This window comes from Acetobacter senegalensis (assembly GCF_001499615.1).
GTDB classification, from domain to species: domain Bacteria; phylum Pseudomonadota; class Alphaproteobacteria; order Acetobacterales; family Acetobacteraceae; genus Acetobacter; species Acetobacter senegalensis.
Genome location: NZ_LN606600.1, coordinates 3,823,300 through 3,880,970, shown reverse-complemented (window position 1 = coordinate 3,880,970; position 57,671 = coordinate 3,823,300). Strand labels below are relative to the sequence as shown.

Annotated in this window: 46 protein-coding genes and 2 pseudogenes (2 of these 48 only partly in view); 22 read left to right on the top strand and 26 right to left on the bottom strand. The window is 57.5% G+C overall.

Annotation, left to right across the window (positions count from 1 at the left end; genetic code table 11):
* The 4 genes and pseudogenes from ASN_RS19080 to secD all read right to left on the bottom strand — a co-directional run.
* Positions 1-222: pseudogene (locus tag ASN_RS19080) on the bottom strand (transposase) (it extends 843 nt beyond the left edge of the window).
* A gap of 176 nt (positions 223-398) precedes the next feature.
* Positions 399-1,550, bottom strand: coding sequence for a UDP-galactopyranose mutase (gene glf, locus ASN_RS17840; protein ID WP_058989012.1), 1,152 nt, complete (start codon positions 1,548-1,550; stop codon positions 399-401).
* 87 nt (positions 1,551-1,637) lie between these two features.
* A complete protein-coding gene (secF, locus tag ASN_RS17835; protein ID WP_058989011.1) occupies positions 1,638-2,558 on the bottom strand; it encodes a protein translocase subunit SecF in 921 nt (306 codons plus the stop codon).
* A 12-nt stretch (positions 2,559-2,570) separates the two neighbouring features.
* Positions 2,571-4,136 (bottom strand): protein translocase subunit SecD, encoded by a 1,566-nt coding sequence (gene secD / locus ASN_RS17830; RefSeq protein ID WP_197603379.1) that lies wholly within the window; start codon positions 4,134-4,136, stop codon positions 2,571-2,573.
* 373 nt (positions 4,137-4,509) lie between these two features.
* Between secD and ASN_RS17825 the strand changes: the two genes are divergently transcribed.
* From ASN_RS17825 to ASN_RS17815, 3 genes are all read left to right on the top strand, one after another.
* Positions 4,510-5,493 (top strand): Gfo/Idh/MocA family protein, encoded by a 984-nt coding sequence (locus ASN_RS17825; protein WP_058989009.1) that lies wholly within the window; start codon positions 4,510-4,512, stop codon positions 5,491-5,493.
* A 204-nt stretch (positions 5,494-5,697) separates the two neighbouring features.
* Entirely contained in the window at positions 5,698-7,629 is a 1,932-nt protein-coding gene (locus ASN_RS17820; RefSeq protein WP_058989008.1) for a ribonucleoside-diphosphate reductase subunit alpha, read from the top strand.
* 64 nt (positions 7,630-7,693) lie between these two features.
* A complete protein-coding gene (locus tag ASN_RS17815; RefSeq protein WP_006558959.1) occupies positions 7,694-8,710 on the top strand; it encodes a ribonucleotide-diphosphate reductase subunit beta in 1,017 nt (338 codons plus the stop codon).
* A 132-nt stretch (positions 8,711-8,842) separates the two neighbouring features.
* Here ASN_RS17815 and ASN_RS17810 read toward each other — a convergent pair whose 3' ends face one another.
* Positions 8,843-9,613 (bottom strand): tRNA1(Val) (adenine(37)-N6)-methyltransferase, encoded by a 771-nt coding sequence (locus ASN_RS17810; protein ID WP_058989007.1) that lies wholly within the window; start codon positions 9,611-9,613, stop codon positions 8,843-8,845.
* Between the two features lie 115 nt (positions 9,614-9,728).
* On the opposite strand from ASN_RS17810, the gene ASN_RS17805 reads away from it, so the two are divergent.
* A complete protein-coding gene (locus ASN_RS17805; protein WP_058989006.1) occupies positions 9,729-10,799 on the top strand; it encodes a polyprenyl synthetase family protein in 1,071 nt (356 codons plus the stop codon).
* 71 nt (positions 10,800-10,870) lie between these two features.
* Here ASN_RS17805 and ASN_RS17800 read toward each other — a convergent pair whose 3' ends face one another.
* The 3 genes from ASN_RS17800 to ASN_RS17785 form a co-directional block, all read right to left on the bottom strand.
* Positions 10,871-12,103: an MFS transporter gene (locus ASN_RS17800; protein WP_058989005.1), complete on the bottom strand. Its 1,233-nt coding sequence runs from the start codon at positions 12,101-12,103 to the stop codon at positions 10,871-10,873.
* A 561-nt stretch (positions 12,104-12,664) separates the two neighbouring features.
* Positions 12,665-13,516, bottom strand: coding sequence for a glutamate racemase (locus ASN_RS17790; RefSeq protein ID WP_058989003.1), 852 nt, complete (start codon positions 13,514-13,516; stop codon positions 12,665-12,667).
* Positions 13,517-13,529: 13 nt separating this feature from the next.
* Entirely contained in the window at positions 13,530-14,282 is a 753-nt protein-coding gene (locus ASN_RS17785; RefSeq protein ID WP_006558967.1) for an orotate phosphoribosyltransferase, read from the bottom strand.
* Between the two features lie 101 nt (positions 14,283-14,383).
* Between ASN_RS17785 and ASN_RS17780 the strand changes: the two genes are divergently transcribed.
* The 3 genes from ASN_RS17780 (at position 14,384) to ASN_RS17770 (ending at position 16,153) form a co-directional block, all read left to right on the top strand.
* Entirely contained in the window at positions 14,384-15,307 is a 924-nt protein-coding gene (locus ASN_RS17780; RefSeq protein WP_157765210.1) for an ELM1/GtrOC1 family putative glycosyltransferase, read from the top strand.
* A 116-nt stretch (positions 15,308-15,423) separates the two neighbouring features.
* Positions 15,424-15,660: a hypothetical protein gene (locus tag ASN_RS17775; RefSeq protein WP_035381706.1), complete on the top strand. Its 237-nt coding sequence runs from the start codon at positions 15,424-15,426 to the stop codon at positions 15,658-15,660.
* Between the two features lie 94 nt (positions 15,661-15,754).
* Positions 15,755-16,153, top strand: coding sequence for a hypothetical protein (locus ASN_RS17770; protein ID WP_157765209.1), 399 nt, complete (start codon positions 15,755-15,757; stop codon positions 16,151-16,153).
* 164 nt (positions 16,154-16,317) lie between these two features.
* On the opposite strand, the gene gltA is transcribed toward ASN_RS17770, so the two are convergent.
* From gltA to ASN_RS17750, 4 genes are all read right to left on the bottom strand, one after another.
* Positions 16,318-17,628: a citrate synthase gene (gltA, locus tag ASN_RS17765; RefSeq protein WP_006558971.1), complete on the bottom strand. Its 1,311-nt coding sequence runs from the start codon at positions 17,626-17,628 to the stop codon at positions 16,318-16,320.
* Positions 17,629-17,778: 150 nt separating this feature from the next.
* Positions 17,779-18,306 carry a SixA phosphatase family protein gene (locus tag ASN_RS17760; protein WP_058989001.1) on the bottom strand — a complete coding sequence of 176 codons (528 nt, stop codon included), beginning with the start codon at positions 18,304-18,306 and terminating at the stop codon, positions 17,779-17,781.
* Positions 18,303-18,620, bottom strand: coding sequence for a chorismate mutase (locus ASN_RS17755; RefSeq protein ID WP_058989000.1), 318 nt, complete (start codon positions 18,618-18,620; stop codon positions 18,303-18,305). Before ASN_RS17755 ends, ASN_RS17760 begins: the two co-directional genes overlap by 4 nt.
* A 70-nt stretch (positions 18,621-18,690) precedes the next feature.
* Positions 18,691-19,419, bottom strand: coding sequence for a metallophosphoesterase (locus tag ASN_RS17750; RefSeq protein ID WP_035381710.1), 729 nt, complete (start codon positions 19,417-19,419; stop codon positions 18,691-18,693).
* Positions 19,420-19,705: 286 nt separating this feature from the next.
* On the opposite strand from ASN_RS17750, the gene ASN_RS17745 reads away from it, so the two are divergent.
* Positions 19,706-21,223, top strand: coding sequence for an acetyl-CoA hydrolase/transferase family protein (locus ASN_RS17745; RefSeq protein WP_035381715.1), 1,518 nt, complete (start codon positions 19,706-19,708; stop codon positions 21,221-21,223).
* A 481-nt stretch (positions 21,224-21,704) separates the two neighbouring features.
* Here ASN_RS17745 and ASN_RS17740 read toward each other — a convergent pair whose 3' ends face one another.
* From ASN_RS17740 to ASN_RS17705, 8 genes are all read right to left on the bottom strand, one after another.
* Positions 21,705-22,463 carry a hypothetical protein gene (locus ASN_RS17740; RefSeq protein WP_006558441.1) on the bottom strand — a complete coding sequence of 253 codons (759 nt, stop codon included), beginning with the start codon at positions 22,461-22,463 and terminating at the stop codon, positions 21,705-21,707.
* Entirely contained in the window at positions 22,450-27,003 is a 4,554-nt protein-coding gene (locus ASN_RS17735) for an AAA family ATPase (RefSeq protein WP_058988999.1), read from the bottom strand. Before ASN_RS17735 ends, ASN_RS17740 begins: the two co-directional genes overlap by 14 nt.
* A 41-nt stretch (positions 27,004-27,044) precedes the next feature.
* The gene (locus ASN_RS17730) at positions 27,045-27,668 is read right to left on the bottom strand and encodes a thioredoxin domain-containing protein (protein WP_058989453.1); all 624 of its coding nucleotides are present in this window, start codon (positions 27,666-27,668) and stop codon (positions 27,045-27,047) included.
* An 84-nt stretch (positions 27,669-27,752) separates the two neighbouring features.
* A complete protein-coding gene (locus ASN_RS17725) occupies positions 27,753-28,688 on the bottom strand; it encodes a hemolysin family protein (protein WP_039904173.1) in 936 nt (311 codons plus the stop codon).
* Positions 28,685-29,224: an rRNA maturation RNase YbeY gene (gene ybeY / locus ASN_RS17720; RefSeq protein ID WP_058988998.1), complete on the bottom strand. Its 540-nt coding sequence runs from the start codon at positions 29,222-29,224 to the stop codon at positions 28,685-28,687. Before ybeY ends, ASN_RS17725 begins: the two co-directional genes overlap by 4 nt.
* The gene (locus tag ASN_RS17715) at positions 29,208-30,317 is read right to left on the bottom strand and encodes a PhoH family protein (RefSeq protein ID WP_006558436.1); all 1,110 of its coding nucleotides are present in this window, start codon (positions 30,315-30,317) and stop codon (positions 29,208-29,210) included. The genes ybeY and ASN_RS17715 overlap by 17 nt, the downstream gene beginning before the upstream one ends.
* Positions 30,314-31,735, bottom strand: coding sequence for a tRNA (N6-isopentenyl adenosine(37)-C2)-methylthiotransferase MiaB (gene miaB, locus ASN_RS17710; protein WP_058988997.1), 1,422 nt, complete (start codon positions 31,733-31,735; stop codon positions 30,314-30,316). Before miaB ends, ASN_RS17715 begins: the two co-directional genes overlap by 4 nt.
* A gap of 163 nt (positions 31,736-31,898) precedes the next feature.
* Positions 31,899-32,978 carry a lysophospholipid acyltransferase family protein gene (locus ASN_RS17705; RefSeq protein ID WP_006558433.1) on the bottom strand — a complete coding sequence of 360 codons (1,080 nt, stop codon included), beginning with the start codon at positions 32,976-32,978 and terminating at the stop codon, positions 31,899-31,901.
* 295 nt (positions 32,979-33,273) lie between these two features.
* Between ASN_RS17705 and ASN_RS17700 the strand changes: the two genes are divergently transcribed.
* Together ASN_RS17700 and ASN_RS17695 are read left to right on the top strand one after the other, a co-directional pair.
* Entirely contained in the window at positions 33,274-35,199 is a 1,926-nt protein-coding gene (locus tag ASN_RS17700) for an autotransporter assembly complex protein TamA (protein WP_039904179.1), read from the top strand.
* The gene (locus ASN_RS17695) at positions 35,199-39,590 is read left to right on the top strand and encodes a translocation/assembly module TamB domain-containing protein (protein ID WP_058988996.1); all 4,392 of its coding nucleotides are present in this window, start codon (positions 35,199-35,201) and stop codon (positions 39,588-39,590) included. Before ASN_RS17700 ends, ASN_RS17695 begins: the two co-directional genes overlap by 1 nt.
* A gap of 431 nt (positions 39,591-40,021) precedes the next feature.
* Here ASN_RS17695 and ASN_RS17690 read toward each other — a convergent pair whose 3' ends face one another.
* Positions 40,022-40,828, bottom strand: a complete 807-nt coding sequence (locus ASN_RS17690) for an exodeoxyribonuclease III (protein ID WP_035381731.1) — start codon at positions 40,826-40,828, stop codon at positions 40,022-40,024.
* 269 nt (positions 40,829-41,097) lie between these two features.
* Between ASN_RS17690 and ASN_RS17685 the strand changes: the two genes are divergently transcribed.
* From ASN_RS17685 to ASN_RS17660, 6 genes are all read left to right on the top strand, one after another.
* On the top strand, positions 41,098-42,180 hold the full coding sequence (locus ASN_RS17685; RefSeq protein ID WP_058988995.1) for a dipeptidase: 1,083 nt from the start codon (positions 41,098-41,100) through the stop codon (positions 42,178-42,180).
* A gap of 265 nt (positions 42,181-42,445) precedes the next feature.
* Positions 42,446-44,368, top strand: coding sequence for an excinuclease ABC subunit UvrC (gene uvrC, locus ASN_RS17680; protein WP_058989452.1), 1,923 nt, complete (start codon positions 42,446-42,448; stop codon positions 44,366-44,368).
* A 98-nt stretch (positions 44,369-44,466) separates the two neighbouring features.
* On the top strand, positions 44,467-45,036 hold the full coding sequence (pgsA, locus tag ASN_RS17675; RefSeq protein WP_006558424.1) for a CDP-diacylglycerol--glycerol-3-phosphate 3-phosphatidyltransferase: 570 nt from the start codon (positions 44,467-44,469) through the stop codon (positions 45,034-45,036).
* A 177-nt stretch (positions 45,037-45,213) separates the two neighbouring features.
* Positions 45,214-45,744 carry a hypothetical protein gene (locus ASN_RS17670; RefSeq protein ID WP_231948307.1) on the top strand — a complete coding sequence of 177 codons (531 nt, stop codon included), beginning with the start codon at positions 45,214-45,216 and terminating at the stop codon, positions 45,742-45,744.
* 46 nt (positions 45,745-45,790) lie between these two features.
* Positions 45,791-46,051 carry a molybdopterin converting factor subunit 1 gene (gene moaD, locus ASN_RS17665; protein ID WP_058988993.1) on the top strand — a complete coding sequence of 87 codons (261 nt, stop codon included), beginning with the start codon at positions 45,791-45,793 and terminating at the stop codon, positions 46,049-46,051.
* A gap of 3 nt (positions 46,052-46,054) precedes the next feature.
* Positions 46,055-46,507: a molybdenum cofactor biosynthesis protein MoaE gene (locus tag ASN_RS17660; protein WP_058988992.1), complete on the top strand. Its 453-nt coding sequence runs from the start codon at positions 46,055-46,057 to the stop codon at positions 46,505-46,507.
* Positions 46,508-46,848: 341 nt separating this feature from the next.
* On the opposite strand, the gene ASN_RS17655 is transcribed toward ASN_RS17660, so the two are convergent.
* Positions 46,849-48,144: an adenosylmethionine--8-amino-7-oxononanoate transaminase gene (locus ASN_RS17655; protein WP_197603309.1), complete on the bottom strand. Its 1,296-nt coding sequence runs from the start codon at positions 48,142-48,144 to the stop codon at positions 46,849-46,851.
* A 60-nt stretch (positions 48,145-48,204) separates the two neighbouring features.
* On the opposite strand from ASN_RS17655, the gene ASN_RS17650 reads away from it, so the two are divergent.
* The 3 genes from ASN_RS17650 to bioD are packed head-to-tail and all read left to right on the top strand — an operon-like array spanning position 48,205 to position 51,492.
* Entirely contained in the window at positions 48,205-49,392 is a 1,188-nt protein-coding gene (locus tag ASN_RS17650) for an aminotransferase class I/II-fold pyridoxal phosphate-dependent enzyme (RefSeq protein ID WP_058989450.1), read from the top strand.
* Positions 49,389-50,078: an alpha/beta fold hydrolase gene (locus ASN_RS17645; RefSeq protein WP_058988991.1), complete on the top strand. Its 690-nt coding sequence runs from the start codon at positions 49,389-49,391 to the stop codon at positions 50,076-50,078. Before ASN_RS17650 ends, ASN_RS17645 begins: the two co-directional genes overlap by 4 nt.
* A 1-nt stretch (position 50,079) precedes the next feature.
* Entirely contained in the window at positions 50,080-51,492 is a 1,413-nt protein-coding gene (gene bioD / locus ASN_RS17640; protein WP_231948306.1) for a dethiobiotin synthase, read from the top strand.
* Positions 51,493-51,844: 352 nt separating this feature from the next.
* Here bioD and lexA read toward each other — a convergent pair whose 3' ends face one another.
* Positions 51,845-52,510 carry a transcriptional repressor LexA gene (gene lexA, locus ASN_RS17635; RefSeq protein WP_058988990.1) on the bottom strand — a complete coding sequence of 222 codons (666 nt, stop codon included), beginning with the start codon at positions 52,508-52,510 and terminating at the stop codon, positions 51,845-51,847.
* 363 nt (positions 52,511-52,873) lie between these two features.
* On the opposite strand from lexA, the gene ASN_RS17630 reads away from it, so the two are divergent.
* A complete protein-coding gene (locus tag ASN_RS17630) occupies positions 52,874-54,136 on the top strand; it encodes a carbohydrate porin (RefSeq protein WP_231948305.1) in 1,263 nt (420 codons plus the stop codon).
* A 20-nt stretch (positions 54,137-54,156) separates the two neighbouring features.
* On the opposite strand, the pseudogene ASN_RS17625 reads toward ASN_RS17630, so the two are convergent.
* Positions 54,157-55,355 (bottom strand): annotated as a pseudogene (locus ASN_RS17625) (molybdopterin molybdotransferase MoeA).
* 141 nt (positions 55,356-55,496) lie between these two features.
* On the opposite strand from ASN_RS17625, the gene rpmG reads away from it, so the two are divergent.
* Positions 55,497-55,664 (top strand): 50S ribosomal protein L33, encoded by a 168-nt coding sequence (gene rpmG, locus ASN_RS17620; RefSeq protein WP_003623017.1) that lies wholly within the window; start codon positions 55,497-55,499, stop codon positions 55,662-55,664.
* A 439-nt stretch (positions 55,665-56,103) separates the two neighbouring features.
* Positions 56,104-56,994 (top strand): AraC family transcriptional regulator, encoded by an 891-nt coding sequence (locus tag ASN_RS17615; RefSeq protein WP_231948304.1) that lies wholly within the window; start codon positions 56,104-56,106, stop codon positions 56,992-56,994.
* A gap of 49 nt (positions 56,995-57,043) precedes the next feature.
* On the opposite strand, the gene ASN_RS17610 is transcribed toward ASN_RS17615, so the two are convergent.
* Together ASN_RS17610 and eno are read right to left on the bottom strand one after the other, a co-directional pair.
* Positions 57,044-57,373, bottom strand: a complete 330-nt coding sequence (locus ASN_RS17610) for an FtsB family cell division protein (protein WP_035382012.1) — start codon at positions 57,371-57,373, stop codon at positions 57,044-57,046.
* Positions 57,374-57,543: 170 nt separating this feature from the next.
* On the bottom strand, positions 57,544-57,671 hold the 3' end of the coding sequence (eno, locus tag ASN_RS17605) for a phosphopyruvate hydratase (RefSeq protein ID WP_035382013.1). The gene runs 1,150 nt beyond the window's last position; the window shows 128 of its 1,278 coding nt (coding positions 1,151-1,278); its start codon lies beyond the right edge, outside the window; its stop codon occupies positions 57,544-57,546.

Sequence of the window (57,671 nt, the reverse complement as noted above, 5' to 3'; positions counted from 1 at the left end):
TCCGCCCGTTCATCGGACAGATTATTCACCGTCCGGATCACCAGGACTTTAAACATCAGAACCGGATCAAACGGTGGTGATTGCATTTTCTGCCATCCGAATAGGACAAAGGCATATCCCGACCAACCCGGAATGCCTCAAAATCCATAGTCTGGGAAAAGGCTTCGAGCTGATCCCTCGCTCGCTCAGGCGAGCCAGGCACTCTTCAACGTCAAAAAAAATGGCTGGCTCCCTCCATCTACTCCGATCCAAGAGCAGGAGATGAAATCACAGATAGCTACTTAAAACCAAGAGGCTTTTCGAACTCGTCCAGATGACGTCACCTATAGCTGAAGATGCCATGTAGTGACTCAGTTATGACGTATATCTCCCTTTACCCTTAGAAGAGCCGTTATATTTCAGCTTGGATCAACAAAGAAGGCTGGCAGATCCAATTCTTTCGCCTGCAAGGCTGCATCAATCCGGTCACACGCGGCAAGGGCTTCCGTGATGGTGACATCCATATCCAGATAACGATAAGTGCCAAGCCGCCCGAGGAAAGACACGCCTTTCTCTGCGCGGGCGAGGCCGATGTAGCTCTCCAGCATCTGCTTTTCGTTCACGAGGCGGATGGGGTAGTACGGCACATCCTTCTCACCGGCCAGGCGGCTGTATTCGCGGAAACACACCGTCTTGGAGAATTTGTCCTGCTCCCAGGGGGCAAAGTGCTTGTGCTCGGAAATACGGGTGAACGGCACGTTTTCATCACAGTAATTGATGACGGCAGTGCCCTGATGATCACCTTCATCAACAAACCGTTCAAAATCCAGAGTTCTGTAGCCCAGCCGGCCCAGTTTGAACTGGAAGAAGCGATCAATCGGGCCTGTATAGAAAACGTGCTGGAATTTTTCTTCCAGGCTTTCAAACGAACAGCCCAGCCGGAGATCAATCCCGTCAACATTCAGAATATTCTGGACAATGGCCGTATAGCCTTCCTCCGGCATACCCTGATAGGGATGGTTGAAATAGTTGTCGTCATAATTGAAACGCAGGGGCAGCCGCTTCAGAATGGACGCAGGCAGTTCCGTGGGTTCAAGGCCCCACTGTTTGCGGGTGTAGCCATAGAAAAAGGCCCGATACAGTTCCGGCCCGATCATGCTCAACGCCTGCTCTTCAAACGAGCGGGGGTTGGTAATGGTTTTATCCGCTTTGCCTTCAATAAAGGCACGCGCCTCCTTCGGCCCCATGGTGGTGCCAAAGAACTGGTTGATGGTCAGCAGGTTCACCGGAAGCGTATAGACACGCCCTTGGGAAATGGCTTTTACCCGGTTCACATACGGTTTGAACGCGCCAAAACGCTGCACGTAGTCCCATGCGCGTTGATCTGCCGTATGGAAAATGTGAGGGCCATATTTATGCACCATCACGCCCGTTTCGGCATCCCGTTCGGTATGGCAGTTGCCGCCAATATGCGGACGCTCATCCACAACCGTGACCTTATGCCCGCGTTCCGCAAGATGGCGCGCAATAATGGCACCACTAAACCCGGCACCCACAACGCAAAAAGACATCCAATCCCCCACTACTATTTTCGAAAAAAGATATATTAGATTAACGGTGATGTATCAGTTAGATAATATTATTTTTTTGATTGTTAGTTAGATCGACTGTTTTTTCAACCGCCCCTCTCCCATAAACAGCAGCAGCGGGGCGGCGATGAAGATGGAGGAGGACGTTCCTACTACAATGCCGAACAGCATTGTCCAGGCGAAGCCGGAGAGGGTGGTTCCGCCGAACAGGGCCAAGGGCAGGGCGGCCAGGAAGACGGTGGAGGAGGTGCCTAGTGTGCGGTTGAGGGTCTCGTTAATGGAGAGATCAATCAGTTCGCGCAGCGGCATGGTGCGGTATTTGCGTAGGTTTTCACGTACGCGGTCGTACACCACAACCTTATCGTTGGTCGAATAGCCAAGAATGGTCAGGATGGCTGCCACCATCACCAGATCAAACTCAAAACCTGTAATCACCAGGAAGCCCATGGTCTTGGTCAGATCCAGCACCAGTGTAATGACGGCGCTGAGAGCAAATTCCCACTCAAAGCGGAACCAGATATAGGCAAGGATCATCGCAAGGCTCAGGCCAAGGGCCAGCATGCCGTTGCGGAACAACTCGGATGAAACGGATGCGCCAACGGCATCGGCCCGCAGAACAGTTGTGCCGGGCTGAGCTTCATCGACGGCGTGGCGCACGCTATCAACAACCTTGTTGGTTTCCTGCCCATCGCCCGCGTCCAGCCGGATCAGCACATCGTTCGGTGCGCCAAATGCCTGGATAGAAGCATGCGTGATGTTATGGGCGGCCAAAGCCGTACGCAACTTGCCGAAATCGGCCGGGCCGGATGTTTTGGCTTCCACCACAATCCCGCCGCGAAAATCCAGTCCGAGTGTCAGGCCCGGATAGAAGAACAGCCCGATGGAGGCCAGAGACAGCACGGCTGAGGTAATCAGGCCCGCAAAGCGCCCGCGCATGAAGTTGATATGGGTATCCTTGCGCACAAAACGCAGGAGAGGACGTCCGAACATATGCGCCTCGTCTCAGACTGGTAGGCTGGTGGGGCGCGCGAGCGCGTACCAGCGGACCATAAGCAGCCGGGAAAGAAGAAGAGTGGTGAACAGCGTGGTGGCAATACCGATGGTGATTGTCAGCGCAAAGCCACGTACGGGGCCGGTGCCAAACACAAACAGCATGACATGTGCCAGAAGGGCCGTGGCGTTACTGTCCACAATGGTGGAGGTGGCGCGCTCAAAACCGGCCTGCATGGCTGCCAGAGGCGTGCGCCCGCGAGCCACTTCTTCACGAATACGCTCATTGATTAGAATGTTGGCATCAACCGCCATCCCTAATGTCAGCAGCATGCCGGCCATGCCGGGCAGGGTGAGTGTAGCTTCAAACAGGGAGAGGATGGCCACCATCAGAACCAGGTTGGCCAGCAGGGCAACGTTCGCGTACCAGCCGAAGCGGCCATAGAACAATGCCATGAACAGAATGACCATCACGAAGCCAGCGGCCAGACTGAGCATGCCAGCCCGGATGGAATCTGCGCCCAGAGACGGACCGATTGTGCGCTGTTCAACCACGCTGAGAGGAGCGGGCAGAGCGCCAGCGCGCAGCATAAGGGCGAGGTCTGTCGCGCGCTGGGCGTCAAAGCCGCCCGTGATCTGACCATTGCCACCCGTAATGGGGGAGCGAATGACCGGCGCTTCAATCACCTTATTATCAAGCACAATGGCAAAGCGCTTACCGACATTGGCCTGCGTGACGGTTGAGAAAGCATGCGTGCCGATTGAGTCAAACGTGAAGGAAACGGCCCATTCGCCTGACTGGGAATCAATGGCGGCACCAGCGTTTGTCAGGTCCGTGCCGTCAACATCTACATGATCATAGACGGGTAGGGGGCCACCTTCCGCCGGGTTGGACATGGGTAGCAGGCTGACGCCAGGTGGCGGAGCCGTAGCGTGCATGGGGTTTGAATCGACCAGCCGGAACGTCATCTTGGCGGTGGTGCCCAGCAGAGTCTTGATCCGCTCCGGGTCACTCACACCAGGGAGTTCGACGACAATGCGGTCGTCGCCCTGACGGGTGATTTCGGGATCAACCGCACCTGTGGCGTCAATACGGCGGCGCACGATCTCGATGGACTGGGTCACGGCTTCACGAGCACGGGCTTTTACCGCATCATGAGACAGGGTCAGGACAATGGAGCCATTATCCTGCTTCTTGACCGTGAATTCGTTGGGAACAACGCGCGGCAGTTTTTCCAGCGCGGTTACGTCAGCATCAGCTTCAGACGGATCACGCGGGTTGAAGGAGACGGTGCCTGCATCCGCATTGGTGGTAATGTTGCGGTAGCCAAGCTGGGATTTCAGCAGGGTTTCCCGCGTGGTGTCCGCCAGCGTTTGCAGACGGTCATGCGTCAGGCTTTTCAGATCCACCTGCATAAGCAGATACGAGCCGCCGCGCAGATCCAACCCAAGGTGGATTTGCCGCCAGGGCATGGACGGGAAGGGGTTGCGCAGGCCATTGGGCAGGCAAAGCAGCAGACCTAACAGGCATACACCCAGTACCGAGGCCAACTTGAGGCGGCTGTAATACATTCTCACCTGAAACAATCGGTTTTTGTCGCCCGGAACATGCCGCTCCCTTGCGTGTGATGCAACACTCTGTGGCGATATGAAGGAGGGTGTCCGGTATTCGGCGTGGGAAAGTGGCCTCCTTGCATCAGTCTGAAAGCGCGGAAAGCTGCCCACAAATGGGTAGAGACACCCACTGAAAAACTATTTTCGATTCGGAGAGAGAAATGGAGGGGAAGCCTCACTCTCCCGGTTTTGCAGCGGGGGAAAGCACAGGCTCTTGGCAGGAGCACGGAAGGCGATTAGGAACAAAATAGAAACATAATCTGTGATTTTGGGGTTTGTGCCGTGGGCTGCTACCGCTGTGTCGAATGAAAGTGCGCGGGATGAGGAAGGATCGGGAATGACACAGGGCAGCTTGCGGGTTGGGGTGATTGGAGCCGGACATTTCGGGCGCTACCACACCCTGAAAGTGCGGAGCGTGCCGCGTGAGGTGCTGGTGGGTCTGTTTGATCCGGACACGCGCAGGGCTGCCGAGGTAGCGAAAGAAGCCGGGTGCCCGGTTTTTGATAGTGTGGAAGACCTGTTAGCCCAGTGTGATGCTGTGGTGGTTGCTGCCCCGGCAGAGTTCCACTTTGAACTGGCGGTGCAGGCGCTGCGGGCCGGTAAGCATGTGCTGGTGGAAAAGCCGGTGGCGGCCACGTTGGAGCAAGCGGATTTTCTGGTCACTCTGGCAGATGAAACCGGACTGGTGTGTCAGGTTGGGCATTTGCTGCGCTATTCAGCCGAACATGAGGCTATCACCCGCCGTATCACCCGTCCTCTTTACATAGAGGCAACACGGATTGCGCCTTTCAAACCGCGTGGCACGGATGTGTCTGTGATTCTCGACCTGATGATTCATGATCTGGATCTGGTGTTGGCGATTGTAGATAGCCCGATTGCGCAGGTGGATGCCCTGGGGGCAGCGGTCAGTTCAGCCCATGAGGATATTGCCAATGCACGGGTCCGTTTTGAAAACGGCTGCGTAGCAACCATTACCGCCAGCCGAATCTCCCTGAAGACAGAGCGCCGGATGCGACTGTTTTCTGAGGAAGGCTATCTCTCTGCCGATTTTGGCAAGCGTGAGTTGACCATGATTGGTAAAGAGCGTGGGATTCCGTTGCCGGGAACGGGTGGTTTCCGACGGGAAGCGATCTCTTGGAAAGATCATGATTCGCTTCACGCGGAACATGAGGCCTTTGTGGCGGCGTGTCTGGATGGAGCGCCGGTTGTGGTGGATGTCCGGGCCGGACGCCGCGCTCTGGCAGCGGCATTGGCCGTGGCGGATGGCATTGAAGAGTCACGCAGACGGATGGAGATGTCGGGTCTGATTGGCGTGGTCTGAAAAAAATATTCAGCCCCGTATATCTGACGATCGCTGAAAACTGCGCCAAAAGTGGAAAGCAAGTTTTTTTTGCCGATTCAGGGTGAAAAAAAACACTAGATATAGGGTCGATGATGGCGCAAAAACGCGAGATATGGTGCCGCGGCAGAGCGCGCCCACAAGCACAGCCACACCTTACCTAAAGCAAGCGGAGCAAGTGACCTCATGACTCTGGTCGACGTTCAGGAAAATGAAAGCCGCCGTCCCGAGACGCGTGAGGTCGGTACGGGCGATCTGTTCGAGCCCGGCAAGCTGGAAGACATGGTTCAGTTGCCTGGCCATCACCAGGTAAGGGTGGACCGTTCACGCGATGCGCTGCTGACACCGTTTGGCAAGGCCACGCTGGATAACCGCTACCTGCTGCCTGATGAGAGCTATCAGGATCTGTTCGGGCGTGTGTCGTCCTATTACGGGGCGGATGCTGCGCATGCGCAGCGGATTTATGACTATATGAGCCAGCATTGGTTCATGCCCGCAACGCCGGTACTCTCTAATGGGGGCACCACTCGCGGCCTGCCTATTTCCTGCTTCCTGAACGAAGCAAGCGATAGTCTGGACGGCATTGTGGGGCTATGGAACGAAAATGTGTGGCTGGCCAGCAAGGGCGGCGGCATTGGTTCCTATTGGGGTAATCTGCGCTCCATTGGTGAAAATGTAGGCCGGAATGGCAAGACATCCGGCGTTATCCCCTTCATTCGGGTGATGGACAGCCTGACGCTGGCCATCAGTCAGGGGTCTCTGCGTCGCGGCTCAGCTGCTGTCTATCTGCCGGTCTGGCATCCGGAAATTGAAGAGTTCATTGAAATTCGTCGTCCTACGGGGGGTGATCCCAACCGGAAGGCACTGAACCTGCACCATGGTATTCTGGTGTCTGACGCCTTCATGCGGGCCGTGGAAGCGGACGATGAATGGGGACTGGTTTCCCCCAAGGACGGCACCGTTATCCGTAAGGTGTCTGCCCGCGCACTGTGGATCCGTATTCTGACAGCCCGTATGGAGCAGGGCGAGCCGTATATTGTGTATTCAGACCACGTGAACAACGCGCGGCCGGAACATCACAAACTGGCAGGGCTGGAAGTCAAGACGTCCAATCTGTGCTCGGAAATTACGTTGCCGACTGGGGTGGATCATCACGGAAAGCAGCGTACGGCAGTCTGCTGTCTTTCGTCCCTCAATCTGGAAACGTGGGAGCAGTGGAACGATAACCCGCAGTTCATTGAAGATGTGATGCTGTTTCTGGATAACGTGTTGCAGGACTTCATTGACCGTGCACCGCCGGAAATGAAGCACGCAGCATATGCCGCCGCGCGGGAACGTTCTGTTGGACTGGGAGTTATGGGGTTCCATTCCTTCCTTCAGGCCAAAGGTGTTCCGTTTGAAGGTGTGATGGCAAAGGTTTGGAATCGCAAGATTTTCAAACATATCCGCGAACAGGCCGATGCAGCATCCCGCAAGCTGGCGGATCTGCGGGGACCGTGCCCTGATGCGGCCGAATATGGCGTGCATGAACGGTTTTCCAACAAGATGGCGATTGCGCCTACGGCGTCCATCTCCATTATCGCCGGGAATGCGAGCCCCGGAATTGAGCCGATTGCAGCGAACGTGTTCCTGCAGAAAACGCTTTCCGGCTCCTTTACCGTGCGTAACCGCCACCTGCTGAAGCTGTTGCAGGAGAAGGGCAAGGATACGGAGGAAGTGTGGTCCTACATTACGCTGAACAAGGGCAGCGTGCAGGGACTGGACTTCCTGAGTGATGATGAAAAGGCCGTTTTCAAGACTGCCTTTGAACTCGATCAGCGCTGGATTGTGGAGCACGCGGCAGACCGGCAGCCTTATGTGTGTCAGGCGCAGTCGGTTAATCTGTTCCTGCCTGCCAATGTGCATAAGCGGGACCTGCATCAGATTCACCATATGGCATGGAAGAAGGGCCTGAAATCCCTGTATTACTGCCGGTCCCTTTCCATCCAGCGGGCAGATACGGTTAGTAACGTGTTGACCAAGGCCGATGTGCTGGCGGCGGAAGATGCGCAGAGAGCAGAAGCCGCTTCGGCATCGGGCAATAACAACAACTATGATGAATGTCTTGCCTGCCAGTAAAAGGCAGGGAAGATATTCAGCGTCTTGTTTTTAAAGAAAATGCTTCAGGTATGAGGACAGCATCATGAGCGAAACACAAGCCGGGGGCGGCGAACAGGAACAGCATTTCGATCTGCTGACTTCCAATCCTGTTTACAAGCCGTTTCGTTACCCGTGGGCCTATGATGCATGGCTGACGCAGCAGCGCCTGCACTGGCTACCGGAAGAAGTGCCGCTGGCAGACGATGTGAAAGACTGGCACCGTGTACTGAATGAAAGCGAGCGGCATCTGGTAACCCAGATTTTCCGCTTCTTCACGCAGTCCGATGTGGAAGTGAACAATTGCTACATGAAGCACTACAGCCGGGTCTTCAAACCCACTGAAGTGCTGATGATGCTCTCGGCGTTCTCAAACATCGAGACCATTCATATTGCGGCATACAGCTATCTGCTGGACACGCTGGGCATGCCCGAAGCGGAATATTCTGCATTCCTTAAGTATAAGGAAATGAAGGATAAATACGATTACATGCAGGCGTTCTCCGTGGACAGCAAGCATGAGATCGCCAAGACGCTGGCAGCGTTCGGTGCCTTTACAGAAGGCCTTCAGCTTTTTGCGTCCTTCGCCATTCTGCTGAACTTCCCGCGCTTCAACAAGCTGAAGGGCATGGGGCAGATTGTGTCCTGGTCCGTGCGGGATGAAACGCTGCACTGCCTGTCCATCATCCGCCTGTTCCGCGTATTCGTGCACGAAAACCCGGAAATCTGGACGGACGAGCTTCAGCAGGAACTGCGCGATATCTGCGCTACCATTGTTGAGCACGAAGAAGCGTTCATTGATCTGGCGTTTGAAATGGGGCCGGTTGAAGGGTTGGATGCCGCACAGGTGAAAACCTACATCCACTTCATTGCAGATCGTCGTTTGATTCAGCTTGGGCTTGAGCCTCTTTACAACACGACAGCTAATCCGCTGCCATGGCTGGATGACATGCTGAACGCGGTTGAACACACGAACTTCTTCGAAAACCGTGCAACCGAATATAGCCGTGCGTCCACCACTGGTACGTGGGAAGAAGCCTTTGAGGCGTCCGTTTTTGAATAAGGGTAAAGATTTTCCCTAAAGGAAACGTTTGTAAGAAAGGCCATCCTTGCGGTGGCCTTTTTTTTTATGGAGGCAGGGTAGGTGGTGCAGGTTTTTCGTGAGAAAATTTCGGTAACCACTTGTTCTTAAAGTTTAAACCCGAGAAGCCTGTTGCCGGTGCAGGATGAGTGGGCTACCTTCTTTCAGAATGGTGCGGCTTTCTGGAGTAAACCCGCCTTCCTGCTGGTGCAGGACAAGACCAGGGAGGATGCGCGAGGGGCTTTTTACGCCATAGCGCGCCTGGATCAGCATCAGGCGCGCTTGTCGGCCGGTTTTGGGCCACAGGGGGCATAGCGTTACATCTCCAAACCGGGCGCGGGTCAGGAAGGTGCACGCCGCAGCCATCTGAGTGGCGGGCAGGGCCAGCGTCAGGCTGCCCTTATAACGGAGCAGCCGTGTGGCTCCTTTGATCCAGCTTTCCAGCGTGTCAGGCATGGCGCGGCGGGCAAGGTCTCGTTGCTCCATGGGTGAGGCACTGCTGTCCGTGTCATGCCACGGCGGATTCGCAAAGCAGTGGTCAAATTGGCCGAAGGGGAAGTCGGGAGGCAGGGCGTCAGGGAAACGGGCGTTCAGAAGCGTGACTCCGGTGCGTCCATTGGCCTTGAGATTATGCTCCGCCAGCGCAAGAGTGGCGGAATCCAGTTCGATGCCCCATACGCTCAGTTCTGGTATGCGATGAGTCAGGCACAACAGCCCCGCGCCTGCGCCACAGCCGATTTCTGCCACGCGCTGGCCGGGGCGGGCGGGAACGGCGGCCGCCATAAGCACAGGTTCAAGGCCGGTTCTGTTCCCTTTGAGGAATTGGGAGTAAAGAATTTTTCCGGCCATAAGGGTGCCGGAAGAAAGCGCGGAAAGATCGGGCATGACCGGCCTTGCCAGAAAGTGTCTGGCTGTCTTGAAGTGGTTGAACCTTGACCGTTTTTCTGGTGCCCCGCATATGGTTGGACGTCAACTCATCCCATGGCTGGGGGAATAGCGTTTGGGTGTTGCAGTTAGTCTGCCAGAATCTGGCACGGCCACAAGCCAGGATGGATCTAGTGTTTCTGTGAGTAAGCCAGGAGAAGCGGGCTTAAGAGCCTTGGCCGATTACCTCGCGCAGGATATGCGTGCGTGTAACCAGGTTATTATTGACCGTATGCAAAGTCCGGTTGCGTTGATTCCGCAGTTGGCGGCCCATCTGGTGGCTGCTGGCGGAAAACGCCTGCGTCCTTTGCTCACGCTGGCTTCGGCCCGGATGTGCGGTTACGATAATCAGGACGGCAAGTTGCGGCATGTTGAAATTGCCGCGTGTGTGGAATTTATTCATACAGCCACATTGCTGCATGATGATGTGGTGGATGAAAGCCAGCTTCGGCGTGGGCTGGCCAGCGCCAACGCCATTTTTGGCAACAAGGCCTCCGTGCTGGTGGGGGACTTCCTGTTTGCCCGCGCCTTCCAGATTCTTACGGCCGATGCGTCGCTGGATGTGATGGCCATTCTCTCCGCTGCATCCGCCACCTTGGCGGAAGGCGAAGTGATGCAGATGACCACGCAGAATGATCTTTCCACATCGGTCGATCAGTATTTGCAGGTTATCTATGGCAAGACGGCGGCTCTGTTTGCTGCTGCCTGCGAATCTGGTGCCGTGATTGGAGAGGCAACACCTGAAAAGCGTGAAGCGCTGCGGGTATATGGCGCCAATCTGGGTATGGCTTTCCAGCTTGTGGATGATGCGCTGGATTACGCAGCGGATCAGGCCGTGCTGGGCAAGGAAGTGGGTGATGATTTCCGTGAAGGGAAAGTCACGCTTCCGGTGCTGGCGGCGTATGAAGCCGGGAGTGAGGAAGACCGTGTTTTCTGGCGGCGCGTAATTGAAGACTGCGAACAGACCCCAGAGGATCTGGATGCGGCGCTGGCCCGGATTGCGGCAACAGATGCCATTGCGACCACTTTGGCGAAGGCGGAGGATTACGCGGCCAAGGCGCGGGAAGCACTGGCAATTTTTGATGAGAGTGAGATCAAGTCTCTCCTGATCGAAACCGCCAGTTATTCGGCCAGTCGCGCAAGTTAAGCAGTTCAAGCGTGACCGGGTAAGCGGGAGAGGCCAGAGACTGTGTGTCTGGCCTCTTTTTTGTATACCTCTCAGGGGTTAGCTGGAGCCGCTTTGTCTGCTGATCTGACGTCTTTCAGATTAGGCAGAAAGGCTGTCAGAAGCCCGATAGCGGGCAGATACGCACAGACATGATAGACAAATTCAATGCTGGTGTGATCGGCCAGTTGGCCGAGAACGGCGGCTCCTAGCCCTCCCATACCGAAAGAGAAGCCGAAAAACAGGCCCGCAACCGTGCCAACCCGGCCCGGCATGAGTTCCTGCGCATACACTACGATGGCCGAGAAGGCTGAAGACAAAATCAGGCCGATGATAATGCTCAGGCCGATAGTGGCATTAAGTCCCGCATAAGGCAGCATGAGGGTAAAGGGCAGCACGCCCAGAATAGAGACCCAGATCACCAGTTTGCGGCCAATCCTGTCTCCCACAGGGCCGCCAATGATTGTGCCTGCCGCGGCGGCTGCCAGAAAGACGAACAGATAAGTCTGTGCTGTGCGGACGGGTAAACCAAAATGGTGCATCAGGTAGAAGGTGTAATAGCTCGTGATACTCGCCAGATAGAAATATTTGGAAAAGACCAGCGCGATGAGGATAAAGAGCGCCTTGCCGACCTGAGCCCGGCTGAGATGGGCATGGATGGCGGTGAGGGAGGGTTTGCCAGCCTGTGCTCGGCTGTTGTGTTCATACCAGCGCCCCAGAATGCCCAGCAGGGCCATGCCGCCCAAAGCGACCAGTGCGAACCAGGCAAGACTTTCCCTCCCCCGAGGCACGACAAAATAGGCGGCAAGAAGCGGCCCCATGGCGGTGCCAAAGTTACCGCCCACCTGAAACAGGGATTGTGCCAGCCCGTGTGCGCCGCCTGATGCCTGACGTGCGATCCGAGACGATTCGGGGTGAAAGATGGACGAGCCGATGCCAAGCAGCGCTGCCCCACAGACCAGAAGCACGTAGGACGGTGCAAAGGCGAGCGTGACCAACCCGATCAGGGTAAAGCCCATGCCACAGGGAAGAGAATAAGGGCGTGGTTTGCGATCACTCACTAGCCCGACAAGCGGCTGAAGCAGGGAGGCGGTAATCTGGTAGGTAAGGGTCAGGAAGCCGATCTGCCCGAAATTCAGCGCAAAATGTCCTTTCAGAACCGGATAGAGCGCTGGAAGAAGCGATTGCATGGTGTCGTTGAGAAAATGGCAGAAACTGATAGCCCCCAACACCGGAAACACGGTGGACGCGGTGCGGATGGGGCGGCCGGCGACAGACTGGCTCACGAGACGATCCTTGTTATTTTTCTTAAAGCTGTTGGAGGTCTTCCTGTCAGGGAGCCTGAAACAGCCTTTTGTGCGTCTTTCGGAAAAAGAGGGCCGTTGTTGGTATCGCTGGCCCATTTGACAGAAGCCTAGCTCTGCGGATCAGGCTTTGTCACGCGCGCTTGTTATAACGAGACGGTGAAGCCTTACCCCGAAAGGGTGAGGTGGTTTCAACAATCTGGAGGTTAAGGCGGCCAGATCACTTTATGACTGAAAATGCTGGTTTGCCGTTAGGATGGTGCCACTGCTGGGCAAAGAGGCACCACATTCAGGCAAAAAAGAACCACAGATTGGCCTGAGTGATTTTGGAAAAAGCCACTCAGGTGCCGCCCTGCCGCTGTACGACGTGACCAGTCAGGTTAGCCCGGAAAAAGGCGCTAACCGGGTTTGGAAGAGGAGGGGTAGGGCGTGGCCGGAGAAACAGCCGATAATTTTTTGCCACGCTGTTGTTCTGGGTGCGCTTTTACGTCTGCCGCCCTCGGGACGTATTTTGTCGCGGGCCTCTACGCTGCTTGGTTTGGGCTAGGCCGTTATTTTTTGTGACGCGGGCAGGCTTGGCCAGAGCGTTATCTCATCAAACCCGAAATCGGGCAGCTTTCGCCGCAGCGCCTCTGCTTCAGGAGGCATCGAGGTAAACCAGGCACGGGGCTGGACCGAAGGAGAGGTCACTTCCGGCTGGTTCTGAAGAAGGGTGAGCGTGTGGCGCGCCACGGCATTTGCTGGGTCCAGCCATATGATACGAGGCGGAGAAAGAGCCCGGAGTTGCTCCAGCACGAATGTATAATGCGTGCATCCCAGGCCCACGGCATCCAGTTTACCCGTGGTGTCGCGATCAAACAGGCCCGCAATTTCCCGTTGAATAGCGCTTGGCGGCACGTCCTCGCCCCGGAAAAGATGCTCCGCGCAGGCGGCCAGACCCGGTGCCGCATGGGCGATCAGGGTACAATCCGGTGCATACAGGGCGTGCAAGCGGTTCAGATAAGGCCGCCGGATGGTGGCGCTGGTGGCCAGCAGGCCAATAACGTGGGAGCGGGTGAGACGAGCGGCCCAGCGGATGGGGGGCACGCACCCGATAAAGGGTATCTCTGGCCATGCTGCGCGCAACGCATCCAGCGCAAGCGTGCTGGCTGTGTTGCAGGCAATCACAACAGCCTGTGGGCGTAGCCTGCTGATGGCCTCGGAAATGAGGGTGAGAACACGCTCAACCAGAAACGCGTCATCCTGCTCACCATAAGGAAAGACGGCTGTATCAGCCAGATACTCTATGGCCAGTGCAGGATTAAGCGTGCGTAAGGCCCGCACAATGCCAAGCCCACCTATTCCGGAATCAAACGCCAGAAGATGGTGTGTGCCTGAATGTGCGGGACCAGTCATTTTTCTGCGAAGATCAGCCTTGTTTAGCTTTGTATTCTGCGGCTTCTTCCAGGCTGCCGACGCCGCCGTGGCGGGCAGACCATGCGCACGGGTCTTCAAGGAAGCGCCTGACTTCTGCCGCAGCAGACTCCGAGAAATAAGGACGGGTTGAGCAGGCTTCCAGAACGTCCCACCAGGTGCAGAGCGAATGCAGGGCAACATTCATTTCAGACAGCGTGCGCTGCGCACCGGGGAACACACCGTAGTAAAAGACCACGAACGCGTGGTTCACAAGCGCGCCCGCATCCCGCAGGGCGTTGGCGAAGCGTACTTTGGATGCGCCATCCGTGGTGAGGTCTTCTACCAGCAGGGTGCGCATGCCTTCGGGCACATCGCCTTCAATCTGGGCATTACGGCCAAAGCCTTTGGGCTTCTTGCGCACATAAGCCATGGGCAGCAGCATGCGATCCGCCATCCACGCTGCAAAGGGAATACCGGCTGTTTCCCCGCCAACCACGGCATCCAGGCTTTCATACCCGACGTGCCGGCCGATTTTTTCTACCCCCAGTTCCACAATTTTCTGGCGGGCGCGTGGAAAGAAAATAATGCGGCGGCAATCAATATAGACCGGGGATTTCCAGCCGGAGGTCAGGGTATAGGGTTCTTCCGGGCGGAAATTGACAGCTTTGATTTCCAGCAACAGACGTGCCGTGCTCAGAGCCGCATCGCGGTCCCAATCGCTGGTCTCGCCAGAATGGGGGGCGGCCAGGTTTGCGGGTGACGTCATGAAGCGTTTCCTTGAATTGGCGGTTGGAATTTGCTTTGCAATAGCCTCAGGCAGCCTGAAAATCTATGCTTCATCTCAGTCTTCGGCGGCGGAATGAAAAAATGATGTTGTCTGTGACGCAGTTGGCCCCGGTATGGGTGGTGGAGAAGGCCGCAGCAGGAGAAGCTGGGCCCGCCTATATTCTGGCGTCCCGGCTTGGGTGTTTGTTCAGGCGCATCAGTGTGGATGATCTGGCGCTCGATTCGGACCTTAAGGGACGGCGCGCACCGGGGCTTATTCTGACATCTGGCGTGCGGAGCGGCTACGCGGCCTTGCGGGCGGCTCGAAAAGCAGAATGCCCGGTGGTCTGGTGTGTGCGGGGAGAGGCCCGTACAGCCCCCATGCTCCGTTCTCTTCCGTTTGATCTGGTGGTGGCGTCTTCCGCCGCAGCGGTTGCCCCCCGATTCTGCCCGACATTGGGGCCCTTGAGTATTGTGTCGCCTCATCTTGTGGCGCGTGCTGGTAAAGCGTGGCAGGAGCGGCTGGAGCATCTGCCTCATCCGCGGGTTGCCGTTGCCGTGGGTGAAGGCGCGTTCCGCACCGAGGAAGAAGCCCTGCTGAGTGGCAAGAAACTGGCCATGATGGTGAACCGCTACGGGGGTTCCGTTCTGCTGAGTGTGCGGGGGGAAAACCGCAGGAGCCTGACGGATGCCTTTATTACCGGGCTTTCGTCCGCATTTATGCTCGTTTGGCGCAAGGGCGAGCCGGATGAGGACCCCACCTTGGGGTTTATGGCTTGCTCTGACTGCGTTGTGGTGGCCGGAGGCGAGAGCCCGATGTTGGTGGAAGCCTGCGTTGTGGATGTGCCGGTTTTTTTGATGGAGCGGGAGCAGGACCTGCGTGGAGCCCGCGGCAGGATTGCCCTGAGGCTGATTGAAGACAGGCATCTGCGGATTCTGAAAGATGATTTTGTGCCGTGGCCCCGCTCTGTGCTGGATGAAGCAGGCCGTGTGGCGGACATTATGAAGGCGCGTTGGGCCTTGTAAAAATGTCACTGAAAAAACTTGTGATCAGGAGAAAGGACATTCCTGCTTGCGTAGGGGAGGGAAGAGGCGTTTAATCTGAACTTGTTGAGATTGATTATTAACTTAAGGATGGTGCTGTGGCTGTTGAACTAAGTCGGATCGCACGTAAATGTGAGCGTGCTGTTATCACGGCGTATCAGGAGCTGCGTGAGGTGGGCACTGAAGACGTAACCGCGTTTCATGCTTGCACCACGCTTTATCGCATTCATCATCCTGAAGCGTCTCTGAACGAAGCACGCCGCTTGGTCTCTGAATGGATTGATCATCACGTTGTGCGTAAATCTGAAGGACCGACCAAAGGCTGTGACTGCTAACGGCTGAGGTCTATCGAGGTTTCAAATTCTTCTGTGGAAGAGTGTGAGCCAGATCGGGTATTCCGGTCTGGCTTTTTGTTTGTTCAGAGGCGTCATGACACAGCATGATACATCCTCCTTGACAGGATTATGGCAGGGGCAGTTCACGTATCCGCGCGGGTATGCACCAGAATTTTTCACGGCTTCTCTACTCGATCAAGCAGGCATGCTGTCTGGTGCCATTACGGAAAAGGCGACTGAAACAACGCCTGACCATTCCATTCTGTATGCTGGGCTGAGCGGTCATCATACAGGGCGGCAGGTTGTGTTTGTGAAGACCTATGAAGGCACAGTCCGCGCGCATGACGTGCATTACAGCGGCACGGTCAATGACGATGCGACGGAAATCAGCGGAACATGGTCCATATCGGGAAACTGGTCTGGCCAGTTTCTGATGATTCGGGAAGGACAGGCCACGCAGGATGAGGCGCTTCTGGTGGAAGCCGAGATCTGAAAGCTGCGTCTGTTCATCAGACAGAAATGCTGAGGAAAGTCTGTTCGCTTAAGAAGAAACAATTGCTTCCAGATGGCGCATTAGAAACGCTGCGCTGATTCGTTTTGAGAACGTCTGGAGAGGAAAGCCGGGGAAGGCAGAAAAACCTTCCCCGAAGCTGATGATTACCGCTTGTCGAACGGAACAAAATCCCGCTTTGCGGAACCAGTGTAAAGCTGGCGGGGGCGGCTGATGCGCTGGCCAGGTTCTTCAATCATTTCTTTCCACTGGCTGACCCAGCCGGTGGTGCGGGCCACAGCGAACAGCACGGTGAACATGCTGGTGGGAATGCCCATGGCTTTCAGAATGATGCCTGAATAGAAATCCACATTCGGATACAGCTTCCGCTGCACGAAGTACTCATCATTGATGGCGATTTTTTCAAGCTCGATCGCCAGATCCAGCAACGGATCATCCTTGATGCCCAGTTCGGTCAGCACTTCATGGCATGTCTGCTGCATGATCTTGGCGCGCGGATCAAAGTTCTTGTACACGCGGTGGCCGAAGCCCATCAGCTTTACGCCGCTGGATTTGTCTTTCACCTTGGCAATGAAGTCAGGAATATTTTCCTTCTTGCCAATGGCGGCCAGCATTTTCAGAACGGCTTCGTTCGCGCCACCATGAGCAGGTCCCCAAAGGGCGGCAATGCCAGCGGCAATACATGCGAACGGATTGGCGCCCGTTGACCCTGCCAGACGAACGGTGGAGGTCGAGGCGTTCTGCTCATGATCCGCATGCAGGATCAGGATACGGTTCATGGCGCGAGCCAGAACAGGGTTGATCTTGTATGGCTCTGAAACGCGCGCGAACATCATGGAGAGGAAGTTTTCGGCGTAGTTCAGATCATTCCGCGGGTAGATGAAGGCTTCACCCTGCGTATATTTGTAAGCCCACGCGGCAATGGTCGGGATCTTGGCAATCAACCGCATGGCGGCCAGATCACGGTTGGCCTGAACCGCGATGTCATTGGCGTCCGGGTAGAACGCGGACAGCGCCCCAACGGTGCCGCACAGAATGGCCATGGGGTGAGCATCACGCCGGAAGCCATTGAAGAAATTGCGGATCTGCTCATGGAGCAGCGTATGGTTGGTCAGGGTGTGCGTGAATTTCTTGTATTCAGCATCACTCGGCAGTTCGCCATTCAGCAGAAGGTAAATGACTTCTTCGTAAGATGCCTGTTCTGCCAGTTGGGCGATCGGATAACCTCGATGCAGAAGGACACCATTATCCCCATCAATAAAGGTGATCTTGCTGTTGCAGGATGCTGTTTCACCGTATCCGGGATCAAAGGTGAAAACGCCCAGCTGAGCCGGAAGCTTGCGAATATCGACAACATCCGGCCCCAGGGTGCCGGAAAGAACAGGGAATTCGGCAGTTTTTCCACCCAGCGAAAGGCTGGCGGTGTTCTGCTTACCTTCGTTCTGCGACGCGCTCATGATGTTTCCTTCTGCATTTAGGGACCGCAGCCCTGTTGCGGCCTGCTGTTTGAGTGTTGTCTCCGATCCCGTGAGAAACAGGAAGAAGTGTGCCGATAAACCGCGCGTTATCTTGGGAGCTCTCCGCCGGAAAACCGCTGTTTTTCCGCGCTAGGGTCGCGCGAATGTGTCCAAAGTCAGGCTTTGTCCGTCACATTGCGCCCAGTTTGGTGTGTCGGTTCCTGTGTCTGACCCCCACATACTGAAGACTGCAAGAGACGCAGTTGCGAATCCCTGATCAAGTGCAATGGCCTGCTGATCCAGCAGGCGGGCCAGTGCAGAGATGCCCGGATTATGGCCGATCAGAAGAACGGTGCGTGCCTGAACGGGTGCGGTACGAATCTGGGCAAGCAGTGCTTCTGGTGGCGCTTCATAAATTTCGGGGCAGAAGCGGGTAGGGAAAGCAGGAGGCTGCTGAAAGGGAAGGAGCCCTTCCAGAGTCTGGCGGGTGCGAACGGAGGGGCTGCACAGTACAAGGTCTGGCGAGAGCGTATGCTGCCGCAGCCAGACACCGCATCTTTGGGTGGCGGCGCGGCCTGCTGCCGTCAGGGGGCGGGCGAGATCAGCCGTTTCACTGAAGTCACCTGCAGGGGGCGGGGCTGCCTCCGCATGCCTTAGCAGCAGCAGGCGGCGTGTCATGTGTTTGCCGAGTCTGAAGACTGTCTGGCAATCGCTTCATGATGCCGGATGACTTCGTGAATAATGAAGTTCAGGAATTTTTCAGCAAAATCCGGGTCCAGATGAGCTTCTTCTGCAAGGGTACGCAGCCGTGCGATCTGCCGGCTTTCACGCGCGGGGTCAGCAGGCGGCATGCCATAGCGGGCCTTGAGGGCTCCAACAGCTTTTGTGCAACGAAAACGCTCTGCCAGTATGGCAACAAGGGCTGCGTCAATATTGTCAATGCTGCGGCGGAGGTCCTGAAGAGTATCTGCGGGAGAAGTCTGGTCTGTCACGGTGGTATGGTATCTCTTGGTTGAAGGTCAAAGAGGCCGGGTTTCAGCGCTTTTTTTATACGGCTCCGGTTCAGTTTTCCATCGAAACCGGTGGCAGGTCCAGCCATGCAAGATGGCCGCCTTTGCCGGCACCGGTATCTGTAAAGATGGCTTGCCCCCCTGCGCGACCGGGAATGGTAAGGGGGCACCCATTGGTGGAGCGTTGATCATGCCCACAGTAAACAGTGTAACCACCGGGAATATGGTTGACCCAGTTCAGGCACCGTTCGGGGTAACCATCTTTCTGCATGCGGTTGGTGGTTTCACCGAACAACGCGCGTGAGAGCAGGAATGTCACCCGTTCCAACGGTGGTGGCGGTGGTTCCATGAGCATGCGGACATCAAAGGCACCATGTACAAAAATCTTGCGGTCCAGCACCAGCCATGCCGGGGCTGATTCCAGGCACGAGAGTGCGGCACGGGCGATATCGGCATTTTCGGGCAGGGCAAGCTGTGAAAGCGTTGCCTCAAGCGGCGGGTCCGGCCGCACTTTACGGCCCAGCAGCGCCCGGCCCAGCTTGCGGTCATGATTCCCGATGAGAAACAGGCCACGCTTCTGTTGCATGACCTCCATCATCAGTCGCAGAACACCTGCGCTGTCTGGCCCGTAATCGACAAGATCTCCCAACTGGATGATGAAACGTTCTGTGGCGACGGCGTGTCGGAAAGCGTCAAGATCACCGTGCACATCTCCCACAACGCGGAGTCCTTTCCGCATTGCTTTTTTCACGTTTTCGTCAAGGAAGAAGCCTTTGTCCATCCGCGTTTGTCCACCATTCCTTCCTTCCATGTAGGCTTCACTAGTCTGGACAGGGAAGGGGATGGCGATATTTTTTTGCATTCGGCTTTTTGTGCACAAGCATGTGACACGCCAGAGAGAAGTTTTTCTGCCTAGGTTACGCCATTACCCGGCGCCGGGACGGTGTCGGTGGGAAAAAGGCTGGATATAGAGGGCGGTAGCTGCATGGCCACATGCAGTATATGTGTCCCCTCTCTTCGTTCGGCCTTTTTTCAGAACAGTAAGAACAGGAACAGGAAAGCCTCTCATGACAGAGCGCATTCGTAATGCCTCCCTGCGCAGCAAGGTCCGCCCGGCAGAAGCCGCAGCAGAACTGATTCGTCCGGGCGATGTGGTTGGTACCAGCGGTTTTACCGGGGCTGGTTACCCCAAGGCGGTGCCGGAAGCACTGGCCCAGTTGATGGAAACAGCGCACGGCAAGGGAGAAGATTATCGTATCAGCCTGATTACCGGCGCTTCCACCGGCCCGCAGCTTGATGGCGCGCTGGCCAAGGTGAATGGCGTTTATTTCCGCTCACCCTTCAATACGGATGCTGGCATGCGCAACCGTATCAACGCGGGTGAGACAGATTATTTTGATAACCATCTGGGGCAGGTTGCTGGCCGGGCCATACAGGGCAACTACGGCAAGTTTGATGTTGCCGTGGTGGAAGCCACTGCCATTACGGAAGACGGCGGCATTGTGCCAACATCTTCTGTTGGTAACTCCCAGACATTTCTCGATATTGCCGAGAAGGTCATCATCGAAGTCAATGAATGGCAGCATCCGGGTCTGGAAGGCATTCATGACATCTGGGATGGCAATATCAGCGGGATTCCGCCGCGTGACATCATCCCCCTGACCAAAGCTGATGGGCGCATTGGTGGCCACTCCCTGAAAGTGGACCCCAATAAGATCGTGGCGATTGTGCGCTCCAACGATCGGGACCGGAATGCGCCGTTTGCCGCGCCGGATGATACAGCAAAGGCCATTGCCAAGCATCTGCTTGATTTCTTTGAGCATGAAGTCAAACAGGGCCGCCTGCCACCGTCCCTACTGCCGCTTCAGTCCGGTGTGGGCAACGTGGCCAACGCGGTGCTGGACGGACTGAATGAAGGGCCGTTTGAAAATCTGGTTGGGTACAGTGAGGTCATTCAGGATGGCATGCTGTCCATGCTGGATTCCGGCAAGATGCGTATCGCCTCGGCCACGTCTTTCTCACTGAGCCCGGATGCTGCCGAAGAAATCAACAACCGGATGGATTTCTTCCGCAACAAGATCATTCTGCGCCAGCAGGACGTGAGCAACAGCCCCGGCGTGATCCGTCGTCTTGGCTGTATTGCCATGAACGGCATGATTGAAGCGGACATTTACGGCAACGTGAACTCCACCCGCGTGATGGGGTCCAAGATGATGAACGGGATCGGCGGCTCAGGCGACTTTGCCCGTAGTTCCTATCTGTCCATCTTCCTGTCTCCGTCCACGGCCAAGGGCGGCAAGATTTCCGCCATTGTGCCGATGGCCGCGCATGTTGACCACATCATGCAGGACACCCAGATTTTTGTGACCGAACAGGGGCTGGCTGATCTGCGTGGACTGTCCCCGGTCAAGCGCGCACAGGAGATTATCTCCAAATGTGCGCATCCTGATTATAAGCCGATGCTTCAGGATTATCTGGACCGCGCGCTGAAAGACTCGTTTGGTAAGCACACGCCGCATCTGCTTGATGAAGCGCTGGCATGGCATCAGCGTTTTGTTGAAACGGGTAGCATGCTCAAAGCCTGATCTGGCTTTTTTGCAGACAGAAAAAGGCCGGGCGCAGAGGGGAAACCTCTGTTGCCCGGCCTTTTGTTGTTTCACCATGAAAGCAGGTACCAGCGTTGGGTACAAGGCCGCGCCTTGATCGGGGCGTTCCGAGCGCTCCGAAAAGCGGGAGGTAACGGCTCGCAGGATGCTTTATGGCTGAAAAGGTGTTTTGCTGCCCGGGACGGTGGCGTGGGGCAATAAAGACAACAGCGCTCAGGTAAAAAAGGCTGCCCGATTGAGCGGGGTACTTTTGAAACTGTTGTTTTAGAGTCAGGAGCCGTGTGGAAAAGCATGACAGCGCGCTCTGGCGAGAGTTTTTTCTCGATGACCGCCATTTTTGGGTATGTGGCCTACGGATTAGACCGACACACCCATGCTCATGTTCCAAACTTTCCCCATGGTACCTGGTGTCGGCTTTCCAAACAGCTTCCTCGCACACTGAACGGAGGGCTGAGGCCTGTTAGTTGTGCAGCGTCAGGTCTTGTGTGAGTTGCGCTGGCTGCTTTGTCACCACGATATCAACTGGGCGTTCCGAGAGAAACTGGGAAGCCGAGAAAGAGGGGGTGGCAGGATTTTCCGTGATGATCGCTTCAGCATCACGATGCACCAAGGTAAACAGGCCCGGTGACGCCGTGGGAGAGAGATAGGCTGCGTACGGATGGTGTCTAGCCAGCTTATGCGCTGCGTAGGCATCCCGTGTGGAATTGATGGGGATAGCCACCATCATGGCCGAATCTGCCTGTAGAGCAGCTTCAATGCCGTCATGATTGGGAGCCACCAGCACCACGCGATCACGCATTCTGGCTTTGCGGACCAGTTTTGCTACATCTACCGGGTTGGTATCGTTCAGATCCAGCATCAGCAGAGTATGTGCCCGGCGGGAAGAGGCCAGAACATCGCTCAACTGATTGGAGCCTGGCACCACAATGACGCGGCCATCATCCTGCGTGGCAAGCGCCAAGCGGATCATGGCAGGGGAGGTTGCGCCGCTGAGTAGCCCGGTAGAGGCCGGAGTCATGCTCAGTCCGGTGCCCGGCGTGCAGATAACAAGCCCATGATGAATACGGGCCATCAGCCCATAGGCTTTTGAATGATGGAGTGCCAACCCGAACCCGGCCAGCGCACAGACGCCAATAGCCAGCGCGGCCTTGCCCAGGCATCGTTTGAGTGGGTTCCCCTCAAGTTTAGGGGCGTCCACCGTCATTTCAGGATGAGACATGTGTGGTTTCCCTGTCTTGCTGGCCAGCCATAGCCGCCGCACGCGCAAGATCAACAGACAGTACGCGGCTCACCCCACGTTCCTGCATGGTCACGCCAAACAGATGGTCCATATGGGCCATTGTCAATTGATGATGTGTCACAACCAGAAAGCGAGTCCCTGCTTCTGTTACCATGTCACCAAGCAGAGCACTGAAGCGCCCGACATTGGCATCGTCAAGAGGTGCATCAACTTCGTCGAGGACGCAAACGGGGGCTGGGTTACAGCGAAAGACGGCAAAAATCAATGAAAGAGCGGTTAAAGCTTGTTCACCCCCGGAAAGCAGGGAGAGTGTTGCCAGCTTCTTACCTGGGGGCTGCGCGTAGATTTCCAAGCCTGCTTCAAGCGGATCATCACTGCCAACCAGCCCCAGATGCGCACGGCCACCGCCAAACATGCGTGAAAAGAGCGACTGAAAATGGTGATCGACCTGTGTGAAAACGGCCATTAACCGCTCTCTGCCTTCCTTGTTGAGCGCGCCGATAGATCCGCGCAGGCGGGCAATGGCCGCTTCAAGGTCTGCAATTTCAGCAGCCAAGGTATTCACTTGAGTGGAGGCTTCTTCCGCTTCAATTTCCGCGCGCAGGTTGACCGGCCCCATATCGTCCCGCTCCCGAGTCAGCCGGGCGATCTTGCGCCGCAGGGAGGTTTCAGCGGCTTCTGTCAGGTCCCCCATCGGGGGGCGGGGTGGGGCAGGCGTTTCCGTTAGCAACTGGTCCAGAATGGCTTGGGCCTGTTCGCTCTTGGCCTCGGCTTTCAGGAGGTTTTCGCGTGCGGTGGTCAGTTCACCTTCGGTCTTGCGGCGTTGCTCGTTGGCAGCGGCAAGGGCGGCTTCTGCATCCGCGCGGGCTTTATCAGCCGCGGCATACTGTTCTTCTGCTTCGGTCAGCGCACGCAACGTCTCTTTTTTCTGGCGTTCGGCTTCTGCTGGCAGTTCAGAAACGGTCTGGTGTTCTGATTGGGCTGTTTCAAGGCGCAGGCGGGCGTGATCCAGATCCGTACGGGCTGTGGCGGCGCGGGTGGTCCATTCTTCAATGCCAGCGGCCAGAGTGGTCTGACGGGTGGCGAGTGTGGCTTTTTCAGCCAGCAGCGCAGCACGTAAGTCGCGTATCTGTTCAAGCTGGGTGGCCAGCGTGGTTTTTTGATCCTGAAGCTGGATGACTTCGGCATCCGCATTTTCCGGCACGGAGGCAGAGGCCTCTTCCAGCGCCGCAGTTGCACGGGCCAACAGATCTTCCCGCTCAGCTTTTTCTGCTGTGAGTTCCTGAAGGCGCGGCGTCAGGGCTTCCAGACGGGAGCGAAGTTCCAGTGCCTGCTGTTGCAGTTGCTGGTGTGCAATATTGGCTTCCTGTGCCGCTTTTTCAGCAGCGGCGGCATCCTGCTCTGCTTTACGGAAAGCGGCTTCCGCTTCGGTCTGATGGGTCTGCGCTGCGCGCAGGGCGTCTTCAAACTGTTTGTTGGCTGCCCCCGCGCTTACGCGGGCTTCCAGTTCAGCCAGTGTGTTTTCTTCCGTCGCTACGTTCTGTCGCAGACGTTCCCGTTCAGGCAGCAGGGTTTCCATGCGGGCATTGGCCGCCGCCTGCTGATTTTCGGCTCGGGTAAGGGCATCGTTGGCGGTACGCAGGGCCTGTTCGGCAGCTTTGAGGGCCGAGCGGGCTTTTTGCTCGGCATTCTGTGCCGTGGTGTCCTGCTGCCGTGCGTCTTCCAGTGCGGCGCGGAGCGATTCGGCGGAGGGCAGAGCTTCGCTTGCGGCTTGGGCAGCAGCGAGAGCGGTTTCAGCATCCGTGCGGGCACCAGCCGCACGTTCCTGCTGGGGGCGTAAGCCATCCAGCCGTGCACGGGACGCAGCATGGCGGCGTTCAATGTCCGCTTCCTGCGCGCGGGCCTGTTGCAGTGCCTGCTCCAGCCGGGCCCGCTGGGTGCGGTATTCCGCGACCTGCCGTTCCACCGTCTGCACGGCTTCCACTGCCGCTTTGGCAGCCTGTTCGACGGTAGGCGCATCCTGCTCCAGCAGAGTGATGCGCTGCTCTGTCTCTTTTAGAATACGGCGCTGGCCGAGGCGTCGCGTTGCGGCATCCGGCTCGCCTGCGCGGGTATAGAACCCGTCCCACCGCCATAGATCGCCCTTGAGTGAGACAAGACTTTGCCCGGGCAGAAGCAAAGCCTGATACGCTGCGCCATCAATTCCATCAGGCAACAGGCCGATAAAACCGAGAAGCCTGTCCAGCACCGCCGGAGCCTTGATATGTGTTTTAAGCGGCGTGGCATTGCCGGGCAGTGCGGGGGCGGTACCCTCCGCGCCTGTCAGCAGATGCCAGCCGCGCGGCTGGTTATCAGCGGCGGGTGCATCCAGTCCTTCTGCCAGCGCAGCGGCCAGAGCGGCTTCGTACCCTTCTGGCACATCAATCTGGGCCGAGACAGGTTCAGCACTCGTTGTCTCATCCTGACCGAGAGCCTGTGCCAGACCATCCGCCTGCGCCTTTAGCCGCGTGAGTTCCGTGCGCAGCGTATCATGATTACGGAAGGCTTCGGTCTGCGCGGCTTTCAGGTCCGTAAGGTGCGTATCGGCCTGTGTGAGTGCCGTGCCGACTTTCTGAAGATCCTCTTCCAGCGCACCGCGTTTTTGCTGGGCTTCCAGCAAAACGGTATCCGGCAACGCCTCCTTCATGGCCTGTTCAAGGCCACGGGTGAGGGCTTCTTCTTCCTGTCGGGCGCGTTGCAGGGCGGTTTCTGCCGTGCGCCGGGCTTCCGTTACACTTTTACGTTGTGCCTCATCCGCCTGAAAGCGACGGCTGGCGTCCGTCAGGGCCGCGCTGGTTGTGCGGCGTGCCGTTTCACTTTCTTCAAGAGTGCGGGCAGCAGCCTGATGGGTCTGGCTGGCGTGGGCTGCCTGATCGCGCAAGGTCTGAAGTGCGGAGTCAGCCAGCAAAGCGGCCTGTGTATCCGCATGCCGCTTTTCAAGGTTTGCCAGATCATTGCGCAATGTCTGAAGGCGGCTTCGCGCACGGTCCAGCGCCTTGCTGGTTTCGGCCTGTGTCTGCCGTGCGTTTTCCGCATCATTGCGGGCGATCGAGAGCGCCACGCTGGCCTGAGACCGTGTGCGTTCAGCCTCTTCCAGTGCCGTCCGCGCATCCGCCTGTGCCTTGGTCGCTGCTTCCAGCGTGGAGGCTGCTGCTGCCCGTTCCTCTTCGGACGGCATGCGGGTTTGCAGGCTGTCCAGTTCGGTTTGAAGCGCTGTTACGGCCTCGCAGGTACGGGCATGTAGCGCCTTGGCTGTTTCAAGTTCTTCTGTAGCCCGGTCTCGCCGGGTGCGGGCGGCGGTCAGGGTTTCTGTCAGTCGGGTCAGGGTCTGTTCAGCCTGAGCCAGATCTGCGGTGAGTTGTGCCTGCTGTGCCTCGGCTTCCGCCATACGCGTGGGCAGGGAGGTTATGGCTGCCTGTGCTTCTGCCTGTTCTGTTTGCAGGCGTTCCAGCGTGGCGGCGGCATCGTCCGCACGGGTCTGCGCGGCGGCAAAATCGGCTTCGTGCTGGTTCAGGCGTTCTGTGGCAGCCTGTGCCTGTGCCGTGGCGCGCTGTTCTTCTCGCGCCATGCCTTCAGCCGTGACGCGGCACCGTTCCAGAAGTGTGCGGGCCGTATCGGCTTTTTCCCGAATGGCGGGAAGCGCCTGATTGGCTTCAAATTCAACAATAACCGCTGTTTCGGCGGCTTCTTCATGCTCGGTCAGCGCTGTGCGGGCGCGGGCGGCCAGATCAATGGCGCGTTCTACCGCCAGCCGGGCGCGGGCGTGCAGCACGGCCAGCAATTCTGTTTCCGCTTCACGCAGGGCGGATGCAAGTTCCCGGTAGCGGCTTGCTTCTTTCGATTGTTCGGCCAGACCATCCAGCCGGGTAGAAAGCTGCTGGCGAAGGTCTTCTGCGCGCGTCAGATTATTTTCAGTTGCCCGCAGCTTGAGTTCGGCTTCATGCCGGCGGGCATGCAGGCCGGTGATTCCGGCGGCTTCTTCCAGAATGGTGCGGCGCTCTTCCGGGCGGGCGCCCACCAGCATGGCCACACGGCCCTGACTGACCATGGCGGAAGATCGTGCGCCGGAGGCGAGATCGGCAAACAGGGTTTGCACATCACGCGCACGCACGGGTTTGCCGTTGATACGGTAGTCACTGCCGGAGCCACGTTCGGCCCGGCGGCTGATCTGGAGTTCATCAAGATCCGTAAAGGCGGCTGGCCCAAGGCCTTTTGTGCCTTCAAGCGTTACGGTGACTTCTGCCAGAGACCGGGCAGCCCGGCCCGTTGTGCCAGCAAAAATCAGGTCATCCAGTTCTCCACCGCGCAGGGAGCGTGCGGAGGATTCCCCCATGACCCATCGTAGAGCTTCCACAACGTTGGATTTTCCGCAGCCGTTTGGCCCCACAATACCGGTGAGACCGGGCAGGATTTCCACCGTTACGGGATCAGCAAAGCTCTTGAAACCGGCAATCCGCAGACGAACAAAACGGACGGTCATTTAAGAACGGGCCTGCACGAACACGTGTGCCGTGCGGATGCTCAGCTTGCGTCCGTCACGTTCTTGGCAAAGGTTTCATAGTCCATATCGTTTGAAACCTGAATTTTATTGTTGAAGCGGAAGGTGGGGGTGGAATCAAAATGATATTTGTCCTGCGCTTCCGTCTGCTGTGTCAGGATGAACTGCATCAGCTGCTGGTCTGCCACCGTTTTATCAAACGTTTCGCCCGGCATGCCAGCAAAGGCCGCCATTTTCTTCAGGGCCTCAAGCGGGCTGCCATCCTGCACATATGCCCAGCGATCAAGGCTGGAAAGGAGGGAAATGGCGAAGGCTTCGTACCGTTCCGGCGGCAGGGTGCGGGCCACCATGGCGGCAACCGTAGCCAGTTGATCCGTGGGGAAATCATGGAACACGTAGCGGATCTTGCCCGTGTCGATCAGGTTCTTCTTCACCAGCGGGAAGGTGTTTTCTGCGAAATGGGCGCAGTGAATGCAGGTGAGGGAGAACCATTCCTCCACCACGATCTTGGCTTTGGGGTCACCCAGTTCACGGGGGGTTATCCGGGTGTCCGTGGTTGTGCCCTGAGCGCGCGCCAGACCGCCAGTTGCACCTGCAACGAGTGCGGTACCTGCTGTGACAAGAAGTGAGCGGCGAGAAAAGGCCATGGAAATCCGGGCTCCGTGAACTTGTTGGGACTGATCCAGAAAAATAGGCATGACGGCAGAACCATGCTGCCGTCAACCCGTTCTTTATTCTTGCGCTGTGTTCTGGCCGTTGCCAGCGGGCTTTTCCGGCGCATTTGGCAGCTTGCGCAGCCTTACACGGCGGATATGGCGGGCGTCCGCATCAAGAACGCGGAAGACATAGCCGTTCTCGTGCGTCAGAACTTCGCCGCGAGTGGGCACATGCCCCGCCATACGGAACACAAGGCCACCAATGGTTTCGATCTCGGCTTCTTTTTCCGAGGGCGTGAGAATCGGGCCAATCTGGCGTTCAAACTCTTCCACCGGGCAGCGGGCGTCCACATCAAATGACCCATCGGGCCGTTCCACAATCAAGGTGGCGGCGGGTTCGTCATGCTCGTCCGAAATGTCGCCCACAATGGTTTCAATGAGGTCTTCAATGGTGACCAGACCATCAATGCCGCCATATTCATCAATCACCAGCGCCATATGAGTCTGCCGCTGGCGCATCTGCAACATCAGGTCCAGCACAGGGATCTGTGGCGCGACCATAAGGGGCTGGCGCAGCAGGGCTTCCAGATTGAAGGCTTCACTGGTGCCTACATAGGCAATCAGATCCTTCACATGAATCATGCCCACAATGTCATCCAACTGGTCCCGATAGACGGGCATGCGGGAATGGTTTTCACGCCGCATCATGGCCAGCGCATCATCCAGACTGATGGAAACGGACATGGCCACAATATCAGGGCGCGGGACCATCACATCATCAGCGGAGATGTTGCGCAGGCGCAGAATGTTGGCAATCAGCGCGCGTTCCTGGCGGTCCAGTTCCGGTTTTTCGCCGTCTGCCGTTTCTTCTTCGGATTCATCTGCGGCCTGCTGCACGAGGGCCGCGATGGAACTGCGCAGCCCGGGGGCATTCTTCTTGCGGCTGAAGAAGGAAAACAGGCCGCCGCCGCGCCCCTGCTGGGGGTCCTGCGTGGACTCGTATTCGCTCATGATCGCGGCTTCCACGGATTGGGAACACCCAGCCGGGATAGCAGGCGGGATTCCAGCATTTCCATTTCGCGGGCTTCCCCCGCATGGTGATGGTCGTACCCTGCCAGATGCAGACTGCCATGCACGATCAAATGCGCCAGATGGTGGCTGACCGGTTTGCCTGCTTTGTGCGCTTCCCGCACCACGGTTTCCAGCGCAAGGATGATATCCCCGCCCGGAATGCCGGGTGGCGGTTCAAAGGTGAGCACATTTGTGGGGCGATGCTTGCCGCGATGCTCCCCGTTCAAGCGTTTGACCACCCGATCTGTGGATAAAACCACACTGCCGGGCTGCTTGCCGTAATCCGTGCAGGCGGCAAGGGCGCGCCAGACCAGTTTTTCGGGGGAGGCGATATAACTCCGCCAGCGCCTGTCCTCAACAAGGACTTCAGGCGCGTCTTCAAAGGCGGAGGAGGGGAAAGACTCTGCAAAAACAGAGCTTTCCCTGTAAGTCACGTCCTGAGGCTGGACGTGACTGCTGCTACTGGGCGGTTCCATTGTTCTCCTGACGGCCCTTATTGCGGGAGGTCTCCCTGTTAGCCGTCGCTTTCGCATCATACGCTTCAACAATGCGGGCGACCAGTCTGTGCCGCACAACATCTGCTGCTTCAAAGCGAGATATGGTCACGCCCCGCACATGCGCCAGTGTTTCAATGGCGTCTTTCAGCCCGGAAGTGGTGCCGGAGGGCAGATCAATCTGGGTCAGATCTCCGGTCACAACCATGCGGGAGCCTGGGCCGAGGCGGGTGAGGAACATCTTCATCTGCGCGATGGTGGTGTTCTGTGCTTCATCCAGAATAACAAAAGCGTGGGAGAGCGTGCGGCCGCGCATGAAGGCGAGGGGGGCGACCTCAATGTCACCCGCCGCCATGCGGCGCATCACCTGATCACCCGGCAGCATATCGTGCAGGGCATCATAAAGCGGGCGCAGATACGGGTCGATTTTGTCTTTCATGTCTCCGGGTAGAAAGCCAAGACGCTCACCAGCCTCTACCGCAGGCCGGGAGAGAATGATGCGATCGACCGAGCCAGCCTGAAGCATGGCCACAGCCTGCGCAACGGCCAGATAGGTTTTGCCGGTTCCCGCCGGGCCGATGCCAAACACCAGTTCCTTGTTGGCAAGCGCCTTCATGTAGGTGGCCTGCCCGGCGGAGCGGGGTTCGATCACCCCATGCCGCATTTTAAGGGCTGGCAGCCCTTCAGTGGGGAGGAATGCAGGGGCAATGGTTTCTGTATCGGATGGCCGCATAGGAGATTGCCTTATGGTTTCATGCAGGCGGGTCATGCGGATAACCGCATCTATTGCGCTAACGTCTACAGCACCACCGGAGGCGAGTTTCTGATAGAGGGTGCTGAGCGTTGTGCGGGCCAATGCTGTGTGGGGTGCGGCCCCTTTTATGGAGATTCGGTTGCCGCGCCGTGCCACCTGCACATCCAGCCCTTCTTCCAGATGCCGCAGGTGGCGGTCATGATCTCCCACCAGTCTGGCCAGTAGCGTGTTGTCTTCAAACAACAGCGTTAGCGGTTTTTCCGGTTCACCAGAGCCGGAAACAGGGGGCGGGGCTGAAAGGGGCTGGTGCGTTGTGTTCAAGCGTACACGGTCTCCTCTACCAAAGTGCCCCCCAGTGAATTGGTCAGGCGCTCAGTAATTCTGACAGGCAGTTCCTGACCGATCAGATGACGCGGGCCAGAAACATGAACGGGCTGAAGCCAGGGGGAACGCCCTGCAATCTGGCCCGGCTTGCGGCCTTCCCCGGTAAAGAGCACGGGAATGGTCTGCCCGACCAAGGCAGCGTTGAAGGCATCCTGCTGCTGGCGAAGCAGGGCCTGAAGTGCCTGCAGGCGGGCGTCCTTCACATCCTCTGGCACCTGTAGCGGCGCACCTGCTGCTGGCGTGCCGGGGCGCGGGGAGTATTTGAAGGAATAGGCCTGCGCAAACGTGACATCCCGCACCAGTTGCATGGTGGCTTCAAAATCTTCATCCGTTTCACCCGGATGACCGACAATGAAATCTGAGGAAAGGGCCAGATCTGGCCGGACGTCACGCAGCCTGCGGACAATGTCCCGATACTCGTCAGCCGTGTGGCCACGGTTCATCGCCCGCAGGATGCGGTCGGAGCCGGACTGCACTGGCAGGTGCAGGAACGGCATGAGCGCTGGCAGATCACGATGGGCGTTGATCAGGGCGTCATCCATATCACGCGGGTGCGATGTTGTGTACCGAAGACGCGAGAGGCCCGGAATGGTTGCAAGGGCGTTCGCAAGTTGTGCCAGCCCCCAGACAGTCCCATCCGGTCCTTCCCCATGATAGGCGTTTACGTTCTGGCCCAGCAGGCTGATTTCCTTCACGCCGCTTTCCGCCATCCGGCGGGCTTCCGCCAGAACGGAGGCCACCGAGCGGCTGCTTTCGGCGCCCCGGGTGTAAGGCACCACGCAGAAGGAGCAGAATTTATCACACCCTTCCTGAATGGTGAGGAAAGCAGTGTAGTTGCCCGGTGTCTGCGGTGCGGCTGCATCTGGCAGGAAGTCAAACTTCTGTTCTGCCGGGAAATCGGTATCAATGACCGCACCGCCAGCACGGGCGGCTCGGGCCACCATTTCCGGCAGACGGTGATAGGTCTGCGGGCCAAGCACGATATCCACGTAAGGGGCACGGGTCAGAATTTCCTGCCCTTCGGCCTGTGCCACGCAGCCAGCCACGGCAATAATGGTCTGCGCGCCTTCTTCCTTGCGGGCTTCCTTGATTTTGCGCAGGCGGCCAAGCTCGGAAAATACCTTTTCCGCCGCTTTGTCACGGATGTGGCAGGTATTGAGGATAATCATGTCCGCAGCTTCAGGCGCATCCACGGATTGGTAACCCAGCGGGCGCAGCACGTCGCTCATGCGGGCGCTGTCATACACATTCATCTGGCAGCCCCATGTGATGACATGCAGGCCGCGGCGAGAGGGAGACAGGGCGGTGGTCGATCCAGTCATGACAACAGGGGCTCCGGCGTGCCGCAGGCCCATTCCATACGGCAGGGGGAGGAAATCAGGCGGACAGCGTCCGAGGTCAAGCCTCTTTTCTCACATCAAGGATATCCGTGCCAGAGTTCTGTGTTCTGAAACCGACAGGAGAGACCTCCTTCCGCAGGGTATTCCTGCATGTGGAGCAGCCGTTTTTTTCGTCTGCTCAGTGCCTGTTTCTGTATGAAGCAAAACTGGAGGCCACTCTGTCAAGCTGACGTTTGAGAAATCCTGTTTTATTGCACGGAAGCTCGGCAGGATCACAGCGACCGGGCTGCGTGCTGCCTTCTTCATTCTGGCGGAGTTCTGCCGCGCCATTGGCTACAGCGTGCCACGCGGCCTGAGCCAGAGCCTTGCGGCTGGGGAACAGTTCCGGGTCTAGCGGTTCGTGCAGGATCACGCTGGCCTGAAGGGATTTCCATTGCACCATCTGCCAGAGGTGCGGGCCGAGATCCATGTCTCCATACCATGCAAACACAGGCCGACGCAGGCGCTGGACGGGTAAGCCCTCCAGCCTGTCATACACCACGGACACGGGCTGGATAATGGGTGTCATGCCCGGTTCATACGTGATGGGCAGGAGTGATTTATCCATGCCATCACGCAGTTTGGGCAGTTTGGCGATGGCAAAGAAGGCGGACATGAAGGGCAGCACGCGTGAGCCATCAGACGATGTGCCCTCCGGGAACAGCACCAGATTGTCACCATCCACCATGCGACGAATCATCTGATCGCGTTCGCGGCCTGTTGTGCTGCGCTGGCGGCTGACAAAAATGGTACGCCCGATTTTGGAGACCAGCCCCATGATGGGCCAGTTTTCAATGTCGCCTTTGGCAACAAAGACGGAAGGCAGAATCGTTCCCAGAATGGGCACATCCAGCCATGAAGAATGGTTGGAGATGTAAATGACGGGTCGCTCACCCCTTTTGCGGGCGCGTAGGCCGCCAACAGTGCCCGCCCGTTTGCCTACCACCCGGATACGGACACCCAGCAATTTGCACAGCACGCCCCAGATGACGCGCGTCCATCTGATTTTTGCCGTGCCCGGAACAAGAAGCAGGCACGCTTCAAACCCGACTGAAAGCGGCACCCAGAACACGATCCCGCCCAGACGCAGGCTGCCACGGATGTTGGCAGAGAGCGTGCAGAGCCGTTCCGCCCAGACAGGAAGGGGCGAAAGGGCGGCGGGATCGGTAGGGCCGGAAGGAGCAGAAGAGCGCTTTGGCGCAGGGCGAGCGCGGGTCATGTTCTTGCCCCTGCCACAGCGTGGCAGGTTTTGCTCAGGCAACAGGAATGAAAAACCATGCGGCTTTCATAACGCGAACTTATGGAGGTGGACAATCGTGCTTCGCAATCCGTGTCAGAGATGGCACAAAGGCGAAAAGACCCATTCTGTTGGACTGTGCTGTGCGACTGACCGTATTTTCGTCATGGTGATACGGCATGGAGCAATGCAGACCTTGAAAAAACACAGATGAGAAAGTGGCGGCAACGGTGCAACGGCAGGCGGAAAGAAACGGGTGAGGATGAGCGGTAGAGGCATCCTGAACGGACTCGTGCTGACGGCGAATCGTGTGGTTGTTGGTTTTTCCCTGTGGGGTGTGGCGGCGGGAGGCTGGTCCTGGGCGGCGGAAACGCAGGCTTATGTGACCAACCTGAAGCCCACCGGGCAGGCTGATCTGGATGCGGCGCTGAAATCATCTTCTGATCTGCTGGGCCTTCAGGGGACGCATGCTGTGGGGCCTTTTGCCCTCGCTGGGCGCGTGCGCAATGAGTATGACCGCCTGAAATCCGCGCTGGAAAGCTATGGGTATTACGAAGGAACGGTAAAAATCACCCTTCACCGCGCCAAGGACAAAGACGCAGTGGTGATGGATGGCCAGTCTCCGGCACTTTCCAACTGGATTGAATCGGTTCCCGCCAATGAGAAGGTGACTGCCGATATCTCGGTAGAAAAAGGCCCTCTGTATCATCTGGGTTCGGTCAAGCTGGTTGACGAAAAAACCAATGGTCCGGCGGAGCTGACACCTGAGCAGAAAGCCGCGTTCACCCTGAAAACAGGGGATGCGGCCGAAGCGGAAACGGTGCTGGGGGCCGGAGGCACGCTGCTGGATGCCCTGCGGGAAGATGGCCATGCGCTGGCGCAGGTGGAAAAGCCGCAGGCCTATCTGCGCCCGCAAACCCGCACGCTGGATGTTGTGTATCCTGTCTCACCCGGGCCGGTGCTGAATGTGGGCCGGATTGATGTGTCTGGCCTCAAACGGGTGCGGGAGCCTTTTGTAAGGCGACAACTGACGCTGAAAGAAGGCCAGCTTTACCAGCCATCCAAAATTGATGCAGCCCGACAGGATCTGACCTCTCTGGGCGTGTTTTCCAACGTGGCGGTCAAGGATGGGGCAACGCAGCCAGTAAACGGCACCATGCCGCTTGATTTTACATTTCAGGAAGCCAAGCGCCGTTCTGTTGGGGCGGAAGCCGGGTATTCAACAGATCTGGGGGTGCGTGGCGGCGTGACATGGACCCACTACAATCTGCTGGGCAACGCGGAACGGCTGAAGCTGACGGCACTGGTTACCGGTCTGGGTGGGTCTGCCCAGCAGGGGCTGGGGTATGATGTGTATGCAGATTTCTTCAAACCCGGTTTTTACAGCCGCAAGCAGAATCTGAGCGTGCGTGTTGAGGCGTTGCGGCAGTTGTTCTGGTCCTACCGGCAGACGGCTTTTCTGGTGCGCGCCGGGATTACGCGCCAGATTGACCGCTACTGGAATGTCAATTTCGGGGTGGCCGGCGAGCAGGAGCAGATTGAACAGTTTGGCGTGACGCGTGATTACACCATCGGTTCTCTGCCTCTGGGCGCGACCTTTGATAATACGGAAGTTGGGAACCCCATTGAACCTGCCACTCATGGCGTGCGTGCCAACGTGAATATTTCTCCTTCCATCTCCTTGGGGAGCAAGGGGAGCGGCACGTCTTTCTTCACGATCATGAATGCGTCTGCCTCGTATTATTTTGACCTCAAACATCTGGGGATCAGCAAGCCGGGGCGCAGTATTCTGGCTATTCGCGGGACCATTGGCAGTATTCAGGGCGCAGGAACCTACGATATTCCACCAGACCAGCGCATGTATGCGGGTGGCAGCGCCACCGTGCGCGGGTATCGCTGGCAGGGCGTGGGGCCGCAATATGGCCGTACCCGCTACGCTATCGGCGGTACTTCGCTGGATGCAGGCACGGTTGAATACCGGCAGCGGCTGTTCAAGAGTTTTGGTATGGCCGGGTTTGTAGATGCCGGGCAGGTGGGCAGCAGCAGTTCTCCCTTTACAGGCACTCTGCGCGTGGGTGCGGGCGGTGGCGTTCGGTACTACACGCCTATTGGCCCAGTGCGCGTGGATGTGGCGGTTCCGCTCAACCGTCCGCATCGTGGGGACAAGTGGGACCTTTATATCGGGCTGGGAGAAACGTTCTGATGGCGGGGCAGGATGGGGATATGCCCGCACCGCCGCGCCGCAGCGCTTTGCGGCGTGCAGGGCGCATTGCCGGGCTGACAGTTGGCGTTCTGGCTGGCGTGGCAGGTCTGGCGGTTGGGGTTATTCTGGTTGGCGCCAATACCGGGCCGGGCCGACGGTTGCTGATGCAGCAAACAACTTCCCTCACGGGGGGAATGGTGGCGCTTTCCGGGCTTTCAGGCCGGTTTCCGGATAATTTCCATCTGGATGCCATTGCGCTGCGCGATAAGCAGGGCGTGTGGCTGTCGCTGAAGAATATTGACCTTAACTGGTCTCCTTTAAGTCTGGTTGGGCGTACGGCCCGCATTTACGCGATCAAGGCGGATCAGTTGGATATCCCGCGTCTGCCGGTGTCTGACACACAGGCAGCCCCTGCCAAGCCATCCACCAGTAAATCCAGTCTGGGGTTGGGGATCGATATTCAGGATCTTGCCGTGCGGCGGATCAACGTGGGCGCCCCACTGGCGGGAACCGCAGCCAGCTTCTCGCTGGCAGGGCATGGTCGGTTATCGTCCATTGATCCGGTGCTGAATGGGCTGACACTGCCATCCTTGCCCAAGTCGGACATTGCGCTGAGTGTGAAGCGGCTTGATGCAGAAGGGCAGATTGATCTGGCCACCACTACGGGCGGCGGCAAGCTGGGCCTGCATCTGGACGCCAAGGAAGGAAAAGATGGCTTTGCAGCCACCAAACTGCAAATGCCGGAACTGACCCCGCTTGCGCTCTCTCTGGATATCAAGGGGCCAACAAACGCTGCGGTTCTGGCGTTTTCTGCCGGAGCAGGGCCGATTACCGCCAAGGCGGATGGCGTGCTTGATCTGCTGGGTGAAAAACTGGGCAGCCTCAGGGCGCAACTGGATGCGCCCAAGCTGGCCTTGCGTCCTGATCTGGGGTGGGACGCCATTCATCTGGTGACACAGCTAAAAGGCAAGATGAGCCAGCCGGATGGGACAGGCTCCCTCCAGATAGACCGGCTTGTGGCATCTGGCGCGGGAGTCGGCACGTTGAAGGCTGCCTTTACCGGGCAGAGCGGTCACCCCGGCGCGGCGGACCAGATGCATCTGGTCATGACGGCGGATGGTGTGCGGCTTCCTGGTTCTGCACCCACCTTGCTGGCCAGCGCCCCGGTGCAACTGGATGCTACAATTTCTCCGCAGGCGGATGGCAGGCCGTTGGTGCTGGATGTGTCGCACCCGCTGTTGCATTTGACCGGCAATGTGATGACAGCCGCGCCACAGCGCGGCACGCTGGAACTGGCGCTCCCTGATCTGCGTCCTTTCGGGCAGATGGGCAATACGCCCCTGCAAGGGCAGATGGGCATGAAAGCCGCGTTTGATCTTCCTGCCAAAGCCACGGGTGATACGCATGTCAGTGCGGATGGCACCTTGGCTATTACGGGTGGCCAGCCACAGGCAGTCGGGCTGATCGGCCCGAAGGGAACGTTCTCGCTTGTCGCAACGCTTCGCCCGTTGGAACCCGGAATGGTGCAGCCGGAAGGGAGCTCGGAAAAAACGGTTTCCAAGAAGGATAATGGCCCGGAACTGGCTGCGCCGCAGAACGGTGTGAAGCCTGCGGCAACGGATCATGGGGCTGGCAAGGTCGCTGACGAGACGCCTCATAAGCCTGAAACAGACAAAGCCACAGCGAAGGCCGAAAAGGCAGAAAGTTCTGGCGGGCAACAGGTGGATATCACCAAGCTGGCTGTGGACGGGCAGGCGTTGCATCTGGCAGCGCATGGGCGGGTGAATACCGGCCATGATATGGATGTTGCCTCCACGTTGGCGTTGCCGGACCTGAGCAAGGCACTGCCCTCTCTGCGTGGCGGACTGACCTTTGCATTGAACGCCAAAGGGCTGATGCAGGATTTTGCCGCCACCCTCCATATGGAAGGTGATCCCGGCACTGCCACCATGCCGCGTGGCCCCGTTGTGCTGGATGCGGCATTGACGCATCTTCCCTCCGCGCCCACAGGCACGCTGACGGCAAACGGCTCAGTTGATAAAGCGCCTCTGCTGTTGGATGCGGCCTTTGCGCAAGATGAAAAAGGCGCGCGCCAGCTTGATCTGAAAAAACTCTCCTGGAATAGCCTGCAAGGGGCGGGTGACCTCTCGCTGCCGCAGGGAGAGGTTGTGCCGTTGGGGAATTTAACTCTCAAAATCGGGCGGCTGGCAGATTTCAGAAACCTGATTGGTCAGCAGATTGCCGGGGCACTGGCGGCGTCTGTTCAGACTACGCAGGTGGGCGAGAAACCTCAGGTAGCGCTGAAGCTGGACGGCAATGTCTCAACTGCTCAGGCTAAAATCGGGTCTCTGGCGCTGGCGGGCACGGTGCGTGACCCTGCCGCGCATCCGGATGCAGATCTGACGTTGAAGCTGGCCGGTCTCTCTGCTGCGGGTGTTACAGGGCAAGCGCGGGTAACGGCCAAAGGGCCAGACAACGCCATGGCGCTGACAGCGCAGATTGGTCCGGCAAGCTGGTCAGGGAGTCCGTTGTCTCTGGATACGGCGGCACTGCTTAATCTGCCTGCAAAGCAGGTAAAGGTGCAGAAACTGGCGGCAACCGCCAAGGAAGAATCCCTCAAGCTGCTGGCACCCGCGCTGGTTTCCTTTGGTGACACAATGGGCGTGGACCGTCTGCGTGCTACTCTCAGCACGCGTGGGGCCGAACCCGCCACTCTGGATGTGGCGGGGCGCATCAAGCCCACACTGTCGGTTACGGCAGATATCCGGCACGTGACGCCTGCTTTGGCGCGTCCATTTGCGCCGGATGTGCATGCGCAGGGTGATCTTTCCCTTCAGGCCAAGGTTGCGGGCAGCATGGATCGGCCGACAGGACAGGTGCATCTGACCGGGCGCGGGTTGAGAATGGACGGCAGCAGTGCAGCAGCCTCCATTCCGGCGTTAAGTGTGGATGCGCAGGCTGATCTGGCCGGGACAGCAGCGAAGGTGAACGTAAAGGCAGCGGCGGGGCCGAAGCTGGCGCTGACTGTGGCTGGCACGGCTCCGCTTTCCAAAACAGGGCCGATCAATCTGCGGTCTGACGGGCATCTTGATCTGGCCATTGCCAATGGGGTGCTGGGTGCGCAGGCGCGGCAGGCCAAAGGCGATGTGCAGCTTGCCATGCAGGTGGCTGGCACCATGGCGTCCCCCAACGTGACGGGCACAGTTGATCTGCATAATGCGGATTTTCAGGATTTTGCTCAGGGCGTTCACTTGGCGGAGATCAATGGCCGGGTTGTCGGCTCGCACGAGAATGTCGTCATCCAGAACCTGACGGCCAAGGCGGGTGAAGGCACGCTCGGCGTTACAGGGTCTGTGGGTGTCATGGCGCCGGGCATGCCGATTGACATGCATATTACGGCCAAGAACGCACGGCCCATTTCCAGCGATCTGCTGACAGCCGTCATGAACGCGGATATCGCCATACGCGGGCAGGTAAGTACCCGTATGGATGTTGTGGGAGGTATATCCCTGCCACGGGTGGAAATTAACATCCCCAACTCCCTGCCGTCTTCCGTGGCGCGTCTTGATGTGGTTCGCCCTGGTGACAAACCGCCGGAACCCAAGGAGGCTACAGCCAACACCAAGGCAGCCGTCATCGGGCTGGACCTGACAGTGACATCGCCGGGTAAATTCTTCGTCCGCGGGCATGGGCTTGATGCCGAAATGGCAGGCAAGCTCAAAGTGAACGGCACAGCGCAGGCACCGCAGGTTACCGGCGGGTTTGATCTGAAGCGCGGTAACTTTGACCTTGCCGGGATCTCTCTTAACTTCACCAAGGGGCGCGTGGCTTTCAACGGGAGTGGCGTGAGCCACAAGCTTGACCCCACTCTGGATTTTGAAGCGGACCGTGTGGTGAATGGCGAGACCGCCATGCTCAAGGTAGGGGGATACGCCAGCGCCCCCAAGATCAGCTTTGTCTCCAACCCGCCGCTGCCTCAGGATCAGGTGCTGGCCATGCTGCTGTTTGGCACGGATGCCCACTCCCTTTCTTCCACGCAGATGGTGGAACTGGGAACAGCGCTGGCGACGCTGACCGGCATGACCTCATTTGATCCGATGGGCACATTGCGGAAAACTCTGCATCTGGACCGTCTGGCCATTGGCGGCGGCTCTGGTGTGGGCAACGGCGGAACAACGGTGGAAGCCGGAAAATACGTAATGAAGGGTGTTTATGTGGGGGCCAAGCAGGCAACCTCTGGCTCAGGCACGCAGGCGCAGGTGCAGGTGGATCTGACAAAACACCTCAAGCTGAACACGACCGTCGGCACGGGCGGAAACGTAACGGGCTTTACAACGCCGGAAAATGATCCGGGCAGCAGTGTGGGTCTGCTCTGGCAGTACCGTTATTAAGCAGACAGTTGCTCGGGAAGCCGAGCGAAACTGGCATGGAAGTTTTATCTCGTGGCCTAATTGCCGGTAGCCCTGTTTTCTTTTTGGGGGCCGTTTCAAAAGTATGGAGATAAAGGCTGCCGCGGCATTTTAGGATAAAAAAGAGGTCTTTCCGTTGCGAGGCAGCGTATGACGGGGATGGCTAAAGACAACATAGTCAGACATGCACAGGAACGCGCTCCCTCAACGTCTGACTTTTCAATGCGCCTCGTGAACGACTGCTTGAAAGACCCGACAGGCGGCGCGGTGGGTCTTTTGAGCTGCTGAATGCGTTTGGCGGTTAAAATTGCGCGAGGTTTCCCTCCCGGCAGATTTGGCCCGTGTCCTTTATGTCCGCTTTGTCACCCTTGAAATCCTGCACCAATCCCTATCCGCAGGCGTTCAATCAATAGCTACAGACTGAAATCGACAATCACAGGCACATGGTCAGACGGGGTATCCCAGTCTCGGGCTTCACGCACGACGGTCATGCCGGTGAGGTCTGGCACAAGGTCAGGCGTAATCCAGACATGGTCCAGCCTGCGGCCACGGTTGGATTTCTTCCAGTCCCGGTTACGGTAGGACCACCATGTGTACAGCTTCTCGCTGGCAGGGACAAAGTGGCGCATGGCGTCAACAAAACCCACATTCAGCCACGCATTCAGGCGTTCCGTTTCTGGTGGTGTGTGACTGACCACATTCAGAAGCTGCTTGTGACTCCAGACATCATGCTCCAGTGGGGCAATATTGAAATCCCCAACCAGCACAGTCCGGTCCCGTTTGCGGGTGGTGAACCACTCGGTCACTTCCTCCACAAAGGCAAGCTTGTGGGCAAATTTCGGATTGGTTTCGGGATCAGGAATATCGCCGCCTGCCGGCACGTAAAAATCGTGCAGTTCGACAGGGCCGCTTGGCAGGTGCACCTGCGCGCCTATGTGGCGGCAGTCTTCCTTGCCATGCCAGTCCGGCAGTTTTTCAAGCGGCGTAATGGGATGGCGCGAGAGGATGGCCACGCCATTGTAGCTCTTCATCCCTTTGTAGTGGAGGTGCTCAAACCCCATGTTCCGCAATGCATCTGCCGGAAAAAGAGGGTCTGGCACTTTGGTTTCCTGCAGGCAGATGATGTCTGGCGCGAGGGTGGCGTCCAGCTTTTCCAGCACTGGCAGGCGGAGGCGGAGGGAGTTGATGTTCCAGGTTACAAGTCGCATGCCCAACGGCATTGCGCATCCCGGTTTGCGGGGCAAGTGAAATTCGGCACATAGTAGGGAAGGTGTTTGAAAAGTCTGTCAGGTCTCTCTGGCGGAGGTTTGCGCCAGAACAGGGTGATGATGCCCCCGATGCCGCCGTATCGGGCCTTCCAAACCACCGTGTTCAGGCGTGTATCGTTCCGCGCCAGCCGTTGTGCTGCTGAACTTTCAAACAGCCTTTGGAAACAAAACCGGCAGGGCGTGCGCCTTGCATTTATCGCATATGGGACCATTTCTGCAGCATGACGCTTCTTTCTTCGGCTCCAGTGAGCCAACCTTCCGCTTCTTCTGCTGCGCGTGCGCTTCATAACGCGCTTTTCACGCTGGACAGCCACATTGATATTCCGTGGCCGGATCAGGGTGATGCCTTTGTGGACACGGAAACCCGCAGGGTTGATCTTCCGAAAATGCAGCAGGGCGGCATGTCTGCCGGGTGTTTTGTGGCCTATATCGGGCAGGGGCCGGTGACGGAAAAAGGTCACGCCGATGCTCAGACGCAATGCCTGGCCATGTTGGATGCCATCAACCGTATGCAGGGCACGCAGAATGGTGTGACAGCACGTGTCTGCTCGACTGTGGCGGACATGCTTGCAGCGCAGGCAGCGGGCGTGCTGGCGGTGGTGCCTGCCGTGGAAAACGGCTACGCGATGGGAGACGACCCCGCGCTACTGGCACAGTTCCGCGCGAAGGGCGCACGTTACGTTACGCTTACGCATAATGGGCATAATGCGCTGGCCGATGCGGCCGTGCATCGCCCTAGCCTGGGCGATAAGCCGGAGCGGCACGGTGGCCTCTCTGCCGTAGGGCGGGATGCCATCGCTCACATGAACCGGCTGGGGATGCTGGTGGACGTGTCACACTCTGCCAAATCCACCATGTTGCAGGCGGTGCAGGTGTCTGCGGTGCCGGTGGTGGCCAGCCATTCCTGTGTACGCACGCTGTGTGATCATCCGCGCAATCTGGATGATGAGCAGCTTGATGCGTTGAAGGAAAGCGGCGGTGTGATTCAGATCACGGCTATGCCTGCGTTCCTGAAGCCAAGGGAAGGGGATGGCCCCCGTACCGCCAATGTTGCGGATTTTGTGGACCATATTGACTATGTGGTGAAGCGCATTGGGCCGGAATATGTGGGGATATCCTCCGATTTTGACGGTGGTGGCGCAATTGAAGGCTGGCAAAACGCCACGCAGGGCGTGAACGTGACAGAAGAATTGCTGCGTCGCGGCTATGACCGCAGCGAGATCGCGGCTTTTTGGGGTGGAAACTTCATGCGGCTGCTGAAGAAGGCGGAAGAGGTTGCGGAACAAAGCGCGATCACTGCGTAAAAAGCACGGTGGACAGATTTCTGCACAATTTGTCCACTTCCTCCCTTGACTTCCTTTATTTTCAACAAAATCTCTGAAACGCACGTTTCCTCCTCAAATGTCCTTTTATAAACCCTTTGTAAATCAAGGGTTTGGGTTGTGTGTCTAAAAAATATGCAAAGCGTTGAGGGGGCTGGAAATCTGCGGGTTTCAGGGGCGATGAGCCCGGTACTCCACAAACTTATCCACAGAAACGGTGGATGAAATTGATTTCTCGGAAGAGCGCCTGATGACAACTGACATTTCTTCAAATGATGTGCCCGCAGGCGTGCCTGCGGCTGTGGAGGTGTCGGCTGCCAGACCCAAAGGTGTGGAGGTGATCCGGAATGCCCTGAAGACCATGCCGCTTTCGCCGGGCGTGTATCGTATGCTGGGCGAGAAAGGAGATGTGCTTTACGTCGGTAAGGCGCTGGCGCTGAAAAAGCGTGTAACGTCTTACACTCAGGTGGCGCGTCTGCCTGAACGGCTGCGGCGTATGGTGTCCGAGACAGCCTCCATGGAGATTGTCACCACCCATACCGAGGCCGAGGCCCTGCTGCTTGAGGCCAACTACATCAAGCGCATGAAGCCCCGTTTCAACATTCTGCTGCGGGATGACAAAAGCTATCCGTGGCTGATGTTGACAGACGGACATCCTTTTCCGCAAGTGGCCAAGCACCGGGGAAAGCCCGTGAAAGGGGCGAGCCTGTGGGGCCCATTTGCTTCGGCCTGGGCTGTGAACCAGACGCTCAACCTGTTGCAGCGCGTGTTTCTGCTGCGCTCCTGCACGGATGCGGTGTTCAACAGCCGGACGCGGCCCTGCCTGCTGTATCAAATCAAACGCTGTTCCGGCCCCTGTGTGGATCGTATCGACCAGCCCTCCTACGCCAGATTGGTGGAACAGGCGCGGGAGTTTCTCTCCGGCAAGGATATGGCCTTGCGGGAAGAGATGAGCAACGAGATGCACAAGGCTGCGGAAGCGCTGGACTTTGAACGGGCTGCCATGCTGCGGGACCGTATTCGGGCGTTGGCGCAGATGCAGGAATCGAGCGTGATTAACCCGGCATCCCTGCATGATGCGGATGTGTTTGGCATCTGGCAGGAGGCGGGGCAGGCCTGCATTCAGGTGTTCTTTATCCGGGGTGGTAGAAACAACGGAAACCGTTCGTTCTTTCCGGCTCACACCAAGGATGAGGAGCCAGGAGATGTGCTCTCTGCCTTTATTGCGCAGTTTTATGATGACAAGCCATGCCCGGCGCAGGTGCTGGTTAATCATCCCTTGCCAGAAGAACTCCTGCTGAGTGAGGCGCTCTCCCTCAAGCGGGGGCGGAAGGTGGAAATTCTCTCTCCCCAGCGCGGCGAGAAAAAGCAGGTGCTGGATCATGCTGTGGCGAACGCACGGGATGCCTTGCACCGTAAGCTGGCCGAAACCGCAGGGCAGGCCAAACTGCTGGAGGGTGTTGCGACGGTCTTCGGGCTGGATGCGCCGCCCCAGCGGATTGAGGTGTACGACAACAGCCACATCATGGGGTCTCATGCTTACGGGGTCATGATTGTGGGCGGCCCGGAAGGGTTTGATCGCAGAGCCTATCGCAAATTCCTGATCAAAGGCCCGGTAACGCCGGGGGATGACTTCGCGATGATGCGTGAGGTGCTGGAGCGTCGCTTTGGCCGTGCATTGAAGGAAGCCGCTGAGGGCGATCTATCCAACTGGCCTGACGTGCTGCTGATTGATGGCGGAGCCGGGCAGTATTCAGCCGTAAGGGCCGTGCTGGATGATCTGGGCGTGACTGGTGTGAAACTGGTGGGTATTGCCAAGGGGCCGGACCGGGATGCCGGGCGCGAGTGGTTTCATACTGGCGATGCCGAGCCGTTTCAGCTCGATCCGCGTGACCCGGTTCTGTACTACCTGCAAAGGCTACGCGATGAAGCGCATCGCTTTGCCATTACAACCCATAGGGCGGGACGTTCCAAAACGCTGGTGACATCCGAGCTGGATGATATTCCGGGGGTGGGGCCAGCGCGGAAACGCATGCTGCTGAATGTTTTTGGTTCGGCCCGAGGCGTAAAGCAGGCAGGGCTATCTGAACTCGAATCGGCTCCCGGCATCAATCGGGAAACAGCGCGGGCCGTGTATGGACATTTTCATCCGGACTGGACGCCAAACTGACGTGAAGGGCAGGGCTGCGCTACGTTTCTGGGTGAGTGGCATGAACGCGGTGCCAGAAACCATTTCAGCCGGGCGGGAAATAGGCTAGTCTCCCGCCAATGTTGACAGATTTGCCGAATGTTCTGACGATATCGCGCATTGTGGCGATTCCCATAGTGGTGGTTTTTGCCGCATGGGGAACGCCGCAGACTGATGCTGCGGCCTGCGTGCTGTTTATTCTGGCAGGCATTACGGATTATTTTGACGGCAAGCTGGCGCGTTCGCGGCACCAGCTTTCAGACTTCGGTAGAATGTTTGATTCCATTGCCGATAAGCTTCTTGTGGGGGCCTGCCTGATGGTTCTGGCAGGCTTTGCCCGGCTTCCCTACCTCAGCCTGTGGCCCGCCATTGTTATTCTGTGTCGGGAAATTCTGGTCTCCGGCATGCGGGAGTATCTGGCGGAGCGCCGGGCCAGCCTGCCGGTAACGCGGCTGGCAAAATGGAAAACCGGCTTCCAGATGACCGCCATCGGCTTTTTGCTGGCCGGGGATGGCACGGGTATGCTGCTTGGTATGCCATGGCTGCACGTGGCGCTGATTGGCTCCGTTCTGCTCTGGATTGCGGCAGCCCTGACCCTGATTACCGGCTGGGATTATCTCACCACAGGTTTGCGGCATGTGGACCTGTAACGGGTGACTGTGGGTGATACCTGCCTCAACCAAGGGTGGCCTGTTGCATAATTGTCTCAAAATGAAGGCATTGGCTTGTATCCCCTCCGCAAACCGTTATTTACCTTTCTCTGGCACAGTGTCGCTACAGCGGGCATCGCTGATTTGCCTGTGCAACGTCATGGTTAGCGGAGTCAGATGATGCGGAAAGCTGCTCTACTGGGAGCCTGTCTGGTTTTGAGCGGATGTTCCGGGTTTGGGAAATATATTTCCGATACTGCGACTCTGCCGGGAGAGAATCCCAATTCTCCGGCGGGAGAAGATCTGAACATGAGGCGGGTGCACGGTTATTCCACAGCTGCCACACCCATCTTGCCGCAGGGCGGTGATATCTGGCCGGGTCCTCCGGCACCGTTGCCAACACTTGAAGATGTTGAAAAAGACCGGATTGGTACAGTGCTGGGTGGCGGCGCCGGTGAGAGCGGGCCGGAGTTGCAGGATGGCGGCGAAATGAGCGTGAGCGGGTCTGAGAACGCCACGCCCGCTAAAGAACCGCATGGCAAACTGCCGGAAGCCGAACCGGATGCTGCAGATAAATATGGTGTGCAGCGCGGAACAGCTTCCACCATTGAAATTCCAAACGGTGATGGCACGGTAACGCTTATCCATCCTGATGGATCTGTCAGCACCGTTCAGGCCAGAAAAACGGCACCTTCTGCTGCTCATTAGGCCGCTTGGGCCTGGGGTAGAGGATTGTGGAAAAGGAGAAAGCAGAGTGGCCAGTGTGACCATTCTCTATTTTGCTTCCCTGCGTGAACAATTGGGGCGTGAGCGTGAGACGGCGGCTGTGGCTGCTGAAGGCGAGAGTGTGACCTCCCTTCTCTCGGCTCTCCGCGCTCAGGATTCTGCCCTGAATGATCTTTTTGAACGGACACCGCGTATCAGGGTAGCGATCAATCAGGCACTAGCCAGTTTTCAGGATACGGTCAGGCCGGGCGACGAACTGGCGTTCTTCCCACCGATGACGGGGGGATGATCCCTGATGATACGAGTTCTGGTCCAGACTGACGCTTTTGATCTGGGTGGCGAGATGGCGAGTCTTTCCCACATTTCTGACAGCGTGGGCGGCATCAGCGTTTTCATGGGGCAGGTGCGGGGACAGGGTGATGGGCTGGAAAGCCTGACGCTGGAGCATTATCCCGGCATGACGGAAAAAGTGCTCATAGGCTTAGCGGAAGAGGCCTCCGCCCGCTTTAGCCTGTTAGGCTGCACGGTTATTCACCGCGTTGGCACGATGCGGGTGGGAGAGCCGATTGTCTTTGTTGGAACAGCATCTGGACATCGAGCTGAGGCGCTGCAAGCAACCGCGTTTCTGATTGATCGTCTGAAAACGGGCGCGCCGTTCTGGAAATGTGAACGGTTTGCGGATGGTCGCACAACATGGGTGGAGGCCCGTGAAGCGGATGATGATGCCGCGGCTTTGTGGGATTAACCTTGGAAGCCCCTGCGCGAGAAGCTGATTTTTTGTCGTTCTGAGAGGATGCTGCCCTGAGTGGTGGCTCTCTGCCTGGATAGTTGTCAGCGCGTGCCATCCTATGGGGTGTGGCTGCACTCCCGAAGAAACATTCGTTGCAGAGTGATCATGCTGAAAGTCACTCCATATTCTGTTCGCCTGTTCTGTCAGGCGTAAAAGTCTCCCCGTCTTTTCAGGCTGTCTTTCGTTCCTTCTGGCCATTCCCTTTTTGGAGGGAGCTTTCTCTCTCCAAAAGGGACGGTGGAGCAACGGAGCCCCAAAAAACCTTAAGAATATCGCTGCTGTATGCACTGGTCTTCTCAGGCTGAGAGGACGCGATAAATGGTGTCCGTCAAGGTTTTGAGGTCGCTCTGCGTTATGGTGAAGGCGGGGGTCAGGTAGATGATGGAGCGGAACGGCCGTATCCATACGCCTTCTGCAATAAAACGCTGGCGCAGGGCATCGGGGTTAGCGATTTTTTCCAGTTCCACCACGCCAATAGCGCCCATCGTGCGTACATCCTTCACGCCCGGCAGGGTGCGGCAGGGTTCAAGCGCATCTGTCAGGAACGCATTGATAGCCTGAACCTGCTCCAGTCGGGGCTCGGTTTCAAACAGGTCAAGAGACGCATTGGCGCAGGCGCAGGCAAGGGGATTGGCCATGAAGGTGGGTCCATGCATCAGCGCATGTTCCGGGTTGTCAGACAAAAACGCCTCGAACACGTGGCGGCGGGCCACGGTGGCGGCCAGCGCCAGTGTGCCACCCGTCAGCGCTTTGGAGAGGGTGACAATATCTGGCACGATTCCGGCCTGCTCATAGGCGAACATGCTGCCTGTGCGGCCGAACCCGGTGAAGATTTCATCCAGAATCAGCAGCAGGTCGTGGTCATCTGCGGCCTTGCGCAGGGTGCGCAATACCTCCGGACTGTGGAACAGCATGCCTCCGGCTCCCTGCACCAGAGGTTCGGTCATGATGGCTGTCAGCTCGTGAGCATGGTTTTTCAGCAGGCGCAGAAATTCAGCGGTGCTGGCCTCATCCTGTGGTAGAGGGGCGATAATATGCTCGGCCAGCGCGGAGCCATAGAGGTGGTGCATGCCTTCTTCAGGGTCACAGACCGCCATGGTCGCCAAGGTGTCTCCATGGTATCCACCCTTGAAGGCCAGCAATTTGGTGCGGCCTGTCTCGCCTTTGTTCAGCCGATACTGAATGGCCATTTTCATGGCGACTTCAACGGAGACTGACCCGGAATCGGTAAAGAAAACCCGTTCCAGATCTCCCGGCAGCATGGCGCAGAGGCGCGCTGCAAGCCTGAGAGCGGGTTCATGCACCGTGCCGCCGAACATGATGTGCGGCATGGCTGCAAGCTGAGCGCTAACCGCTGCGCGAATATGGGGGTGATTATAGCCGTGGCAGGCGGTCCACCATGCGGCAACGCCATCCACCAGTTCTCGGCCATCTGCAAGTTCTATGTGTGTGTCATGGGTGCGTACAGCAGCCAGCGGAGCAGAGGCCGTCTTCATTTGGGAGTAGGGGAGCCAGATGTGGGGCAGGCCGTCCTCGTACCACTGTGGCATCTGCTGTGTGGACGGGCTGGGACGGCTGGCGGACGCAGACATTCTGGTTCTTCTCCTGCTGGGTGATTGACCGGCGGGCCGGCCTCCGGCACCAGTCTTCTCATGACGCGGTTTGATCATCTTTTCCAGCAGGGGCTGGAGAAATTGGCTGAGCAGGGGCGTCTTCGCACGCCACGCGCGCTGAATCCGGCAGGCCATGGTCTTCTGGAACGGGCGGACGGTGCTGTTCTGGTCGATTTCTCCTCAAATGACTATCTCGGCTTGCGCACGCATCCGTTGCTTCAGGAGCGCGCAACCCAGTGGGGGCAGCGCTTTGGCACGGGTTCTGGCGCGTCCCGTCTGGTGACGGGAACGTGCTCTGGCGCGGAGGCCCTGGAAAATCGGCTGGCCAGCCTCAAGGGGATGGAGGCCGCCTGTATTCTGTCTTCCGGGTGGCAGGCCAACGCTACACTGGTTCCGGCGCTGGCGCGTCTTTCTGTGGCGGTTACAGGCGCGCCGCCCACAGTGCTGGTGGACAAGCTGATTCACGCCAGCCTCTATCATGGGTGTGCGGCGGCGGGTGTGCGCCCTGTTCGGTTCAGGCACAATGATGTCAGTCATCTGGAAGCTCTGCTTCACAAGGTGGAAGGCCCCGGTCTGAAGATTGTGCTGACGGAAAGCGTGTTCAGCATGGATGGAGATCGGGCCGATATGGCCGCGCTGGCGGCAGTCTGCCGCGCAAACGGCGCGTTTCTCTGTGTGGATGAGGCCCATGCAACCGGCATTCTTGGCAAAGACGGGAAAGGTCTGGCGGATGGGCTGGCCGATCTGGTGATGGGCACGTTCAGTAAGGCGTTGGGCGGAATGGGGGCGTTTGTTGCGTCCTCTTCAGCCGTGTGCCGTTGGCTGGAAAATAGTGGTTCGGGCTATATTTATTCTACCGCGCCGTCCCCCATGGTGCTGGGGGCCGTAGAGGCAGCGCTTGATCTGCTACCCCGCCCGGAGATGGAACGTGTTCGCGTGCGGGTGGCCGATCTGGCGGAGCGGTTCAGGCAGCATATGCAGGCAGGCGGTTTGGATACCGGACCGTCTTCTACCCAAATTGTGCCGGTGGTGGTGGGGCGTGAGGAAACTGCGCTTGCTCTCTCCCGCTCTGTTGAGGCTGCGGGGTTTCTGGCCATTGCCATTCGGCCGCCAACGGTGCCACCGGGAGCTTGCCGCCTGCGCGTGGTTCTTCATGCGCAGCATACGGCGGAGCAGGTTGATGCTCTTGCGGAGGCGATCTTCTCCGGGGTGCGGGATATTCCATGACAGCCTTACAGCCGGTTTTTGTGCATGGATGGGCCTGCGGCCCGGAGATATGGAACGCTGTGCTTGCGCATCTGGAAATGCCGCATGCATGCGTGGTTGATCAGGGATATTTTTCGGGCTGGTCGGAGGACGCGTCGGCTGTCTCTTGTCTGACCGGACTGGACATGAACCGTCCCATCCTTGGCGTTGGTCATTCACTGGGGTTGATGTGGCTATTGTCTCAACGCAAATGGCCGCAGGGGAGTCGCTTTGTGGGGATCAATGCTTTTGGACGGTTTGCGGCGGGGGTAGATTTTCCCGAGGGAGTGGCAGCACGCGTATTGGCCCGGATGCAAGCTGGTCTGGGGCGTGATGCTGGAGCGGTTGTAAACAGCTTTCGTGCCCGGTGTGGGCTGGATGCCGTTGATCCGGCGACCTGCCATGTTTCAACCTTGCAGGACGGACTGTCTTTGCTGGCGACTGGCAATGTTTATGCCCGAATTGAGCAGATGGTCGCACACGGTTCTACACGCATGGTGGCCTTGGCGGGCAAGCAGGACCCTATTGTGACGGAGCGCATGACAGAGGCTGCTTTTCCTTCGAATGTAGAGAAAGTCTGGCATGAGGATGGTGGGCATATGATGCCGCTGACTTACCCGGAGTTTTGTGTGGCACACATCCAGCGCCTTATGACGGAGGCTGTCTAGAATGGGGCAGGATATGGCACGGCGGGATCTGGTTCGTGATCGTTTTGACAGGGCCGCGGGCTATGAAAGAGCCGCCACCGTGCAGCGGGTGGCAGCACAGCGTCTGTTTGAAAAACTTCAGGATCGACTGGGGGAGCGTAAACCTGTGCGTATTCTTGAACTGGGATGCGGCACGGGTTTTCTGACAGAGAAGCTGCGCCGTGCATGGCCGGAGGCGGAGATTGTTGCCACCGATATTGCGCCCCACATGCTGGAACGGGCGCGCCAGCGTGCTGGTGAGGCCATCTGTTACCGCGTTATGGATGCGGCAAATCCAGACATAAGCGGGCCGTTTGATCTGATTTGCGGCAATCTGGTGTTTCAATGGCTGGAACAGCCGCAGGAGGCGATGGAGACGCTTGAGGGGCTTTTGGCACCTGCAGGCGTTCTCGCGCTTTCAACACTGATGCAAGGCACCTTTCAGGAATGGCGTCATGCCTGCGCAATGGAGGCGGAAGGGAGCGGCACCCCTGATTATCCTTCCACCATCCAGATTCAGCGGTGGCAGGTGCCTCTGCTGAGCGGCATGTGGGATAGTGAGGCCTGTGTGCAGACCTTTGACAACGGCCGCGCGTTTCTGCGCCATTTGAAAGAAACGGGGGCATCTTTGCCGCGCGCTGGGTATCACCCGATGTCCTCTGCCGCGCTGATGCGCAGTCTGGCTCGGTTTGAAGCGCAGGGGAGTGTGATTACGTGGCGTCTGGCATATGGGTGTTTTGCAAAGGCCCCGCGCGCGGGTGTGTTTGTGACCGGGACGGATACGGGGGTCGGGAAAACCTTTGTCTCCGCGTGTCTCGTCAAGGCATGGAGCGCGCTTTACTGGAAGCCTCTTCAAAGCGGGCTGGCTGAAGAGGCTGGGGATACACCGACCATCCTGTCTTTGACGCACTGCAACCCAGTGGACTGTTTGCCGCCCGCTGGCGCTTTTCAGGCCCCCTTGTCTCCTGAGGCGGCTGCTCGTGCGGAGGGCGTAAGTATTGACCCTGCCAGCCTGACCCTGCGGATGCAGGCGCCCGAACGGCCTATGGTGGTTGAAGGGGCCGGTGGCCTGATGGTGCCCGCGACGGACACAGTGATGATGTGTGACCTCGCCGCCCAGTGGGGGCTACCCGTTGTGCTGGTGGCGCGAAGCGGCTTGGGGACATTGAACCATACGTTATTGAGTCTTGAAGCATTGCGGCGGCGGGGCATTGCCGTGGCAGGCGTGGTGCTGAATGGTCCACCGAACGAGGAAAATCGCGAGACCATCGCGGATAAAGGGCAGGTTCGTATCCTGGCTGAAATTCCGTTTCAGCCTGATGTCTCGGCAAAAAGCGTAGAGCAGATAGCGGCGCAGTTACCCTCTTGGGCAGAAGTGAGTGATACATCACGTTAGCGGGCGGATTTAAGGCCGCTAGCGATTGATAGATATTTTCAAGAATAATGAATATTTCTTTGATGTTAAAAAATTTTCTTTGGAAAAATTTGCGAAGGTAGGGCATTGGCAACGACGCAGAATAAGCGCGTTTCGCCACCGGTCCGGCGTGCCTCTCTAAGGTGGGCTATTGGTTTTTATCGTTCCGTCACCAGCCTCGAATAAGGGGCAATGGAAGCCTCACGTGAGAAGCAAAATTGTTACTGGAACGGATAATCTGGCGGATGTGACCAAGGTGCTCATCCAAACAAAAAAGACCTCTCCGTTAGAGGGGGAGGTCTTTTTAGGATCTAAAAAACTGTAAAGTCGCGGCTCAATGGTAGCGGCGGATCAAGCCTGCTAGTTTTCCCTGAATTTTCAGGCGTTCGGCAGGCACAATACGCGTTTCATAATTCGGGTTGGCCGGTTCAAGGGCAATCGCGTTCCCTTTGCGGCGCAGGCGCTTGAGCGTGACATCATTATCATCAATCAGCGCAACGACAATCTGGCCGTTTTCCACACTCTCCGTGCGGCGGATAACCACGAAATCTCCATCCATGATTCCTGCGTCAATCATGGAATCGCCAGTCACTTCCAAGGCGTAATACTCACCAGTGCCAACCAGCGTGAGGGGGACATCCAGAAACGAGTCCGTTTCTGCCATGGCCTCAATCGGCAGGCCTGCGGCAATTCGCCCGTAGAGGGGAACCTTGAGTGTCTGAGCCGCCGGGCGGGAGAAATCAGCATGGACCACGTTTGTAGAGGGTGCGGTAGGAGCAGGCGCCATTTCGGGAAGCTGAATGACTTCCAAAGCGCGGGCGCGGTGGTGATGGCGGCGTAGAAAGCCACGTTCTTCCAGGCCGGAGATAAGCCGATGGATGCCGGATTTGGACTTCAGGCCCATGGCTTCCTTCATCTCATCAAAGGAGGGAGAAAAGCCGGTCTGCTTGAGGTGCGCATCAATAAAAAGCAGGAGCTTGTGCTGTTTACGGGTCAGCATCGGGTGTCACCTCGGAGTGGAATTCAGACGGCTTTATTAAAGAATTTGTTCTATATAAGTTCTCTTTTGAGGTCAAGGTGTTATTCCCCTAAGCCTTATTCTCCTCTGGGCCGGAAGGAGGTCTGTGATCATCGTATGGTGTGACGCGAAAGTACAGTTCAGCGTGAGGGGCAGGGTCCGGGGGACGGATGTTTTCATCCTCTCCAATTCAGGATAGGTGCGCAGAGCGTTTGGTTATGTTGCCCTGCTTTGTTCTGCTGGGAAGGAAGTTTGTTCCTTTTTTCAGTGCTGCTGGTGGGCGCTCTGCGGAGAAGATCGATTTCCTGTCACCACACCTTTTTTGGGCGGGCGTGTCTGTTTGGTTTGGCGGTACTTGCATTTGCAGAAGGGATCGTAGCGGGGCCTGCGTTGGCCGAGGACGGGGCGTTTGCGGATAAGCTGACTGGCCAATGGGGTGGGATACGCACAACATTGAAGGCCCATGGCGTTGATTTTCAAGTAAATGATCAAAATGAGTTCTGGGGTGTGCCAGTGGGGGGCAGCCAGCCATCCAACAACTATGTGGGGATGACCACGGCAACCCTCTCGCTTGATCTGAGGCGTATGACCGGGCTGAAATTGGGAACATTCAGTATCAGCGGGGTCGATATTCGGGGCAGACCGTTCAGCAACCAGCCGCTTTACGTGTTCAATCAGGTTTCCGGCATTGAGGCAGACGATAATTTGCGCCTGTATGAACTCGCCTATGATCAGACGTTCGACCATGATCGGGTGGATGTGCGCATTGGTAAGCTGGATTTGAGCCGGGATTTTATGGGGAGTGATACGGCCCAGACTTTTTTAAACGCGTCTTTTTCCTGGCCGATGGTTCCTGATAATAACCTTTATGATCAAGGGCCTTCATCCCCTTTGGCTACGCCTGCTGTAAGGGTGAAATACCATCCGGATGATCATTGGACGGTGTTGGCGTCCGTAGGGGATGACAACCCTATTGGCGCTGGGTTCATTAACGAAAATGATCCATGGAACCAGAATCAGGACCCGGGGGGCACGCGCTTTCATTTCGGGACGGGGGCGTTGATGTTTCTGGAAGCCCAGTATCGCACGCAGGCTCCGGTTTATGCGGGTACGTTCAAACTGGGGGGATATGGCGATACCGGCCGTTTTCCGGATCAGGCGACTCTTGAAATGCGGCACAAGGGGAACTGGGCCCTCTATGCCGTGGCGGATCAGGTGATAGCAAAGCTGCCTGGGCGTGAAAGTCTCTCCGCTTTTGCGCGAGGCACCGGCACGGCGGAGGCTGATCGCAACCAGATTGTGTATTCTGTAGATGCAGGGCTTGTTCTTAATGCCCCTTTTCAGCGCGCCGATGATTCTCTCGGTCTAGGCTTTGGCGTGGGTGCCCCCAGTAACATTCTGGCGCGCTCAGAACGTCGGTCTCATGAAATCGCACAGGGGAACGAATATCATCTGGAACTGACATACCAATGGCAGGCATGCCCTTGGTTGCTGGTTCAGCCCGATATTCAGGGCATCCTTGCCCCCAGCGGCGGCGTGGTGGGGGATAATGGCCGCCGCGTGAAAGATGAAGCGATCTTTGGTTTTCATTCAAGTGTGGATTTTTAGGTTTTGATTTTAAAGTATTTTCATGGAAGGCGCAGAATGCGGCAAAGTGTACCCGCCTTCTGGGGAGGGGCATGGGGTGCGCGGATAATCAGAGCGTCACTTTGCGCCAGAATGTTCATCTGAGCGGAATCCTGCGAGGCGAAGGGCGTGGCGATGGGTGGCTGCCCATCGGGCTGAGAACGCAGGGTGCTGCGCAGGAAATCCTGCCGTTGGTCATTCTCTTTCAGGTCAGCGCCGAGAATGGCTGTTTCTGTGTCAAGTTCAGCGGCTTGGGGAAGACCCATGAGTGTGCGCACCGCGGCTGCAACAAACACCACGGAGCACACCATGGCGGCCACGGGGTTGCCTGGCAGGCCGATCATGGGTGTTTTGCCAAGCTGACCAGACATCAGGGGGCGGCCGGGCCGCATGGCAATTTTCCAGAAATCCAGATTGAGGCCATGGGGCTTGAAGGCTTCGCGCACCAGATCATACGTGCCTACACTGGCTCCGCCGATCGTAACCAGAAGATCAAGATGATCGGCTTGCGCGATGGCGGCGGAAAGAGACTCCACATTATCGCGGGCTACCGGCAGTAAAACGGCTTCGGCGCCTATGGAGCGCAGGAACGCCGTCACCATGAATGCGCCGGAATTCACAATGGAATCAGGTTGGGCCGGGTCCCCGGCAGCACGATCTCATCTCCCGTTGCGAGAATACCAACGCGGGGACGACGGCTGACTGTCAGCCAGACATGCCCTGCGGCGGCGGCCAGCCCAATATCCCGCGCTGTCAGAACCTTTCCTGCCGGAAGAAGCGTTTCCCCTTTTTGGAAGTCCTGACCCTGTTTGCGAATGAACTGTCCTGCCTTGCCGCCGGAAAGCAACGTTACGGCGTTCCCGTCTCGCCGCATGTTTTCCTGAATAAGCACCGTATCCGCACCTGCCGGAATCTGGCTGCCGGTAAACAGACGGATGCACTGGCCTTTCTTTACCGTCAGGCTGGATGGGTGGCCTGCGGGCGCTTCGCCGATAATATCGAGCGTGGCTCCTTCCTGCGCATCGTCTATCCTAACGGCGTATCCATCCATTGATGACACGGAAACGGGCGGATTTGAGAGACGGGCGACCACGGGAGCGGCGAGCACGCGACCACAGGCGTGTGCCACGGAAACTGTTTCCAGACCGCACGGAGAGAGTTTTTCCAGGATTCGGGCGCGCGCAACAGCCACATCCAGCATGTTTTTTTACTCCTTTTGGCTTTTACCACGCCTGATTGATGGAAGAATACTTGACCTTTGGCTCTTGTATGCGCATTTTGCGCCCACTTGAACACCACCCGGGCCTTCTGTCCGGACTCATGATGCTCTGCTGAGGAAGCCATGGCCAAGACCAATGTTATCAAGATCCGTCTCGTTTCCACGGCGGACACTGGTTATTTCTACGTCACGAAGAAGAACGCTCGTGCGCATACCGGTAAAATGGAACTGAAAAAGTATGATCCCGTTGCCCGCAAGCACGTTGTGTTCCGCGAAGCAAAGATCAAATAATCATCCGCCCTGCGTGGATGATGCAAATGCGGCGCCTCAGGGCGCCGTTTTTTGTTTGTGGCGTTTGCCTTCACTCTGTGTTGGCTCTTTGGCGGAAGCAGCGCTTTCGGGGAGCGTCGGAAGGGCTTCCCTGATCAGAGTTTGCTGGGCGCTATAAAATGGTTTCCCCGTAATATGGCGCGCGGCATTTCCGGCCAGTCTGACCGGGATGGATGCTTAATCATTCATGAAACGGGGAATAACCCCTTCATCTGGGGGAGGAGCGTAGGCTTGAGGGAAATGGTCCTCAGGAGCCGCCTGCATTTACCCCATTCCATCCGCACACTTTGCTGTCCTGTTTGGTTGCCAGAGGCAGGGCTGCAAACAGCAAGATTGGCCGAGCGTATCGTGCGTCTAGTGGCTTAGGTTGTGGGAGCCACCAAACAAGGACCACGTTATCGTGTCAAAGCGGTCTGCTGATTATAGGCACTATCACGCACGGATGCAGCGTGTTCTGACGTATATCGACCAAAATCTGGATGGGGATCTTTGCCTGAGAGCATTGAGCGCCGTGGCTGCGTTTTCACCCTGCCATTTTCACAGACAATTTAGCGCTGTTTTTGGTCTTTCTCTGCATCGCTATGTCCAATTGATCAGGATGAAGCGCGCTTCGTGGCGGCTTGCCTATCGCAGCGATGTTTCGGTTACGGAGATCGCTCTTGATGCAGGTTATGAAACCCCGGATGGCTTTGCTCGGGCTTTTCATCAGAGAATTGGGCAGGCTCCAAAGGCTTTTCGGGAAAATCCTGACTGGGTGGCGTGGGCTGCAGCACTTGGGCCGCTGGCCGAAGCAAGGAACCGGATCATGACACAGAATTTTTCTTTAGATGATGTGACGATACGTGAGGAAGTGGCCATTCCTGTTGCGTTTATGACGCATCGCGGTGCGCCCGAAAGGCTGGGTGAAACAATTCGGCGTTTCATATCTTGGCGGAAGGCGAACGGTGTAAGGGCTGCCACACATGCAACTTATACAATCTTCCATACAGACCCGGATCATGTGCCGGAGCAGGACTACCGAATCGATTTGGCCGCAGCGACCACCCGTAAGATTACGCTTGCCGATGAGGGCGTGGAGGCAGGGCAGATTCCAGCGGGACGCTGTGCGGTGCTCCGCCTTGTTGGCGAGAGTGAGAACCTGCGGCATGCAGCGCAATTCCTCTATGGCCAATGGTTGCCTGCCAGTGGCGAGGAGCTAAGAGATTTTCCGTTCTATGCCCAACGTGTGAAATTTTTTCCGGACGTGCCAGAGCATGAAGCGATTACGGATCTTTATTTGCCCCTGAAATAGGGAAGACGCGCAGGGCATGCGTCAAGTTGCAGCCTGATCAAACAGCCTTTTAGTAAAGCGGATCACGCCGATCATAGGGGACGACGATATCGTTTTTGTCGGCCAGATTGAGCATGGCACGTGCCCGTTCATCCAGCGTATCTGTATCCAGAGACTGTTCACGCAGGCCATTAACGCGGCGACGCCATGCTGCCTGCTCGGCAATGGCGTCCTGCTGGGACTGTTTGGCCTGATCAAGCAGAAGAAGCTGTTGCTGATAGGCTTTCATGCCATGATCGCCCTGGGTCGCGTTCCAGCCAAAATAACCTGCGATACCAAGAAAAATCATGGGGGGAACAACGGCTCGTACTGCGCGTCTGATCATGCGGCCTATCTGCACGTTGTTCTTGTCCTTTTTGCCATCAGAAAATGAATTTTCCCAGAACAGTATGTCTAAACCATGAACACCCGGACAGAAAAGCATAAGGCGGCCCGATAATGTAAAAAAAGAGCCGCACGGTTCCCCATGCGGCTCTGGTTTTCCTGTTTCAGGAAAGGCTGAGTGCGGGATCAGACTTTCAGGATGGTGCGGCCCGCATATTGGGCAGCCGTTGCCAGTTCCTGTTCAATCCGGATGAGCTGGTTGTATTTGGCGGTACGGTCAGAGCGGGAGAGGGAGCCTGTCTTGATCTGCCCGC

Coding starts and splice junctions, on each gene's coding strand:
- glf (WP_058989012.1), bottom strand. CDS start 1,550: ATGTCTTTTTGCGTTGTGGGTGCCGGGTTTAGTGGTGCCATTATTGCG.
- secF (WP_058989011.1), bottom strand. CDS start 2,558: ATGTTCGGACGTCCTCTCCTGCGTTTTGTGCGCAAGGATACCCATATC.
- ASN_RS17825 (WP_058989009.1), top strand. CDS start 4,510: ATGACACAGGGCAGCTTGCGGGTTGGGGTGATTGGAGCCGGACATTTC.
- ASN_RS17820 (WP_058989008.1), top strand. CDS start 5,698: ATGACTCTGGTCGACGTTCAGGAAAATGAAAGCCGCCGTCCCGAGACG.
- ASN_RS17815 (WP_006558959.1), top strand. CDS start 7,694: ATGAGCGAAACACAAGCCGGGGGCGGCGAACAGGAACAGCATTTCGAT.
- ASN_RS17810 (WP_058989007.1), bottom strand. CDS start 9,613: ATGCCCGATCTTTCCGCGCTTTCTTCCGGCACCCTTATGGCCGGAAAA.
- ASN_RS17790 (WP_058989003.1), bottom strand. CDS start 13,516: ATGACTGGTCCCGCACATTCAGGCACACACCATCTTCTGGCGTTTGAT.
- ASN_RS17785 (WP_006558967.1), bottom strand. CDS start 14,282: ATGACGTCACCCGCAAACCTGGCCGCCCCCCATTCTGGCGAGACCAGC.
- ASN_RS17780 (WP_157765210.1), top strand. CDS start 14,384: ATGATGTTGTCTGTGACGCAGTTGGCCCCGGTATGGGTGGTGGAGAAG.
- ASN_RS17770 (WP_157765209.1), top strand. CDS start 15,755: ATGACACAGCATGATACATCCTCCTTGACAGGATTATGGCAGGGGCAG.
- gltA (WP_006558971.1), bottom strand. CDS start 17,628: ATGAGCGCGTCGCAGAACGAAGGTAAGCAGAACACCGCCAGCCTTTCG.
- ASN_RS17760 (WP_058989001.1), bottom strand. CDS start 18,306: ATGACACGCCGCCTGCTGCTGCTAAGGCATGCGGAGGCAGCCCCGCCC.
- ASN_RS17750 (WP_035381710.1), bottom strand. CDS start 19,419: ATGGACAAAGGCTTCTTCCTTGACGAAAACGTGAAAAAAGCAATGCGG.
- ASN_RS17745 (WP_035381715.1), top strand. CDS start 19,706: ATGACAGAGCGCATTCGTAATGCCTCCCTGCGCAGCAAGGTCCGCCCG.
- ASN_RS17740 (WP_006558441.1), bottom strand. CDS start 22,463: ATGTCTCATCCTGAAATGACGGTGGACGCCCCTAAACTTGAGGGGAAC.
- ASN_RS17735 (WP_058988999.1), bottom strand. CDS start 27,003: ATGACCGTCCGTTTTGTTCGTCTGCGGATTGCCGGTTTCAAGAGCTTT.
- ASN_RS17730 (WP_058989453.1), bottom strand. CDS start 27,668: ATGGCCTTTTCTCGCCGCTCACTTCTTGTCACAGCAGGTACCGCACTC.
- ASN_RS17725 (WP_039904173.1), bottom strand. CDS start 28,688: ATGAGCGAATACGAGTCCACGCAGGACCCCCAGCAGGGGCGCGGCGGC.
- ybeY (WP_058988998.1), bottom strand. CDS start 29,224: ATGGAACCGCCCAGTAGCAGCAGTCACGTCCAGCCTCAGGACGTGACT.
- miaB (WP_058988997.1), bottom strand. CDS start 31,735: ATGGGCCTGCGGCACGCCGGAGCCCCTGTTGTCATGACTGGATCGACC.
- ASN_RS17705 (WP_006558433.1), bottom strand. CDS start 32,978: ATGACCCGCGCTCGCCCTGCGCCAAAGCGCTCTTCTGCTCCTTCCGGC.
- ASN_RS17695 (WP_058988996.1), top strand. CDS start 35,199: ATGGCGGGGCAGGATGGGGATATGCCCGCACCGCCGCGCCGCAGCGCT.
- ASN_RS17690 (WP_035381731.1), bottom strand. CDS start 40,828: ATGCCGTTGGGCATGCGACTTGTAACCTGGAACATCAACTCCCTCCGC.
- ASN_RS17685 (WP_058988995.1), top strand. CDS start 41,098: ATGACGCTTCTTTCTTCGGCTCCAGTGAGCCAACCTTCCGCTTCTTCT.
- pgsA (WP_006558424.1), top strand. CDS start 44,467: ATGTTGACAGATTTGCCGAATGTTCTGACGATATCGCGCATTGTGGCG.
- ASN_RS17670 (WP_231948307.1), top strand. CDS start 45,214: ATGATGCGGAAAGCTGCTCTACTGGGAGCCTGTCTGGTTTTGAGCGGA.
- ASN_RS17655 (WP_197603309.1), bottom strand. CDS start 48,144: ATGTCTGCGTCCGCCAGCCGTCCCAGCCCGTCCACACAGCAGATGCCA.
- ASN_RS17650 (WP_058989450.1), top strand. CDS start 48,205: ATGACGCGGTTTGATCATCTTTTCCAGCAGGGGCTGGAGAAATTGGCT.
- ASN_RS17645 (WP_058988991.1), top strand. CDS start 49,389: ATGACAGCCTTACAGCCGGTTTTTGTGCATGGATGGGCCTGCGGCCCG.
- bioD (WP_231948306.1), top strand. CDS start 50,080: ATGGGGCAGGATATGGCACGGCGGGATCTGGTTCGTGATCGTTTTGAC.
- lexA (WP_058988990.1), bottom strand. CDS start 52,510: ATGCTGACCCGTAAACAGCACAAGCTCCTGCTTTTTATTGATGCGCAC.
- rpmG (WP_003623017.1), top strand. CDS start 55,497: ATGGCCAAGACCAATGTTATCAAGATCCGTCTCGTTTCCACGGCGGAC.